Below are 53,842 nucleotides of genomic sequence, written 5' to 3' on the forward strand. Positions count from 1 at the left end.
ACCCCGGCAAGGGTTCCATCAAGACCAAGATCAAGCGCGCCGGCTGGGATGAAACCTTCCTGCTCTCACTCCTGGGTCATATGCGATAGCCCTGCCCTCTGGGGGAGGTGGCCCGGAGGGCCGGAGGGGGCAAGTGGCTGGCGCCGGGGCCGGCACAAAACGCCTCCCCGGACCGGCCGGCCCCCGCTAATCTCCCCGCCGTCCTTCAGCCTCCGGATTCGCCCGTGTCCCAGATCGCCGTCGCCGACCTCACCAAGGACCAAGCCGATGCCGAGCTGGCGTGGCTGGCCGACGAGCTGGCGGCGCACGACCTGCGCTACCACCAGCAGGACGCCCCGACGATCAGCGACGCCGAGTACGACGCCCTCAAGCGCCGCAACCTCGACATCGAGGCCCGGTTTCCCGAGTTGATCCGCGAGAACTCGCCGTCGATGCGGGTGGGGGCGGCGCGGGCCGAGCAGTTCTCGGCCGTTGAGCACGGCGTGCCGATGCTGAGCCTGGACAACGCCTTTTCCAACGACGAGGCGACCGAGTTCGACGCCCGCATCCGCCGGTTCCTGCGGCTGACGACCGAGCCGGTGTTCTACACCGCCGAACCGAAGATCGACGGGCTGTCGGCCTCGCTGCGCTACGAGAAGGGCGTTCTGGTCCAGGGCGCGACCCGGGGCGACGGCAAGGTCGGCGAGGACGTCACCGCCAACCTGCGCACCATCGCCGACATCCCCCACAGGCTGAAAGGAACCGGCTGGCCGGAGGTGATCGAGATCCGCGGCGAGGTCTATGTCGAGCTGGAGGCCTTCGCCGCCTTCAACGCCGCCGCGCTGGAAGCCGGCCAGCGGACCTACGCCAATCCGCGCAACTTCGCCGCCGGCTCGCTGCGCCAGATCGACCCGAAGATCAGCGCCCAGCGGCCGCTGCGGTTCTTCGCCTATGCCTGGGGCCTGGCCAGCGGCCCGTTCGCGGCCGGACAGTGGGAGGCGCTGGAACAGCTGCACGCGTGGGGCTTCGTCACCACCGCCCCGCCGGCCCGGCGGGTGCAGGACGCCCAGGGCCTGCTCGAGGCCTATGCCGAGTTCGAGGTGCTGCGGCCCAAGCTGCCGTTCGACATCGACGGGGTGGTCTACAAGGTCGACGACCTGGAGCAGCAGCGCCGCCTGGGTTTCGTGTCGCGCTCGCCGCGCTGGGCCATCGCCCGCAAGTTCCCGGCCCAGCAGGCCCGCACGATCCTGGAGGCCATCGACCTGCAGGTGGGCCGCACCGGCGCGATCACCCCGGTGGCGCGGCTCAAGCCCGTGACCGTCGGCGGGGTCTCGGTGACCAACGCCACCCTGCACAACGCCGACGAGATCGAGCGCCTGGACGTCCGTGTGGGCGACACCGTGGTGATCCAGCGCGCCGGCGACGTCATCCCGCAGATCGTCCAGGTGGCCCTGGAAGAGCGGCCCAGCCCGCCGCCGGAACCCTATCAGTTTCCGCATGAATGCCCGTGCCCGCTGAAGACGCCGCTGGCCCGCGAGGTCAATGCGTCCGGGACGGAGTCGGTGGTGCGCCGCTGCACGGGCGAGTTCGCCTGTCCGTTCCAGCGCATCGAGCACCTGCGCCACTTCGTCTCCCGTCGCGCCTTCGACATCGAGGGCCTGGGCGAAAAGCAGCTGGCGGCCTTCTTCGAGGCCGGCTGGATCAAGGAACCGGCCGACATCTTCAAGCTGGCCCGCGACGAAGAGAAGCTGGCCGAGCTTCGGGCGCGGGACGGCTATGGCGAGACCTCGGTCGCCAACCTGGTCAAGGGCATCGAAGCGCGGCGCACCATCGGCCTGGACCGGGTGATCTACGGCCTGGGCATGCGCGACATCGGCGAGACGACCTCGACGGTGCTGGCCCGCAACTTCGATCGCTTCGAGGACCTGCAGGCCGCGGCCGAGCGGGCGGCGGCGCAGCTGCCGGGCGCGGTCTATCTGGAGCTGGCGGGCGCGGCCGGGGTTGGTCCCAAGGCCCGCGACGAATTGGTCGAGGCGGGCAAGGGCGGCCTAAAGGCCGATCCTTGGCCGGAGGCCGACAGCCTGGAGGTCAAGATTGGCCACGCGGTCCCCAAGCTGAACAAGCCGGCCCGGGCGGCCCTGGCGCAGCGCTACGCCGACTGGGACGCCTTCGCTCAGGCCCTGGCCGAGGCGGGGCAGGGCGCGCCGGGCGAGGACTATCTGCAGTTGGCGGCGATCGACGGGATCGGCCCGGTGGCCGCCCAGTCGATCGCCCGGTTCTTCGCCGAGGAACACAACCGGGAAAAGGTTCGAAACCTGGTCGCCGAGCTGGACATCCAGCCGGTCGCCAAGCCCAAGACCGACACCGCCGTGGCGGGCAAGACCATCGTCTTCACCGGTTCGCTGGAGAAGATGACCCGCGACGAGGCCAAGGCCCAGGCCGAGGCCCTGGGCGCCAAGGTCGCCTCGTCGGTGTCCAAGAAGACCGACCTGGTGGTGGCCGGCCCGGGCGCCGGCTCGAAGCTGAAGACCGCCACCGAGCTCGGGATCCAGGTCATGACCGAGGATGAATGGCTGGAGATGGTGGGGGGATAGGGCGAGCCTTGTTCGAACTTGGCCAGCAATTCATGGCCGGTTCAGACGAACGCGCGTTAGAAAGGGGACAACAAACCGGGAGAAGACCCCATGAAACTGCCTATCCTCGCCGCCGCGCTCGCCCTTTCCTCGGCGGGTCTCGCCGCCCCCGCCTTCGCCCAGGACGTCACGGGCCTGTGGCAGACCCAGACCAACGGCGGCCAGGTCGAAATCAGCCATTGCGGCAACAGCCTGTGCGGCAAGCTGGTCAGCTCGAACCACATCAAGAGCGACCCGTCGGTCAAGGACGAGAAGAACAAGGACGCGTCCCTGCGCAACCGGTCGCTGAAGAACATGCAGATGCTGTACGACTTCACCGGCGGCCCGACCAAGTGGACCGGCGGCAAGGTCTACAACGCCGCCGACGGCGGCACCTATTCGGGGACGATCACCCTGCTCTCGGCCAACGAGTTGAAGTTGAAGGGCTGCATCGTGGCCCCGCTGTGCAAGACCGAGAAGTGGACGCGGATCAAGTAGCCGTCCAGACGAGGGACAGGCCAAAGGCGCCTGTCCCAGCCGGCGGTCTCAACCGGTCACCGTATAGATCATGATGCCGGTGGCCACCGACAGGTTCAGGCTGTCGGCCCGGCCGCGCATCGGGATCTTGACGTTGACGTCGCAAGCCGCGGCCAGTTCGGGCGGCAGGCCCTGCTGCTCGTTGCCCATCAGGATCAGCGACGGCTTCACATAGTCGGCGCTCCGGTGGTCGACCGTGGCGGTCAGCAGGGTGCCGACCACCGAGCCCGGCCAGGACTCGCGCCAGGCCAGGAACTCGGCCACCGAGGCCTTGGCGATCTTAACCGCGAAGATCGAGCCCATGGTGGCCCGCACGCCCTCGACCGAATAGGGGTCCACGCAGTCGCCGACCAGGATCACCCCGCCGCAGCCGGCCGCGTCGGCGGTGCGGATCACTGTGCCCAGGTTGCCCGGGTCGCGCACGGCCTGCATGGCCACCCAGCACGGGGCGCTCTCGGGCACGATGGCGCTGAGCGACGCATAAACCTGCTTGAAGACCCCGACCACGGCCTGGGGATTGTCGCGCCGCGAGACCTTTTCGAGGATCTCGCGATTGACCTCGATGACCTCGCCGCCGGCCTTCAGGCAGGCCTGGCTGGCCTTCTGCAGCATCGGATGCTCGGCGGCGTCGCGGCCGTACATCAGGATCCTGGGGGCGTGGCCGCAGTCGATCGCCTCGATGACGATCTTCAGGCCCTCGGCCAGGAACAGGCCGCTCTCCTCGCGCTCTTTGCGCATATGCAGGGCGCGGACGGCCTTGACGGTGGCGTTCGACAGCGAGGTGACGGTCTTGGGCGCATGGGGGGCGTTCATCGCGTCACTCCGAGGCCCAGCGGGCGAAGAACGACAGGCCGATCTGGCGGTCGCCCTTCTCCTCGACCAGCGACAGCTCGCCCCAGTCGATCACCCCGCTGCGCCCCTTCAGCTCCTGGGCCAGCAGGCCCGACATCGCCGCGCCCGAGACCCGGGCGGCGTAGGCGTTCATCAGCAGGAACGAGGCGTCGGGCGCCAGGATTTGGGCGCAGTTATGGGTCAGCTCGGCCAGGTCCTCGAACAGGCGCCAGACCTCGCCGTCGGCGCCGCGGCCGAACTTCGGCGGGTCCAGGATGATCCCGTCGTACTGGGAGCCGCGGCGCACCTCGCGGGCCACGAAGCGGCGGGCGTCCTCGACGATCCAGCGGATCGGCCTGTCGGCCAGGCCGGCGAAGGCGGCGTTCTCGCGGGCGAAGCCGACCGACTTCTTGCTGGCGTCCACATGGGTGACCGCTGCGCCGGCGGCGGCGCAGACCAGGCTGGCGACGCCGGTATAGCCGAACAGGTTCAGCACCTTGGGCTGGCGGCCCTTGACGGCGCGGACCCGGGCGTCCTGCCAGGCCCAGTTGGCGGCCTGTTCGGGGAAGAAAGCCAGGTGGCGGAACGGAGTGAACTGGCCGTGGAACCTGGTCTCGCCCCAGGCCAGGTCGAACTTCTCGAGCGGCTTGCCCTTGAAGCGCCAGCGGCCGGCCTCGTCTTCGTCTGACGGATCGAAGACGGCGTCGGCGCTGTCCCAGACCTTTTGGTCCAGGCGCGGGGCCCAGAAGCACTGCGGCTCGGGGCGCACCACGGTGTAGCGGCCGTAACGTTCCAGCTTCCGGCCATGGCCGCTGTCCAGCAGGGCGTAGTCGGCCCAGCCGGTGGTGCGCATGACGAGCGGGGCGGCGGCGATGGTCGGATCCATGACCCGCCAATACGCGCTCAGGGCAAGGCCCGTCCAGTCCGCGCCAGCAGGCGGGGCAGCAAAGGATTGGCGGCGCGGGGCGTGTGCGGGGTCTTGTCCCAATGGAACGGCGCGACGATGAACTGGCCAAGCGCCTTGGCCACGGCCAGGCTCTGCAGCGGCCAGTAGAAGATTGCGCCCAGCAGCGGCAGGGGCCTTTGCCGATGCCCCGCCCGCCGCTGGGCCTCGGCTCCGGCGATCGCGATGCAGGTCCAGCCGAAGAACACCAGCATCCAGTCCATGGCCGGCACGGCGGCCCAAAGATCCAGCCGCGATCCAGCCGACTGCAACAGGAGCCAGATGAACAGCGGACCGTGCAGGTGGGACGAGGCGAGCGGCAGGGCCAGGGTCAGGACCAGGGCGACGGCCCCCCGCGGGGTGCGCACCGCCGGCCCGCGGGCATGGACGGCCAAGGTCTGGAGGTGGCCCTTGATCCAGCGCGCCCGTTGCGGCGTCCAGATCCTCAGCGTGGCTGGCGAAGTTTCGAAAGTGGGGCGGGTGATGACGTCCAGCCGGTAGCCTCGGGCGGCCAGGCGAACGCCGATGTCGGCGTCCTCGGTGACATTGTAGGGATCCCATCCCTCGACGGCGCGCAAGGCGTCGGCTCGGAAGTGATTGCTGGTGCCGCCCAGCGGGAAGGCCAGGCCCCAGCGGGCCAGGGCCGGCAGGAACACCTCGAACAGCACGGCGTATTCGAGAGCGAACTGGTCGGGCAGGAACCGCGGGTCCGGCTCGATCCGCAACGGCGCCTGCAGGCAGGCCAGGCTCGCGTCGTCCTGGGCGAACCGCGCGGCGGCTTCGCGCAACTGGCCGGGATGGGGCGCGTCCTCGGCGTCGTAGATCACCACCAGGTCGCCCCGCGCCCGCTCCAGGGCGACGTTGCAGGCTCGGGGCTTTGTCTGCGGCGAGCCGGGCGGCGCGATCAGCACCTGGAAGCCGGCCGGAAGGTCCAGGGCCGCGAAGGCGGCCTGAGTCTCGTGATCGTTGGCTTCCAAGGCGATCAGCACCTGCAGGCGGTCGCGTGGATAGTCCAGCCGGGTGAGATTGGCGACCAGCTCCGCCGCCACCGCGGCCTCGCGATAGAGGGGAACGATGATGGTGTAGGCGGGCAGGGCCTCTTCCGGCAGCCACGCCTCGGCCCTCGGCGCTCGCGGTGTGAAGGCGGCGACCAGCTTGACCCCCGAATGGCCCATGAAACCGACGAAGAACAGCAGGTGGAGGGCTTCCCACGTGGCGTGGGTTCGCAACGTCGCCAGGAGCAGCAGCAGCACCGACAGGACGATCAGCCCCGCCACCTGGCCCCGCGAAAGGCGCCGATGGGCGCCGTCGGGCAACGGCGCGGCGGCCTGGACGAGGCCGCCCTCCCCGCCGTCGATCCGATGCTTGACGCCCGGCTTCGTGCCGGACGCGCGCCGCTGGTCTCTTTCTTCTCGCGCCATCGCCCCCTGCCGCGCACAATCGGATCCAGCGAGCAGATAGCGAATCTTCAACCTGAAAGTGTCAAACGGAAAAACACGCGTTTCGAGGAAATCCTCGGGAGTTGCGACGTTTGGGTGATTCCCGTTTAGTGTCGGATCCGGGGACGAGGTAGGGGAACGCCATATCGTGACGCTCGCGTTGAAGAAGCCGCACAAGTCGGCCCGCAAGCCGAAAGGCGACGGTCACCTGCGTCGCGGAGAGATCCTGGCCGCGGCCGAACGGATCTTCATCGCCGAAGGCTACGCCGGGGCGACCATCCGCAAGATCGCCGACGCCGTGGGGGTCTCTTCGACCGCCCTCTACATGCACTTCCGCGACAAGGACCAGATCCTGCTGGAGATCGGCGACGACGCGATCGGCCAGCTCCTGGCCGTGAACGTCGACATCGCCCATCGGCCGATCGACGCCGTGGCGCGGGTGCGATTGATGCTCGAGGCCTACATGAAGTTCGCGCTCGACAATCCCAATACCTACCAACTGGTGTTCTGCGGATCGCGCGACGTGATCTCCAAGGAAAAACAGGCCGCCACCGCCGAACTGGGCGACCGCTGCTTCGCCGAGTTCAGCGGCCCCATCCACGAGATCGCCGCCGCCGGGCGACTGCGCACTGGGTCGGGCGAGAGCGCGGCCCAGGTGCTGTGGGCGGCCTGTCACGGGCTGGTGGCCCTGCTGATCACCATGCCCGACCGCAATTGGGCGCCGCGCGAAGAACTGATGAAGGTCACGCTGGACGGGCTGCTGCACGGCCTGGTCACGGACTGACCCCATGCGCGCCGCCTTGCTCGCCGGCCTCGTCGCCGGCCTGGCGGCGGTCGCGGAGCCCGCCGCCGCCCGGATGGCCGCCGAGCGGGTGATGTCGCTGGACTCCTGCGCCGACCAATATGTCCTGGCCCTCGCGGCGCGCGAGACCATCGTCGGCGTGTCACCGCGGGCCAACGCGCCGGACTCCTTCCTTCGCGCCAGGGCCGCGGGCCTGCCGAAACGACGAACAACGCTGGAGGCGGTGCTGGGCGCTCGTCCCGACCTCGTGGTGCGTCAATGGGGCGGCGACGGCCGGCTGACGGCGGCTCTCGCCCGACGCGGCGTACGCACGATCAGCCTGGGCGACGCCACCAACTTCGAAGGCGTGCGGACCAATGTCCGCCGGGTGGCCCGGGCGTTGAACCGTGGGCCGGAGGGCGAGGCCTTGCTCGCGCGGATGGACGCTGACCTGGCGAAGGCGGCTGGCGCCGGCCGGGGACAGGCCGCCTTCTACCTGACGCCGGGCGGCTACACGGCCGGTCCCGACACTATGATCGACGCCATGCTGCGAGCGGCGGGCTTCACCAACGCCGCGACCCAGCCCTATTTCTCCCCCGCGCCCCTGGAGAGCCTGGTGCTGAAGCCGCCGAAGGCGGTGGTGTTGGGCTTCTTCGACCTGACCCGGGCCGGAGCCGACCGTTGGGGGCCGGGGCGTCACGCGGCGCTGCGCAAGGCGACGCGAGGCCGGGTGGTGGCCTCCCTGCCCGGGGCCATGCTGGGGTGCTCGGCCTGGTTCGCCGCCGACGGGGCGCGGGCGCTGGCGGAGGCGGCGCGATGAGTTCGCGTCGCCTGGAGCTTTGCCTGCTGCTGGCGCTGATCGCCACGGCCGCCGTCGCAGTCAGCCTGGGCGAAAGCGCGCTGAGCGCCGTGCAATACCGCCAGGCGCTGACCGATCTGGCCTCGCCGCCCGCCGAGGTGCTGTGGACCATCCGCCTGCCGCGAGTGCTGATGGCCGCCCTGGTCGGGGCGGGCCTGGGCCTGGCGGGGGCGACGATGCAAGGCCTGCTGCGCAATCCCCTGGCCGAGCCTGGGGTGCTGGGCGTCTCGGCCACGGCGGGCCTGGGCGCCGCCCTGGCCATCGCCGGCGGTTTGGCGGCGTTTCCCGGCGCGATCGAGTTGGCCGCCCTGGCCGGGGCTTTGGCGGCCGGCGCGGTGGTGGTCGGCCTGGCGGCGCGGTTCCGCGAGCCCGAGGTGCTGATCCTGTTCGGCGTGGCCCTGTCGGCCTTCGCCGGCGCCCTGACGGCGCTGGTCTTCAATCTCTCCCCGTCACCGGTGGCCATCGCCGAGGTGCTGGCCTGGCTGATGGGTTCGGTCGAGAACCGCGACTTCACCGACATCCTGCGGGCGGCGGGGCCGATGGCGGTCGGGGCGGGGCTCTGCCTCTACGCCGCCCAGGGCCTGCGGATGCTGACCCTGGGCGAGGAGGCGGCCCAGATGTCCGGCCTGCCGATGGCGCGGCTGCGGGTGGCGGCCGTCGCGGGTTCGGCCTTGCTCGCGGGGGCCTCGGTCGCGGCGGCCGGGGTGATCGGCTTCGTCGGCCTGGCCGCGCCGCATCTGGTGCGGGCCGCCGTGCGCGACGATCCAGGCCGGCTGCTGCGGCCCTCGGCCCTGGCGGGCGCGGTGCTGCTGGTCGCCGCCGACCTGGCCGCCCGGCTGATCCCGACCGAGCAGGAGCTGAAGCTGGGCGTCGTGACAGCCCTGTTCGGCGCGCCGGTGTTCGCCTTGCTGGCCTGGCGCGCGGCGCGGAGCTGGCGGTCATGACGGCGGCCTGGACGATCGCGGACGCCAGGGCCCGGCGCGGCAGGGCGCTGGTGCTGGACGGCGCGGCCCTGAGCGTCGCGCCGGGCGAGGTGCTGGGCGTGGTTGGTCCCAATGGTGCGGGCAAGACCAGCCTGCTGCGGGCCGGGCTGGGGCTGATGCCATTGGAAACGGGGCAGGCGCGACTGGCCGGACGTCCAGTCGGCGGCCTGAACCCCGTCGAACGCGCCCGCCTGGTCGGCTATCTGCCGCAGGAACGTCGCCTGGCCTGGAACCTGCCGGCCCTGGAGGTCGTGGCCCTCGGCGCGCCGGACCTGCCCTCGAGCAAAGCCCTGGCCGTCGCCCGTGAGCGCCTGGAGCGGGTGGGCGTCGCCGATCTGGCCCAGCGCGGCGTGCTCGACATGTCGGGCGGCGAGCGCGCTCGTGTGCTGCTGGCCAGATTGCTAGCCACGCGCGCTCCGCTGCTGGTCGCCGACGAGCCGGTGGCGGGACTGGACCCCGACGCCCAGCTTCTGACGCTGGACCTGCTGCGCGCCGAGGCGGCGGCCGGCGCGGCGGTGGTCGTGACGCTGCACGACCTGGGCCTGGCGGCGCGGTCCTGCGACCGGATCCTTGTGCTGGACCACGGCCGGGTGGCGGCCGACGAGGCGCCACGCCAAGCCTTGTCGTCCGAAGTGCTGGCCAAGGTGTTCCGGCTTGACGGGGCGCTGGTCGGGACGCCGGCCGGTCTCATCGTGGCGGCGCGACGTTCAGGGACGCCGCCGCCCTAAACGGCTATCGCGTCCCCGGCACGTAGCCGCCCTGCGGGATCGCCGTGGACGATCCGCCGATCGGCGGCAGACCGCTTGGCGTCGTCCCTGTCGGTCCCGCATAGTTGTAGCCGCCACGCTTCAGGTCGCTCGACAGGGTCAGCGGGGCCACGCCGCCGTTCAGGCGGGCGCGATACACCATGGTCGTCTCGATGGTCCGCATAACGTAATTGCGGGTCTCCGAGAACGGGATGCACTCGATGAAGTCCAGCGGATCGGTAGTGGCGCCGCGCGGATCGCCGCACAGGGTGACCCACTGGGTCGGACGGCCGGGCCCGGCGTTGTAGGCGGCGGCGGCCATGATGTACGAGCCGCTGAAATTGCTGACCATGCTGCCTAGATAGGTCGAGCCCAGGCGCATGTTGTAGAACGGGTCGGACAGGCGATCGACGCTGTGGCTCTCACCCAGCTGCCGCGCGACGATGGCGGCGGTGGCCGGCATCAGTTGCATCATGCCGCGCGCCCCGGGGGCGGAACGGGCGTTGGGGTCGAAATTGCTTTCCTGGCGCGAGATTGAATAGACGAAGGCCGTCTCGGCCGCGCCCGGTCCGGGGGTGAACAGGTGGTCGAGCAGCGGATAGCCGCGCTCGGGCAGGGTGAAGCCGCGCTGAGCGGCGGTGCGGACCGCGCGCATGGCCAGGTCCGGATCGCCATAGCTGCGGGCTAGATCCACCAGCAGGGCCTCTTCCTCGGCGGAGGGAAGTTGGTCGTCGATGAACAGCACGAAGACCCGCACCTGGTCGCGGGCCCCGGCCGCCATCAAGGTGCGCACCGCCCGCACCAGTTCGCGGCCCTCGAAACGAGCGCGGTCGGCCTGGGTGATCGTCGGGTCCTTGTCGAGGCGGATCTCCTTGATCCCCGCCTTTTCGGCGGCCAACTGGCCGTAGAAGGTGGTGATGTAGCGCGCGCCCTCGGCGTAGAAGGCCTGGGCGGCGATGCGGTCGCCCTGGGCCTCGGCGGCGCGGCCCTGCCAGTAGAGGGCGCGGCCGCGGGTGATCGGCGAGGCGCCGATCTCGGCGATGCGGGCGAAGTGGGCGGCGGCGCGGTCGGCGTCCTTCAGGCGGCTCAGGGCGATCCAGCCGGCGTAGAACTCGCTTTCGGCCGCGTCGGCGCCCTCCTTGAGGCGGGCGTTGGCGGCGGCGTAGGCGCTGGTGCTGTCGCCGTTCTTCAAGGCGGACACCACCAACTGCTTGCGCTCGCGCCAGATGGCGGACGCCGCGTCGTTGCTGGGCGGAGGGGCGGGGAACTGGCTGGCCAGCGGCAGGGCCAGGGTGTCCAGGCCCTTGCGGCGCAGATAGGCGGCGCGTTCGAAGACCACGCCGGGCAGGGCCTGCTGGGCAGGCGAAAGCGCCGCGTAGAGGTCGTTGGCGTTGCTGGCGTTCGAGCGGAAGGCGATGCGCGCCTGGGCCGCCGCCTGCTGGTCGTAGGGCAGCAGGGCGACCATGTCGCGGGCCGCGGGACCTTGCGCGCCGTACAGCAGGATGTCGGCGCGGCGGACGTGGTCGTCGGTCGTCAGCAGCGTGCCGAAGCGGGCCAGCATCGCGCGCTGAGCGTCGAGTTCGAACACTTGGTCGCGCCACCAGCGGCGAATCAGGTTGGTCGCGTCGCCGGTGCGGCCGGCGGCCTGGTAGGCGGCGGCGAGCGACATGGCGCCTTCCGCCGTCTGTGGGTCGCGGCCGCCGAACCAGGCGATCATCCGCTGGGCGTCCAGCCCAGAAAGAGCCAGGGCCTTTTCGGCGGCGTTCTCGCGACGCTGGGCGCGGGGCCAGCCCGAGAGGTCGCGGCGCGCCTGGTCAAGCTCGAAGAAGCTCATGCTCTCGGCTCCGGCGTCGACCAGCGCCCAGAGCGCGATCTTGCGCGACAGCGGATCCTGGATGCTCGACATGGCCATGCGGATCGTAGCGGGATCGCGACTGGCGACCGCCGTACGCAGGTTGGCCGCGTCGGCCTCGGCGGGCGTGGCGTAGGTCGCGGTGGGCGGCGTGGTGATCAGGCCCGGGGGCGTGGCGCTTCCCGTATAGGGCTGGGGCGCACGGGGCAGGTCGACGTCATCTTGGGCAAGCGCCACACCGAAGAGCGCCACCACCGCGGATCCGCCCAGCAACACCTTACCCAACAACCCTGACGCCAAAACGTCGTCTCCCTTCGATTCTCTGGCCCTGATGGGCTGCATTCTCGCCGTTTTCCGATAGCGGAGGGGCCGATTTGCGGCGCTTGCGACCCTGATTGGCGCTTATAGACCGCTTCGAGGCGGATTGACCCTTGCAGAAACGTCCCCAAATCGGTGCAGAGCGTCACGGACCGGTTGCGGGACATGGGGGGCGGGACATATTGTCCGCCCCCATCCTCTGGCCGCAACCGTCGCGGCGCGTTTCTCACGGCAAATTGCAAGTCATGGCTCATTCTCCGTTCAAGGGCGTCATTCCGGCGCTGGTCACGCCTTTCCGCGACGGCGCGGTGGACGAGAAAGCCTTCGTGGCCCTGGTCGAGCGCCAGATCGCCGGCGGCGTGCACGGCCTAGTGCCGGTCGGCACCACCGGCGAGACCGCGACCCTGAGCCACGATGAGCACAAGCGCGTCGTCGAGCTGTGCGTGCAGACCGCCCGCGGCCGCGTGCCGGTGATCGCCGGGGCCGGCTCCAACTCGACCGCCGAGGCGATCGAACTGGTCGCCCACGCCAAGGCTGTCGGCGCCGACGCGGCTCTGGTGGTTTCGCCCTACTATGTGCGTCCCAGCCAGGAAGGCGTCTACCAGCACTACAAGGCGATCAACGACGCCGTGCAGTTGCCGGTGCTGGTCTACAACGTGCCGGGCCGCACGGGGTCGGACATCGCCAACGAAACCCTGGAGCGGCTGTCCAAGCTGCCCAACATCGTCGGCATCAAGGACGCCACCGGCGACCTGACTCGCGCCAGTTTCCAGCGGATCATGTGCGGCCCGGACTGGGTGATGCTGTCGGGCGACGACCCGACCGCGCTCGGCTACGTGGCCCACGGCGGCCATGGGGTGATCTCGGTGACCTCGAACGTGGCGCCGGACGCCTGCGCCACCTTCATCAACGCCTGCCTGAACGGCGAGTGGGAGACCGCGCTCTACTGGCAGGATCGCCTGGTGCGGCTGCACAAGGCGCTGTTCCTCGACGCCTCGCCGTCGCCGACCAAGTTCGCCATGGCCCACCTGGGCCTGTGCGAGGCCGACGTGCGCCTGCCGATCGCCCCGTGCAGCGACGCGGTGAAGCCGGCGATCCTGGAGGCCATGCGCGAGGCGGGTCTGGTCTGATGACCAAGCCGATCGCCGAGAACCGCCGCGCGCGGTACGACTACTTCATCGAGGAGACCGTCGAGGCCGGGCTGATGCTGACCGGCACCGAGGTGAAGTCGTTGCGCGTGGGCCGGGCCAACATCGCCGAATCCTACGCTTCGGTCGAAGGGCGCGAGATCAAGCTGATCAACGCCGACATTCCGCCCTATGGCCACGCCAACCGCTTCAACCACGAACCCCGCCGGCACCGGAAGCTGCTGCTGCACCGAAAGCAGATCGACAAGCTGATCGGCGCGGTCCAGCGCGACGGCCGCACCCTGATCCCGCTCAAGCTCTATTGGAATGAGAAGGGTTTGGCCAAGCTGGAGATCGGCTTGGCCAAGGGCAAGAAGAACCACGACAAGCGCGAGACCGAGGCCGCCCGCGACTGGCAGCGCGACAAGGCGCGGCTGATGAAGGGCGACCGGGGCGACTGAAGCGCCGAGTTCCTCGTGAGCGGTAGGACCTCGGATCACGCCTGCGATGGGTCGGGTCGCAGGGTCGCCCGTCGGGTCCGCCTTCGACAAAATGCGACGCCTCAACGGAGCGCGTCATGGACCTGGGTCTCAGCGGAAAGATCGCCATCGTCGCTGGCGGAAGTCGGGGCTGCGGACGAGGCGTGGCCGAGGAGCTGAGCCGGGAGGGTGCGCGCGTCGTGCTGTCGGGCCGGCTGGCCGACAAAGTGCATGAGGCGGTCGAGGCGATCCGCGAGAGCGGAGGCGAGGCGATCGGCGTGGTCGCCGACATGACCACCGAGGCCGGTTGCGCGACGATCGTCGACGCCGCCCAGCGAGCCTACGGCGATTGCCAGATGCTGGTGGTCAATTCGCCGGGGCCGTTTCCCGATCCCGTGACCAACCGGGGACGCGGCTTCGACAATTGCGCCGACGACGTCTTCAGCGAGACCCACCGCAATTTCGTGATGAGCCAGGTCTGGCTCGCCCGAGCGGTGATCCCCGCCATGCGGAGCGACGGCTGGGGCCGCCTGGTCAATATCGGCTCCATCGCCATGAAGACGCCGCACCTTGAGGACCCGATGCCCGCGGTCAACACGCGCGTGGCCGTCGCCGCCCTGATGAAGAGCTTGGCCCAGGAGTTCGGGCCGTACGGGATCACTGCCAACACCATCGCCACGGGCCCGTTCGACAGCGAGCTGTCGCGCGAGTATCGCGCCTCGGGGACCGGGGTGAAGACCGCCGAGTGGTACAGGGCGATGCTGCCGGTCGGCCGCTGGGGACGTCCGGAGGAGATGGGCGCCCTGGTCGCCTTCCTTTGCTCGACCCGGGCGAGCTTCCTGACGGGGGAGACCATCCGCATCGACGGCGGCTACACCAAAAGCCTGTTCTGAGCCTCTGCCCCTCAGGGTCGCGTCGCCATCCAGATCACATGCCGCGCACCGCGTCCCTTGTGGGCGCGGACGCCGATCTCCTCCACCCCGTAGCCGGCGCGTTTCAGGCGCTGGGTGAAGGCGCTGTCGCGGGTCGAGGACCAGACCTCCAGCACCCCGCCAGGGCGCAGGGCGCGCTTGGCGGCGGCCAGGCCCGTCGGGCTGTAGAGGCCGTCATTCTCCTTGCGGCTGAGGCCGCCAGGCCCATTGTCGACGTCCAGCAGTATGGCGTCGAAGGCCGCTTCGCCGGCGCGGATCGGCTCCCCGACGTCACCCTGGTGAATGCTGACCCGGGGATCGTCGAGGCTGGCCCCGTGCAGGTCCGCTAGCGGGCCCCGCGCCCAGGCGACGACAGCCGGCACGAGTTCGGCCACGACAATCTCCGCGTCGGCTCCGAAGGCGGCGAGGGCGGCGCGCAAGGTGAAGCCCATGCCCAGCCCGCCGATCAGCACCCGCGCCCTGGGGCGTTGGCCGACGCGCTCGAAGGCCAGGGCGGCCATCGCCTCTTCCGAGCCGCTGAGCCGGCTGTTCATCAGTTCGATGCCGCCGGTCATGATCGAGAACTCGGTCCCGCGCCGCATCAGCCGCAGGTCTTCGCCGTCGCCGGGCACCTGGGCGGTGTCGAGATGCTGCCAGGGGATCATGGGAACGCGTTCCGAGGAGAGGGGACGAGTGTCCCTCCCTCGAACGGCCGCTTGACGCAAGGACCCAGCGGCGCGACCTTCAAACCTAACAATGATAACCTACGGAGGATCCGCTCATGGCCGACGGTGCATCGCCCATCGCCACGTCGCTCAAGGACAAGGTCAGCGAGGCCGAATGGAAGGCTCGCGTCGATCTGGCCGCGCTCTATCGCCTGGTCGCCGTCCACGGCTGGGACGACATGATCTTCACCCACATCTCGGCCCGCATTCCCGGACCGGAGCACCATTTCCTGATTAATCCCTACGGCATGTTCTTCGGCGAGATGACCGCTTCATGCCTGGTCAAGGTCGACCTGGACGGCAATGTCATCGACAAGACGCCGTACTTCATCAATCCGGCGGGCTTCACGATCCATTCGGCGGTACACGCCGCCCGCGAGGACGCCCATTTCGTCATGCACCTGCACACCGATCAGGGCGTGGCGGTGTCCGCAAACAAGGAAGGTCTGCTGCCGCTGTCGCAGCATTCGCTAATTGTCTTGCCTCAGCTCGCCTTTCACGACTATGAAGGCATTGCGCTCAACCTTGACGAACGGGAACGTCTGGTGGCCGACCTCGGCGAGAAAAAGCTGATGATGCTGCGAAACCACGGCACCCTGTCCGTGGGGACGACGGCGGCCGAGTGCTGGTTGGGCATGTTCTTCCTGGAACGGGCCTGCGCCCAGCAGGTGATGGCGTTGAGCGCGGGTCGCCAGAACGTGCTCGAAGCGCCGGACGCCGCCCAGGCCGAGGTCCGCAGCCAGACCGGCATGGGCATGGGCATGATCGCCGGCCTGGCCTGGCCGGGCTGCTTGCGCAAACTCGACCGGGAGTCCCCCGGTTACGTGGATTGACGCCCAGGCGTCGAAAACGAAACGCCGCCGTGGCTCTCGGGGCCGCGGCGGCTTTCTTTTGCGCGCTGAGCGGGGTGTTCGGGCCGGCCTGGGCTGGCGCCTGGCCCATGAAGGACGGCGAGGGGCTGGCCATCCTCAAGTACGAGGACCAGAAGGCCGACACGGGCTTTGGTCCGGACGGCGTGGAGGTCGCGATCGCGCGCCGTCACGACCAGACCCTGTCGCTGTACGGCGAGTACGGCCTGACCGACCGCCTGACCCTGCAGGCCAAGACGGCCCTGACTCGCGGCCACGACGATTTCGTCGATTATGAAGGGCTGGGATCCGTCGAACTGGGTTTGCGGTACGCCTTGCTGCACACGGATCGATCAGTCGTCAGCCTTTATCTGGGCGCCGCCCGGGACGGCGTGGGGCGCAACGCTGGCTATGCGGCGCCGGGACAGGGCGCCACGGACCTTGAGGCGCGTCTGCTGGCGGGAACCTCTGGCCAGTGGCGAACCATGCAGGCCTTCGCTGAGTTTCAGGTCGCCCGCTTGAAACGAAGCGGCCTTGCCGACGAGACCAGGGTCGATGTCACCGCAGGGCTCAAACCTCGGCCCCGCTGGCTGTTGATGGCCCAGACCTTCGCCGGCCAGGCGGATTCACAGCCTGTCAGGTCGCGCTGGTGCAAGAGCGAGATATCCCTGACGCGCGACTTGGGCGTCTGGAGCCTGCAGGCTGGATGGCGTCAGACGATCCTGGGGCGTGAGACGCCGGCCGACCGCGGCCCGGTTGTGGCGGTGTGGCGGCGGTTCTGATATTTCAGAACTGTAATATTTGGTCATCCGTGTGTCACTGGACGCAGGCTAGGGCTGGCGGCTAATGAGCCGTTTTGTATTAGCTGAGCCGTTCCATTCCGGCGCCCGGAGCTTTTCGTGATCCGCAGACATTTCTTTCTGGTCGGCGCGGTGGTCGCTGTCCTGCTGATGCTGCTGGTCGGCGGGCTGAAACTGGCCTTCGGCGGGAAGGCGACGGGGCAGGGGGGCGCTGCCGGCGGACGCGCGACGCCGGTGTCGCAGGTGGTCGCCCAGCCGCGCGCCTTTACCGACCGGATCGAGGTGCTGGGCGTGGCCAAGGGCCGTCAGTCGGTGACCCTCACCTCGAACACCGCCGAGTTGATCACCGCCGTCCACTTTCGTGATGGGCAAACCGTCACCAAGGGGCAGGTGCTGGTCGAGCTGAAGGCCGACCAGGAGACCGCCGGCATCGCCGAGGCCCAGGCTCAACTGGCCCAGGCCGAGCGCGAATATACGCGGTGGAAGACCCTGGCCGACCGTGGCATCGCCCCGCGCGCCTCGGCCGAACAGTACATGGCCGCGCGCGACACCGCCCGCGCCGCCCTCGCCGCCGCCAGCGCCCAGAAGCTGGACAAGGTGATCCGCGCGCCGTTCTCGGGCCGGGTGGGCATTTCGGACATTGCGCCTGGGACCCTAATCAGCCCGGGAACACCCATCGTCAGCCTGGACGACGTCTCGCTGATCCGCGTCGACTTCTCCGTGCCCGACCGCTACCTGCCGATCCTACGCGAAGGGTTGACGATTACCGCCAAGCCCGACGCCTTGCCGGGCGAGAGCTTCACCGGCCGCATAGCCCAGATCGACACCCGGATCGACCCGACCACCCGCGCCCTGAAGGCCCGGGCCGAATTCCCCAACGCCGATGGTCGCCTCAAGCCCGGCATGCTGATCAAGGTCGGTATCGCTCAGGGACAGCGTCAGGCCGTGGCCGTGCCCGAGGCCGCCGTGCAGTTCGAGGGTTCCCAAGCCTCGGTGTTCCTGATTGCCAGGGGACCCAAGGGTCTGGTCGCTCGCCGCGCTTCGGTTCAGACCGGCATCGCCGCGGACGGCTTCATTGAAATCACCTCCGGCCTGAAAGCTGGCGACAAGCTGGTCGGCGACGGTCTCAATCGCGTGCAGGACGGCGCGCCGGTCAACGCCGGCGGCGGGAAGCCCCAGGCGGGCCCTCAAGCTGGCCAGGGTGATCGCAAGCAGAAGGCCGGCTGATGCTTTCCGACCTTTCCGTTCGTCGGCCAGTCTTCGCCGCAGTCGCGGCGATCATCCTCTGCGTCATCGGCCTGGCCGCCTTCAAGAGCCTCCCGATCCGCGAATTGCCGAGCGTGGATCCGCCGGTGGTGTCGATCTCGACCGCCTATCGCGGCGCCTCGGCCGAGGTGATCGAAGAGCGGATCACCCAGGTCATCGAGCGCCAGGTCGCCGGGATCCAGGGCATCGACCGTGTCAACAGCTCCTCGCGCGACGGTCGCTCGCAGATCACCATCACCTTCACGCTGGATCGCGACCTCGACGCGGCCGCCAACGACGTGCGCGACGCGGTCAGCCGGGTGGCGGCGAACCTACCTGACCAAGCCGACCCGCCGCAGATCGCCAAGGCCAACGCCGACTCCTCGCCGATCATCGTCCTGAACCTAACCTCCAGCACCCTCAGCACCCTGGAGCTGGCCGACTATGCCGACCGTTATCTGGTCGAGCGGATGTCGACGATCCCCGGCGTGGCCCAGGCCAACCTCTACGGCGCGCCGCTCTACGCCATGCGCATCTGGCTGGACGCCGACGCCATGGCCGCGCGCGGCGTGACGGTCGACGATGTCGAGAACGCGCTCAACGCCCAGAACGTGGAACTGCCCGCCGGCGCCCTGGAAGGCGCCACCAAGGACTTCACGATCCGGGTCAGCCGCGCCTATTCCAAGCCCGAGGACTTCCTGAAGCTGCCCCTGCGCGGCGGTGACGCCGAGGGTTTCGTGGTCCGCCTGGGGGACGTGGCGCGGGTCGAGGAGGGGGCGGACGAACGCCGCAAGCTGTTCCGCGGCAATGGCGTTCCGCAGGTCGGCATCGCCCTGACCCGCCAGTCGCAGGCTAACGACGTGGCGATCTCGGACGCCGTCCGCAAGGAAGTCGCGACCATCAACCAGACGCTGCCGGCCGGCACGAAGATGATCGTGGCGATCGACAACTCGGTGTTCACCGCCGAGGCGATCCACGAGGTGTGGATCACGATGGGCATCTCGATCGCCCTGGTCGCTCTGGTCAACCTGCTGTTCCTGGGCAGCTGGCGCTCGGCCCTGATTCCGTCGATCGTCGCGCCGATCTGTATCCTGTCGACCTTCATCGTCCTGGCGCCGCTGGGCTTCTCGCTGAACCTGCTGACCCTTCTGGCCCTGGTGCTGGCGGTCGGCCTGGTGGTCGACGACGCCATCGTCGTGGTCGAGAACATTCAGCGCCGCGTCGACGAGGGCGAGCCGTCGACGGTGGCGGCCCTGCGCGGCACCCGCCAAGTGTTCTTCGCGGTCGTGGCCACCACCGTCGTGCTGATCTCGGTCTTCGCCCCGCTGATGTTCCTGCCCGGCTATATCGGCCGGCTGTTCGTCGAACTGGCTGTGGCCATCGCCGCCGCCGTGGGCTTCTCGGCGCTGCTGGCGCTGAGCCTGTCGCCGATGATGGCGTCCAAGCTGCTCAAGCCAGCCAGCGCCAACTGGCTGTCGCGCCGGGTCGACCGCGCCATGGACGCGCTGAAGGACAGCTACCGCCATTCGCTGGAAGGCCTGCTGGGCAAGGGCTCGGCCACTTTGGTCACCGGTCTTTCGGTGCTGGTCCTGGCGGTGTGCGCCGGCGGGCTGTTCGCCCTGCTGCCGCAGGAACTGGTGCCCGCGGAAGACCGTGGCCGCGTCGACGTGTCGATCAACGGCCCCGAGGGCAGCGGCTTTGACGCGACGGTCAAGGTCGCCGACAGGATCGAGAAGATCCTCGATCAGTATCGCAAGGATGGCGTGGCCGAGCGTACGATCATCACCGTACCGCGCTTCGGCCAGAGCCAGTTCAACACCGGCAACGCAGTCATCGCGCTCAAGCCGTGGGGCGAGCGTGACAAGTCGGCCGACGAGGTCGCCGCCGAACTCAACAAGAGCCTGTCGAGGATCACCAGCGTGCGGGCCGTGGCCTCGGTGCGCGGCGCCTTCCAGCGCGGCGGTGGCGGCGGCGGCGGCGGCGGCACCAATGTCGACCTGATCGCCGTCGGCAACGACTACGTCCAGCTTGCCAACTGGCTCAAGCCCATCCTCAGCGCCTCTCAGGCCAATCCGGGCCTGTCGCGGCCGCGCCTCGACTACGAGCCGACCGCGCCGCGATTGTCGGTGCAGATCGATCGCGACAAGGCCGCGACCCTGGGCGTTTCGGCCCAGTCGGTTGGTCGGGCGCTGGAGACCATGTTCGGCTCACGCCAGGTGACGACCTACATCAAGTCCGGCCAGGAATATGACGTCATCCTGCAGACCGCGCTGGAGCAGCGTCGCGGCATCGAGGATCTCAATCGCCTGCAGGTGCGGACCCTGTCCGGCGCCCTGGTGCCGCTGTCGACGGTGGTCACCACCGAGCTGCGAGGCGACACGCCCGATCGTCCCCGGGTGGATCGTCTCCGGGCCGTGACCCTGACCACCCAGTTGAACCCCGGCTACACGGTCGCCGACGCGGTGAAGTTCTTCCAGGATCAGGCCGCCGCCCATCCCACCCCCGGCGTCAGCGTCAAGTGGGGCGGGCAAGCCAAGGACTATCTGGAAGCTTCCGGCGCTGTGGGCCTGGCCTTCGGCCTGGCGCTGTTGCTGGTGTTCCTGGTGCTGGCCGCGCAGTTCGAAAGCTGGATCCACCCGGCCGTGATCATGCTGACCGTGCCGCTGGCGGCGCTGGGCGGGCTGTTCGGCCTGCTGATCACCGGCTCGACGATCAACACCTACAGCCAGATCGGCCTGATCATCCTGGTCGGCATCGCGGCCAAGAACGGGATCCTGATCGTCGAGTTCGCCAACCAGCTGCGCGACGAGGGCCTGAAGGTCCGCGAGGCCGTGATCGAAGCCGCCGCCCTGCGCCTGCGTCCGATCATCATGACCTCCATCTCGGCGGCGATGGGCGCCCTGCCGCTGATGCTGTGGGCGGGCGCCGGCGCCGGCAGCCGCAAGACGATCGGGGCGGTGATCTTCACCGGCGCGATCTTCGCGACCCTGCTGACGTTGTTCGTGGTGCCGGTGTTTTACAACCTGCTGGCCCGCTTCACGAAGTCTCCGGAGTGGACTTCGCGGCAGATCGAGGACTATGAAGCCCGCGAGAAGAGCGGGGAGGGGCATGCCTCACCCGTCTGAACCGGGTGAGGAAGCATGGCCGAGGCCGTATTGGCGGCGAAGCGGCAGGAGCTTGCGCTTCTGCGACGCATCGAGGAACGCATTCTCTGGCTGGCCTCGTGGACGATCCACAACGCCAACCATCTGCGTGAAAGCCGTGACGGACTGAAGGTCGGCGGTCACCAGGCGTCCTGCGCCTCGATGACCACCCTGATGACGGCGCTGTACATGAAGGCGCTTCGGCCGCAGGACCGGGTGGCGGTCAAGCCGCACGCCAGCCCGGTGTTCCACGCCGTGCAGCACCTATTCGGCCGCCAGAGCCTGGAGAAGCTCAAGGCCTTCCGGGCCCTGGGCGGCGCCCAGTCCTATCCCTCGCGCACCAAGGACACCGACGACGTCGATTTCTCGACCGGCTCCGTGGGTCTGGGCGTGGCTATGACCGCGTTCGCCTCCCTGGCCCAGGACTATCTGGCCGCGCGCGGCGCCGTGAAGCCCGAGAAGATGGGGCGGATGATCTCGCTACTAGGCGACGCCGAACTGGACGAGGGCAACATCTACGAGGCCCTGATCGAGGCCTGCAAGCACGACATCCGCAACACCTGGTGGATCGTCGACTACAACCGCCAGAGCCTGGATGCGACCACCCAGGACCGTATGTTCACCCGCTATGGCGAAATCTTCGAGGCCGCGGGCTGGACCGTCGAGACGCTGAAATGGTCCAGGCGCCAGCGCGAGGCCTTCGCCAGGCCCGGCGGTCCGGCGCTGCAGCAATGGATCGAAACCGCGCCCAACGACCTCTATGCGGCGCTCAGCTATCAGGGCGGCGCGGCCTGGCGCGAACGGCTGAACGCTGACCTGGCCGGGGACGCCGACGCCTTGAAGCTGGTCGCGGCGTACAAGGACATCGACCTGGGCGAACTGATGACCGAGTTGGGCGGTCATTGCATGGAGACCATCCTGGAGGCCTTCGATCGGGCGAGCCAGGACGATGCGCCGCGTTTCTTCATCGCCTACACAGTCAAGGGCCTGCGCCTGCCGTTCCAGGGGCACAAGGACAACCACGCCGGCCTGATGACAGAGACCCAAATCGCCGAACTACGCGCGCGGTTGGGCGTGATCGAGGGCGAGGAATGGGATCCGCTGTCGGGCCTCTCGGCGGCGGAGCACACAGCCCTCAAGGGGCTGGTGGCCAGGGCGCCCTTCGCGGCCAATATCGAGCGCGAGCACCTCGCGCCGGCGATCCCGACACCGTCGTCCGACGCTCTGTTGGCGGCTGTCTCGGGCGGCGGCGAACAGTCCACCCAGGCCGCGTTCGGCAAGGTGATGTTCGAGATCGCCCGCCGGGACGACGAGTTCGCCGGCCGGGTGGTGACCACTTCGCCAGACGTCACGGTCTCGACCAATCTCGGCGGCTTCGTGAACCGCCGGGGCGTGTTCCAGCGGCGGGCGCATGAGGACGTGTTCAAGCGTCGGCGCATTCCGTCGGCTCAGGTGTGGTCCAAGGCCGAGACCGGCCAGCATGTCGAGCTTGGCATCGCCGAGAATAACCTGTTCATCGCCCTGGCGGCCTTGGGCCTGACAGCGCCGCTGTTCGGCGAGCGGCTGTTCCCGGTTGGCACGCTCTACGACCCGTTCATCGCCCGCGGCCTGGATGCCCTCAACTACGCTTGCTATCAGGACGCCCGCTTCCTGCTGGTCGCCACGCCCAGCGGCCTGACCTTGGCGCCCGAAGGCGGCGCGCACCAATCGATCGGCTCGCCGCTGATCGGCATGAGCCAGCCGGGTCTGGACAGCTACGAGCCGGCCTTCGCGGACGAGACGGCGGTGCTGATGGCCCACGCCTTCGACCGAATCCAGGCCAAGGACGGAGCCTCCACCTATCTGCGGCTGTCGACCCGGGTGATCGCCCAACCCGGACGCGCCGACGACGCCTGGCGTCATGGCGTCGTCGATGGAGCATATTGGCTGCGCCCGCCAGCCCCCGGCGCTCGGCTGGCCATCGCCTATGCCGGCGCCCTGGCTCCGGAAGCGCTCGCGGCGTTCGAGGCGGTGCTGGAGGACGAGCCGGGCGCAGGCCTGCTTGCCGTGACTTCCGCGGACGTCCTGCATCGCGACTGGACCGCCGCCGGCCGTTCGCGCTGGACGAACGGCGGCCCGCGCACTTCGAAGATCGAAGCCCTGCTGGCGCCGCTCTCCCGCGACGCGGGCCTGGTGACGGTAATCGACGGCGCCCCCTCGACCCTGTCCTGGCTGGGCTCCGTGCGCGGCATGCGGCTGAGGGCGCTTGGACTGGAGACCTTCGGCCAGTCGGGCGATTTGCCGGACCTCTACGCCCGGTACCGCCTGGACGCCGACGCCATTCTGGACGCCTGCGCGGATCTGCTGGTCTAGGAGGGACGGTCCGGGCCCAACTCCACGCTTTGGATCAGCCCGTCCTGGACCGTGTAAGTCGCCGTCACCCGGCTGTCCGACCAAAGGCGGCCAGAGCGGTCGTGGACCGACACCTGCAGCTCGGCTTGTGCGCGCCCATCGGCCAGGGTTTGGATCGACAGGAGGTCGATGTTCGGGGCCAGGGTCTCAAACAGCCTGAGATAGAAAGCCTGCGCGCCGGCCGGTCCAACCACCTGGCCCTCGTCCAGATAGTTCCGGAACCGGGCGAGGGGATGGAAGAGAGCCGCGGCGGTCTCCGCATCCCGGCGGCTGATCGCCTCATGCAGTCGGAGGACAAGCTCGCGAGCGTCGGCCATCGTCAGGCCTTTCCGTGGAGCGCCAGCCTAACGACGCTCCATCGATCACAGGCCCTGTGGACCTTGGTCAGCGGCGCGCGCGCATCTTCCATGGGTTGCGCCCTATCAGCCTTTGGGAGGCTTGTAACCGGTTTCGACCTTCAGATAGGCGATCAGATCGATGCGGTCCTTGGGATCATGCAGGCCCGCGAAGGTCATCTTGGTGCCCGGCATGAAGCCGCGCGGGTTGTCCAGCCACTTGTCGAGATGTTCGGCGTCCCAATTGAAACCGGCGGCCGCGACGACAGGCGAGTACTTGTAGTCGGGCTTGCTGCCGGCCTTCCGTCCGAACACGCCGTACAGGTTGGGGCCTGTCATGTTCGGACCGCCTTCGGTGATGGTGTGGCACGAACGGCAGAGGGCGAACTTGCTCTGCCCGTTCATCAGGTCGCCGGTGTTGTAGGGAGCGGGAAGGGCGGCCAGCAGCGCCTGCTTCTGGGCGTCCGTCGGCGCCGCCGCAGGCGCTGAACTTGCTGATCCGCCGTCGGAAGTCCCCGGGCTCGGCTTTGAACAACCGGCCAAAATGGCACAGACGACCGCGGCGGCGGCGAGATGAACCTGACGCATTTACTCGTTCCCGACAGACATTATGCCGCAAGCTGTGCGGCGCGGCGCCGCATTCATTTTCTGGCCCATTTGTGGGCTCCGCATCCAATATATAACGTCGTTATCCGGTCAAGGTCTCGCCACGTTTCATCGAACGCCCTGCGACAACGCGCGTTATCTCACAGAATGTAAAAGCAAAATGCCCGATTACAAACCGTGGGTATGCACATAAAAAATTGACCAGAATTAACCATAAACGTACCCAGAGAGCGCCGGAGGGGCTGCTCCGGCGACCGGGTAGGAAAACAAGATCATGGACTGGAACGAAGAGCGGACCGCCACGCTTCGCAAACTGTGGCTTGAGGGTATGAGCGCCAGCCAGGTGGCGCGCCAATTGGGCGGCGTCAGCCGCAGCGCAGTGATTGGCAAGGTGCACCGTCTGGGCATCACCGTTCGTGAGGTCCCCACCCGTCAGCGCAGCGCGGTGCGGACCGCCGTTCGGGCCCAACCCCGGACCCGCACGATCCGCGACACCGCTCCTGTCCAACGCTCGGCGCTTCGCCTGGTCGAGGTCGCCGAGATGGCGCCGACCGCGAACATCCTGGGCCTGGAGATCCATTCCTGCCGTTGGCCGATCGGCAATCCCGACTCCCACGACTTCGGTTTCTGCGGCCGCGAAAAGACCGCCCGCGGTTCGTACTGCGACGAGCACGCCCGCGGCGCCTTCCGCAAGCTGGCCTCGCCGTCCGAGGTGAAGGCCTGGGCTCGCCAGCCGGCCGCGCATATCGAACGCCACACCGCCTGACGCCCAGCGCCGAATCCAAGCACCAGGACATCCCCCATGAACATGGTCTTGATCGAGAACACCGCCGGCAGCAGCCAGGTGATCACCATCATCGAAGAGTTCGCCGGTCACTCGGTGTCGCGCGACCTCAATCCAGGCGAGCACACCCGCATCCCGGTCGGTCAATTCAAATCGATCGTCGTACGCGAGACCTATCCTGACGACTGGTTGGCGCGGGCCCGTGCGCGCAACGCCACGATCCCCGACGCGATCGCCAGCTGCGCCGCCTGATACGGCATCCGGGTCCTTTCTAGGGACATAGACGACCCCCGCGAACCTGTTCGCGGGGGTCGTTTCGTCTGGAACCCTATGGTTAGCGTAGCGTTAGCCACGGTCGAACGATGTTCGCTGTCGTTCGCGCCAGGGGGAACGGCGTCGAGTTCCAAATGCATGCAAATGCCCGCCTCCATTCGCGGGCAAGCGGAGCTGCGATTGTGTGCCGCTTCCGCGTGTGACATGAAGGCGCGCCATTTGGCGTGGGGGGAACCATGTCAGAGCAGAAGCAAGGGGAGGGCCGCGGTTTGCCGTTGCCGACCTATGTCAGCTATCTGATGTACCAGACCGAGCAGCACCGGCGCGCCCTTGCCGCAGACTGCATTGCGCAACACGGCTTGAGCTTCGCCAAGTGGGTGGCGCTGGCGTCGTTGGCGCGGTTTGGCGAGTGCTCGATGACTCGCCTGGCGCGGCTGTCCGCCGCCGATCGCACGACCCTGACCCGCTCGATCGACGGCCTGATCCGCGACGGTCTGGTCGAGCGCGGGACCCAGGCGTCGGATCGCCGCAAGGTCGTGGTCCGCTTGACCGCGGAAGGGCATGCCGTTCTGGGCCGCGTTCGGGAAGACATCCACCCGATCAACCAGGAGGTCTGCGCGGAACTGACTGAAGAGGAACAGGTCAACCTCGCGACCTATCTCCAGAAGATCCTCGGCGGATTGATCACCGAGCCAGAGTGGAAGCACGAAGTGCTGTCGTTCGGGCGCGGCTCGGCGGAGCCGATCTGGACCCGGGGCTAAGAGGCTGCTCCAGGCCTAGTCATCGCCCTTCGGCCGACCACGCAACGCCTTGACGCCCGAGCGCTTGCCCTTTGTCTCCAACCTTTTCAGTTTGCTGCTGTAGGTCGGCTTGGTCGGTCGGCGAGGTTTGGGCTTTTCGGTCGCGCGGCGGATCAGCTCGACGAGCCGGTCGCGAGCTTCCTGCCGGTTCATTTCCTGAGAGCGGCTGCCCTGGGCGAACAGGACGATTACGCCGTCCTGGGTCAGGCGGCTGCCGGCGAGGGCCTCGAGCCGCGTCTTGACGTCGTCGGGCAAGGTGGGGGAGTTGCGCACGTCAAAGCGCAACTCGATCGCCGTACTGGTCTTGTTGACGTGCTGACCTCCGGGGCCTGACGCGCGGGTCGCCTTTTCGACGATCTCGTCATCCTCGATCCTCAGCCAGGAAGTGATCTCGATCATCGGACCACGCGCTTGGCCTTGACCACCGCGGTGTCCAGCGCCTGCAGGAACTTGGAACGATCGGCGGCGCCGAAGGCCTTGGGGCCGCTCGTGATCTCGCCCATCGAGCGCAGATGCTCGCCGATCATCCGCGAGGCCAGGGCCGAGCCGATGGTGTCGACGGAGAACAGGCGCCCTGTCGTGCCCAGGGCCTGACCGCCCGCCTTCAGCACCCGATCGGCCAACGGGATGTCGTTGGTGATCACCACGTCGCCGGGACCGGCCCGCTCGGCGATCCAGTCGTCCGCCACATCGGGGCCGGCGTCGACCACGATTTGCTCGATGGCGAGCGTTTGAGGGACGCGGATCCAGCTGTTGGAGACCACGAAGGTCTTCAGGCCGTAGCGCGCGGCGACCTTGTAGACCTCGTCCTTCACGGGGCAGGCGTCAGCGTCGATGTAAAGAACGGTCATGCGCCGTCTCGTAGCGCCTTCCCCAGGCGTTCGCCAAGCGCTGTGACGGCATCGACCGCCGCGGGCAGCACATGGGTGAAGTTGACGAAGCCGTGGGCTTGTCCCGGATAAACCTTCAGTTCCACCGGTACGCCCGCCGCCTCCAGAGCCTTTGCGTAGCTCACGGCGTCCGGGTGGACGGGATCGAGCAGGGCTCCGCTGACCAGAAACGTCGGCGGAGTCGCTGGACCGACGGCGTCCAGCAGGGAAGGCGCGTGGGCGGTCGCCAATTGGGCGTTGATATAGGCGATGGCCAGTCGTCCGATCAGGCGGGCGTCGCGCAGCAGGGTCTGGGCCCAGATCTCGTCATCCAGGTGGACCAGCGGGTAGAACAGGCCCTGGATCTTTACCGCACCGGGCCGCTGGCTATTGGCTTCGTGAGCCACCGTCGCGGCGAGATAGGCCCCGGCGCTGTCACCGGCCGTCGCCAGGCGATCGACGTCGACGCCAAGTTCGGCGGCTTGGTCCTGCAACCAGGAAAAGGCCGCGCGGGCGTCCTCGATCTGCGAAGGAAAGGGGTGCTCGGGCGCCAGGCCGTAAGCCGCGGACACCACGCGGACGCCGGCTGCATGGGCCAGGCGCTGACAGAGAGCGTCATGGGTCTCGATATCCGAGATCACGAAGCCGCCGCCATGGAAGAACAGGATCGCCGGACCCACGGCCTCGGCATGCAGAGGCACATAGAGCCGCACGGCGCGTTTTCCGCTGGCGGCCGGATAGTCGAGGTTGCGGATCTGGGCCAGGCGCGGAAGCTTGCGGTCGCGGTGGGCGATGGCGAAGCGCACGGCGCGGCGCACGCGATCGAGGCCGAAGCGATGGGCGCCGGCCACCCGCTCGGCGAAGACGCTGGTCAGGGGTGCGTTCATCGATCCTCACCTTGGCCGTCGAGCGGTGGAAGGCTTAGCCGGCCTGGGTCCGGCTGTCCACGCGGCGCTCGGCGGTGTCGAATCGGCCGATGGACCGAACGATCCCGCGCTTGGCGTTCTTGGCTGTCCGGACAGAAGTCTTCGCCCAGGGTTTGGGCGCCAGTCGTGCTGTTGCACGCTTTCCGCACAAACGAAGGTTCTCCACAGCTTCACCATGGCGGGCGACGATCCTGCCCTTGATTGATGGCTCCGGCGCATTAGCTATCAACCCGTGGAGCCGCCCTTGGCGCTCCTGCCCTTCCTGGGCGTTTCCTCCCTAATGACTGCCCGGCCTTTGCGCCGGGCTTTTTTTTTGGCCGTTTCGTGGCCTGGGAAGCCGTGAGGCCAACGGCGTCGAAACAGATCGCAACACCGCGACAACATGGCGATGGGACGGTGCACGTGACCACTTCCGGTCGTCACCTCCAGGAGGACATGACGCACATGACTTTCCCAAAGCTGCTTGGAACCGCCACGCTCGCCTTCGCCGCCTTGAGCCTGGCGGCTGCGGCGCCCGCCTCGGCCGGCGAGCGCGACATGCACCACCGTCATGAGCACAAGGTCTGCAAGTGGGAGCGCCATCACGGCCATAAGCAGAAGGTCTGCCGCTGGGTGCATAACTGAGCCTGGATCCGGGCGGGGCGGGGCGGGGCGGGCGCCCGGATGTTCCTTACGGGTCATAGTTTGATCGACGCGCCCCAGCGCGCGCCGTAAACTCGGACTTCAAGCGACACCGCCGCACTGAACCGGCGGTCGCAGTGGAGACTGGGTATGGACAAGGCCGAAATCAATCGCGTCGTTGAGCGACACAAGGCCGAGCAGGAGGCCCTCGACCAGCGCCTGGAGGCCCTGCGTACCGGCAAGCTGCAAGTGGGTTCGCCGACGGAAGACGGCGGCGTGCGGGACGAGACCCACGTCCACATCAACGAATTGGAGCGTCTGCGTCAGTGGCTGGCCGAGAACGTCGCCCGCTACGAGGCTCTGCTCGGCGCCTAGCCAGGGCCTTGCGATCGCAAGCCATCGGCGCTCATTCCGGCGCGGCACGGACGGCGATCGCCGCCTGATGGAAGGTGGTGCCGGTTGCAGGACTCGAACCCGCGACCTTCGGTTTACAAAACCGCTGCTCTACCAGCTGAGCTAAACCGGCCGACGCCGCTACGCTGAGCGGGGGTTCTCCTTAGCCGCAAGGATGGGGCGCGGGCAAGGGCGGCGACCAACCTGATCCATTGCCGTGTCGTCAAACCGGTCTAAGGTGCCTCAAACAGGTGTTCGTGAGGGGCGCATGCGTTTCTGGAGAGCGATGGCGACGGTGGCGGCGACCGCCGTCGTGGCCTTGGCGGTCGATCCGGCCTGGAGCGCCCCCAGGCCGGCGCCGACCTTGGCGGTGGCCGCCCCCGACGCCGCGGGCTTTTCGCCCGAACGCCTCAAGCGCCTGGACGGCTACATGCAAGGGCTCATCGACCAGGGCCACCTGCCGGGCGCGATCACCCTTGTCGCTCGTCATGGCAAGATCGTCAGCTACCAGACCTTCGGCAAGACGGCGATCGGCGGGGCGCCGATGACCAAGGACACCATCTTCCGGATCTATTCCCAGACCAAGCCGGTGACCGGTGTGGCCATGATGATCCTGTTCGAAGAGGGCCGGTGGCGCCTCGACGATCCGGTGACCAAGTTCGTGCCCGAGCTGGCCAATCTGCGGGTCTACAAGGGGCAGAACCCGGACGGGACCTTCATTACCGAGCCAGCGGCGCGGCCGCCGACCATGCGTGAGATCATGAGCCACACCGGCGGCTTCGCCTACGGCCTGCGCACGGATCAGCCGGTCGAGAAAGCCTATCGCGACAGCGGGCTGCTGGGGTCCAAGACCCAGGCCGAATTCCTGACGGCCCTGGCCAAGCTGCCCCTGGCCAGCCAGCCGGGGACCGAATGGCGCTACAGCGTCTCGGTCGACATCCAGGGACTGATCGTCGAGCGGCTGTCGGGCATGAGCCTGGCCGACTTCATGAAGAGCCGCATTTTCGATCCGCTGAAGATGACCGACACCGGCTTCTGGGTTCCAGCCGCCAAGAGCGATCGTCTGGCGGCGCTCTACATGATCGACCCCAAGGCGCGGAAGCTGGTTCCAGCCGACAGCTTCATGGTGCTGGACATCAGCAAGCCGCCGGCGATCGCCTCGGGCGGCGGCGGGCTGGTCTCGACCACGGCGGATTACGCCCGCTTCGTCCAGATGCTGCTGAACGGCGGCGAGCTGGATGGCGCCCGCATCCTCGCGCCTGGCACGATCGAGCTGATGGCGTCCAACCACCTGACCGACATCGTGATGGCCGCCCCGGACGCGGCGTTCTCGCCGGCCAAGGGCATGGGCTTCGGGCTCGACTTTGCAGTGGTCACTGATCCCGCCCGGGCGGGCACGCTGCGCGGCAAGGGGACCTACAGCTGGGGTGGGGCGGCCGGCACCTGGTTCTGGATCGACCCCAAGAACGACCTCTTCATGCTGGGCATGATCCACATCCTGGGCAAGGACGCCGATCCGGCCCTGGCCCATATCGACGATAACGCCGCGACGCTGGTCTATCAGGCCCTGGTCGATCCGGCGAAGTGACGACGGGAACGAGCTCGGTCCCCGGACACGTTGGGGAGCCGGAGTCATCGACCCGTTCTTCGACATCATCCAACGGCCGGGCGCGCTCGGCGCCGGCCCCATTCCGAAAGATCCCAGCCATGATGCAGAACCTGTTTTCCCTGAAGGGCCGCGTCGCCCTGGTCACCGGCGGTTCGCGCGGGATCGGCAAGATGATCGCCGAGGGGTTCCTGACCTATGGCGCGCGCCGGGTCTATGTCTCGGCCCGCAAGGCGGCCGCCTGCGACGCGACCGCCGAAGAGCTGTCGGCGATCGGCGAGTGCGTCTCGCTGCCGGCCGACGTCTCGACCCTGGAGGGCATCAACGGCCTGGTGGCGCGGATCGCCGAGCGCGAGGACAAGCTGGACATCCTGGTCAACAACGCCGGCGCGGCCTGGGGGGCGGCGTTCGACGAGTTCCCCGAGAGCGGCTGGGACAAGGTCGTGGACCTGAACATGAAGACGCCGTTCTTCCTGACCCAGGCGCTGATCGGCCACCTGCGGGCGGCGGGCAAGGAGCACGTGGCCAAGGTGATCAACATCGCCTCGATCGACGGCCAGTCGGTGACCACCGACGAGACCTATCCCTATGGCGCGTCCAAGGCCGGCCTGCTGCACATGACCAAGCGCATGGCGCTGCGCCTGGCGGCCGACAACATCGCCGTCAGTTGCATCGCGCCGGGCGCCTTCGCCTCGGACATGAACAAGGTGGCCCGCGACCATGCCGACACGGTATCCAAGGCCATTCCGGCCGGGCGGATCGGCACGACCGAGGACATGGCCGGGGCGGCGATCTACCTCGCCTCGCGGGCTGGGGACTATGTGACGGGGTCGGCCGTCACCGTGGACGGCGGGGTCAGCTTCGCGCGGTGAGGTCGCGGCGGGGGACGGGCGCATGCGCCTGTCCCCAAGCGTAGCTAGGGCTTACCTGGCGACGGGAAGCCGCCCAGTTCGGCCGGCTCGGCGTCGCTGAGCTCGACGCCGGCGTCGGCGCCGCAGCCCACGGGCTTGGGCGGGCGGGCGCCGCGCTCGCGGGCCGACATCAGCGCCCAGCCGCCGGGCTTGAGGATCTCCAGCGGCGAGAAACGGGCCTTGTAGGCCATCTTCTCGCTGCCGGGCACCCAGTAGCCCAGATAGACATAGGGCAGGCCGTTCAACTGGGCCTGCAGGATGTGGTCCAGGATGATGAACGAGCCCAGGCTGCGCTTGATCAGGCTGGGGTCGTAGAAGCTGTAGACCAGCGACAGGCCGTCGGCGAGCACGTCGACCAGCACGCAGGCGATCAGGTCGCCCGGACCGCGGTCCTGCGAGCGCAGGCGGTATTCGATCAGGTGGGTGCGGACCGCCGTGTCCTCGACCATGGCCACGTAGTCGGGCCAGGTCATCTCGGCCATGCCGCCGTCGGCGTGGCGGGTCAGCAGGTAGCGGCGCAGCAGCTCGAACTGCTCCAGCGTGGCCTCGGCCTCGACCAGGTGGCGTTCCAGGTCGGTGTTGCGGGTCAGGACCTTGCGTTCCGAGCGCGAGAAGGCGTAGTCGGCGGCCGAGGCGCGGGCCGACTGGCAGGCGCGGCAGGTCTCGCAGGCGGGACGATAGGCGATGTTCTGCGAGCGGCGGAAGCCGACCTGGGTCAGGCTGTCATTGACGGTGGGGCCGTCGGACAGCGGCAGGTGGGCGAAGACCTTGCGCTCCTCGCGGCCGGGCAGGTAGGGGCAAGGCGTGGGCGCCGTGAGGAAAAAGCGCAGCTGTCGCGTCGGAAAATGCTGCGTCACGGAAAGCGTCCGATCCTCTAGTCGCCTGGCCCTCGAAGTCGGGCCGATAAGGGATTAGGCGGCATCCGCGGCGGTTGCGCAAGCGTCGCGACGCGGCTGAGCGTCATCACGCCGCAGGCCGCCTCAGAGACCATCGGGAAGCACCGGCTTTTCGCGCAGGAGCACGATCGAGATGCGGCGGTTGCCAGGCAGGGTGGGGTCGTCCGCGTACAGCGGCTCGGAATTGGCCTTGCCCGAGACCTGGTAGATGCGGTCCTCGTCCACCCCGGCGCCGCGCAGCACCTGGCGCGAGGCGTCGGCGCGCTCGGCCGACAGCGACCAGTCGCTGTCCGAACGCTTGCCGGCCGCGCTGGCGCTGGTGTGGCCCGAAATAGTGATGCGGTTGGGCAGCTGGTTGATCACCTTGGCCACGGCGCGCAGCAGGATGCGGGCGCGGTCGTTGGGCTCGCGCGAGTTCTCCTTGAACATCGAGCGACCGTCCTGGTCGATCAGCTGGATGCGCAGACCCTCGGGGGTCTGGTCGATCATGATCTGCTTGGACAGCTCGGCCAGTTCAGGCATGTCCTGCAGCGACTGGCGTAGCGACTGGGCGGCCGAGGCGAAGCTGTCCTGCTCCTTCTTGGCCAGGGCGTCGCGCAGGGCCTGCTCGCTGGCGGAGTCCAGGCTGGCCGAGGTCGAACTCTGGCCGTCCTTGTCGGTCTCGGTGGGGGCCTCGGGGGCCATCTGCTGGATGACCGACATCTTGCCGTCGGCCTTGGCGCCGTCGTCGCCCAGCGAGGTGCCGCCCAGGATGCCGCCCGAGCCGCTGGTGCTGGACGAGATCGAGGCCGGGGCGAAATAGTCGGCGATGCCCTGCTTCTGCTCGGGGCTGGTGGTGTTCAGCAGCCACATCAGCAGGAAGAAGGCCATCATCGCGGTCACGAAGTCGGCATAGGCGACCTTCCAGGCACCGCCGTGGTGCCCACCGCCGACGACCTTCTTGACCTTCTTGATGACGATCGGCTGTTCGCCGCTGACGGCCATTGCGCTTAAGCCTGCTTAACCCTGTTCGGTTGAACCTGACGGCTGGACGTTAAAATGCCGTTGCGATCGGGGCCGCGAAGGGCGATGGACGGCCGTTGCCATGAGGAGTTTCGCGGATGAAGACGGCGTTTATCGGCCTGGGCGTGATGGGCTTTCCGATGGCCGGCCACCTGCAGGCCGCCGGCAACGCAGTGACCGTGTTCAACCGCAGTCCCGACAAGGCCGCGCGCTGGGTCGAGCGGCATGGCGGCGCCAGCCGCCCGACCATCGCCGAGGCGGTGGCGGGCGCGCAGCTGGTGTGCCTGTGCGTCGGCAATGACGACGACGTGCGCGACGTCGTGGCGCAGGCGCTGCCGGCCATGGAGGAGGGCGGGGTGATCGTCGACCACACCACGACCTCGGCGACCGTGGCCCGCGAGATGGACGCCGCGGCCCGCGCCGTCGGCCGCTGGTTCGTCGACGCCCCGGTGTCGGGCGGCCAGGCCGGGGCCGAGAGCGGCCAGCTGACGATCATGGCCGGCGGCGACGCGGCGGCCTACGCCCGGGTCGAGCCGGTGCTGGCGGCCTACGCCAAGGCCATCCGCCTGATGGGGCCGTCGGGCGCGGGCCAGCTGACCAAGATGTGCAACCAGATCGCCATCGCCGGCGTCGTCCAGGGCGTGGCCGAGGCGCTGCACTTCGCCAAGCGGGCCGGCCTGCCGACTGACGACGTGCTGGCGGCGATCTCCAAGGGCGCGGCCCAGTCGTGGCAGATGGAGAACCGCTGGAAGACCATGTCGGAGGGCAGGTTCGACTTCGGCTTCGCGGTGGACTGGATGCGCAAGGACCTGGGCATCGCCCTGGCCGAGGCCGCCGTCAACGGCGCCACCCTGCAGGCCACGGCGATGATCGACGGCTTCTACGGCGAGGTTCAGGCGATGGGCGGTCATCGGTGGGACACCTCGAGCCTGGTGGCGCGGTTGGAGACGCCGAAATCCTGACGCCGCGCCTCCGCTGGGGCTACGGTCTGGCGGCGCTGGCCGTATTCGCCATCGAGGTGTTGATCGCGCTGTTCGTGCGCGACGCGGTGGTGCGCCCCTATGTCGGCGACGTGCTGGCGGTGGTCCTGGTCTATCTGGGCCTGCGCGCCGTGGCGCCGCTGAAGGTCATGCCAGCCGTGATGCTGGCCCTGGCGATCGCGGTGATGGTGGAGTTGGGGCAGCTGTTCCATCTTCTGGACGCGCTGGGCCTGGCTCATGACCGGCTGGCGCGCGTCGTGCTGGGCGGGGTCTTCGACATCAAGGACCTGGCTTGCTACGGGGCGGGAGCGGCCTGCGTGCTGGTGGGGGAGCGGCGACGGACATGATCTCTCGCTCTCACGCGGCTGGCCGCTGAGCTGATGGAAAGGGACGCGGAGCGCCGGACACCGTCCGGAGTTTGAAAATGTATACCGTTTCGACGAAGCCCGATCGCTCCGCGCGGTCGTTATCCGGAAGCCCGCGGCGCTGAGCCCTGTTGGGGCCTCGCCGCCTTGAAGCCTCCGACGGGCGGGCCAGGTCAACGAACCCCGGTCCCGGACCGCGAGCGCGTCACCGCCCGCCTGTTGCTCCGCCGGCCCTCGCGCCACGTCGTTTTTGTGTTCCAGGCCCGACCGGCTCCAGAGACGCGAGGTTTGGTCCAAAAGGACCGCCGACAGAGCTTCCCGCTCGATCGCCCCCCGCCGCCGCATCGGTCGCTGGCCATGCGCCCTTTCCCNCTCCAGAGACGCGAGGTTTGGTCCAAAAGGACCGCCGACAGAGCTTCCCGCTCGATCGCCCCCCGCCGCCGCATCGGTCGCTGGCCATGCGCCCTTTCCCTGCGACGAGGTGGGTACAGGATACGGGCGATCTGGAAGGGGGGGATAAGTTAGGTCGAGAAAGCTCAGAGTATTGAAATCCCGAAGTTTTGTTGCCTGAACGCCGAGCGTAAGTCGGGGACGTGCACTCATGGCGGGGCGTCGCGGATCAATCTACGGCCTCAGGGTGAGTGCATGTCCCCAACGCCATCCACGCCGCCATGGGACTTCAGCCCCGGACTCAGCGGATCCGTTGGGGACACGCACTCACAGCCAGCGCCCGCGAACCGGCCCACGCACCGCCGTGAGTGCGCGTCCCCGGCTGTCGCCGACGATCAGGCCAGGACCGGGGCCGTCAGGTCGGGGCCCTAGCGCCCCTCGACCCACAGGCTCAGCGGCTGCTTTTCCTCGTGGCGCACCAGGATCATGTAGCCGACCGCGAACACCACGATCCCGGCGATCAGGCCGCCCCAGAAGCCGGCCGAGGTCGCGAACCACAGGGTCAGGGTCGGGATGACGGTGGCCAGGCCCAGCATGCACCATCGCAGCAGGACGCTGAAGCCATGATAGGTCTGCTCATGGGCCAGCAGTTCGGGTTTTCCGGTGTCGTTGAAATCGGCGTCCATGCGTCACCTCCGCTTGTCGTTGAGGTTCAGACCGGGCCGTTTGTACGCGGCCTTCGGCCGAACACTAGAAACACCCTAAGCCCATTCCCGGTTTCGCGCGAGGCCTCGACCTTGACGGGCGCAGCGGGACCTAAGCCTATGTCGGCGCGAGGGGCGGGGCGGATCATCATCATGGCGGCGAGCGGCAATCTGACGGGCATCTGGCAGGGGCTCTATCACTATCCCAGGGCCCGGGCGCCGGTCGGCTTCACGGCCACCCTGATCGAGAGCGGCGCCTGGCTCAGCGGCTCGATCCACGAAACCGTCCAGGACGAATGGGGCGACTGGTGCGAGGCTTTCTCCACCCTGCTGGGCAAGCGCGCCGGCCAGGCTGTGACCTTCGCCAAAACCTATGACGGGGGCAATGGCTGGACCCACTCGGTCCGCTATGAGGGCGCGCTGAGCGACGACGCCACCGAGGTCGAGGGCCGATGGTCGCTTCCCGGAAACGGGTCGGGCAAGTTCCTGATGATCCGGCCGGAAGGGCGGCGGGCGACGATCCTGCGCGAGGCGTTCGAGCGGATCTAGGCGGCCAGCGCCGCCAGCACCGTCCGCATCAGTGGGGCCAGCACGATGTCGCCCGGCGCGGCGGGGTCGATCCAGGCCAGTTCCTCGATCTCGGCCTGGGCCGCGATCCGCCCCTCGACGGTCGCCAGATAGGTCGCCGCCCGCACGGTGAAGCCGGGTTCGTTGGCCGCCGGGGCCTCGAAGGCGCCCAGCAGGGTCGCGCTGATCAGCCGGCAGCCGATCTCCTCGTCCAGTTCGCGCGCCAAGGCGGTCAGGTCGTCCTCGCCGGGTTCACGCTTGCCGCCCGGCTTCATGAAGATCGCCGTGCCACGCTTGCGGACCACCAGCATGCGGCCGGTCGCGTCGCGGATCACGGCGGTGACGATGTCGATGCTGGGCCCGGTCATGCGTCCAGCTTAGCGGCGTGCGAGATTCGCGTCGCCAGGCGCCGTGGACGGCTAGGCATTTAACGTTGAGGCGGCGCCCTCGTCCTTCGACAGGCTCAGGATGAGGGCTACTTGTGGGGGCGGTTCAGTAGAGTTCCTCATCCTGAGCCTGTCGAAGGACGAGGAATTCGGCCCAAGACCGTCAACTGTCCGCAGCCGCTAACGCTCGACCGCCGCCAGGATGTGCTCGGTGAGCAGCTTTTCCGAGATCGCGTGCGGCTGGCGGACGCCGAAATTGGTGGTGGTGATCACCGCCACCAGGGCCAGGTCGGGCACGATCACGACCTTGTTGCCGCCCGTGCCGCTCATCACCCAGGCCTTGTGGCCGCCGAAGGTCTGCAGCCAGATCAGATAGCCGTAGTCGGCGTCAGACCGGGCCTGGGCGTGCGGCGCCGTGGCGGCGGTGACATAGGCCGCGGAGAGCACCTGCCGGCCGTTCCAGCGACCCTGGTCCAGGTAGAGCTGACCCAGTTTCAGCAGGTCGCGGCTGCGCAGGCCCAGCCCGCCGCCGCCTTGGGCCAAGCCCAGGGGCGAGACCTGCCATTCGGGCTTGTCGATCCCCAAGGGGCCGAACAGGACCTCGTCGGCGAAGGCGGGCAGGGGCTTGCCGACCGCGCCCTGGATCACCGCCCCCAGGGTGGTGACGCCGGCGGTGCAGTAGCTGAAGGCCCGGCCATAGGGCGACGCCTCCGGCCTGGGCGACCAGGCCGGGAAGCCGCGCACCGGCAGGTCGAGATAGAAGCCCACCCAGTCCTCGATCAGGTACATCCGCTCCTCGTTGCCGCGCGAATATTGGTTGTCGTCGTCGCATTCGGCGATCGAGCTCATGGTCAGCAGGTCTTCCACCGTGACCTTGTCCTTGCGCGGATCGGGATTGGCGGCCGGCGGGTGGTCCTTGAGATAGGCCTTGATCGGGGCCGAGACGCCGGGCAGGGCGTGGCGGTCGAGGGCGGCGCCGGCCAGCATGGCCGTCACGGTCTTGGTCACCGAGCGGGTGTTGCGCCGCGCCTCGGCCCCGCCGTCGGGCTTGCCGTCGTCGTAATAGGCCTCGAAGGCCAGCTTGCCGTGGCGGGCGATCAGCACGCTGGTGATCTGCTGGAACTGGCCGGCCTTGATGGCGGTCGACATGGCGTCGAGCCGAGCGGTCGACAAGCCTTCGGCGGCCGGCGCGGCCGTGAGCCAATCCGACGGCGCGGCTTGAACGGCCAGCGGGGCGGCCAGAAGCAGGGCGGCGGCGAGCAGCAGGGATTTCACGGGACTCTCCGGACGGACGTGACCCTCTTCGTCTAGCCGGCGGCCCGGACCGCGTCTTGGACGGGTGAAACATCCAGCGGCCGTCCGCACAGCCGTGCGAACTCGCCCGGCGTGACGCCATAGGCCTGGCGGAACTGGCGGTTCAGATGGCTCTGGTCGCAGAAGCCCGACGCCAGGGCGATCTGGCCGATCGAGGCGCGGCCGCGCATCAGCAGGTCGGCGGCGCGCTCCAGTCGGCGAGTGCGCAGGCGCTCGCCCGGCGCCGCGCCCAGCCATCGGCGATAGCCGCGGGCCAAGTGGACCGGGTGGACGCCAGCCGCGCGGGCCACGTCGGCGATCGCGATGGGCTGGTCGAAGCTGTCGGCCAGGAAGGTCTCGGCCGTGGCCAGCCACGGCGGCGGACGGTCGCCATCGCTGACCGACGTCATTGCCTGGCCGGCCAGTTCCAGGCCCAGGCTCTCCAGGGTCACTGGGTCGGCGTCGCGGCTGAGCAGGGTCCGGGTCAGGCGCAGGGCGGCGCGGCGGGCGGCCGGACCCGTCAGACGCAGGGCGTCGGCGGCCACGCGCCTGGAGACCTCCGAAAGCTCGCGCCAGACGGCGGGCTCGAAGCTGACCGCCAGGAAGTAGCCGCCGGCGGCGACGAAGCGGTCGCGATGGATCACGCCGGGTGGGTTGTAGACCAGGACCGGCCCCTCGGTCTCCGGCCCCCAGGCGGTGGTCAGGTAGCGGCCGTGGGTGGCCAGGACGAAATGGGCGTCGTCGTGGCTGTGCTCGTGGACGTCCTCGGCGCTGGTGGTGGCCGACAGGTGGGCCAGGCGGACCTGAGGCAGGCGGCGCTCGACCGTTGGCGCGCCGTAGAACCGTCCCTGGCTGAAGGCGGTCCTCGGCGCGGCCATGTCAGCCCAGCTTTTCCGCCGCCCAGGGCGCGAAATAGCTGATGATCCCGGCCGCGCCGGCCCGCTTGAAGGCGGTCAGGCTTTCGAGGATGGCGCGCTCCTCGTCGATCCAGCCGTTCATGCCGGCGGCCTTGATCATCGCGTACTCGCCCGACACCTGGAAGGCGTAGGTGGGCATGCGGAACTCGTCGACCAGGCGGCGCAGGATGTCCAGATACGGCAGGCCCGGCTTGACCATGACCATGTCGGCGCCCTCGGCGATGTCGAGGGCGACCTCGCGGATGGCTTCCTCGCTGTTGGCCGGGTCCATCTGGTAGGTCTTCTTGTCGCCCTGGCCCGCCGACAGTTTCGCCGAGCCGATGGCGTCGCGATAGGGGCCGTAGAACGCCGAGGCGTACTTGGCGGCGTAGGACATGATCATGGTGTCCTGGAAGTTGGCGCCTTCCAGGGCCGCGCGCAGCTTGCCGATCCGGCCGTCCATCATGTCGGATGGGGCCAGGATGTCGGCGCCGGCCTGCGCCTGCATCAGCCCCTGTTCGATCAGCCGCTCGATGGTCGGGTCGTTGAGGATCTTGCCGCCCTCGACCACGCCGTCGTGGCCGTGGTCGGTGAAGGGGTCGAGCGCCACGTCGCACATGATGCCGACCTCGGGGGCGGCGTCCTTCATGGCCTTGACGGCGCGGGGGATCACCCCGTCCGGATCGGCGGCGATCGAGCCGGCGGCGTCCTTCCGGGCCCCGTCGATATGCGGGAAGACGGCGATGGCCGGGATGCCCAGGTCGCGGGCCCGCACGGCGGCCTTGGCGGCGTCCTTGACGCTGAGGCGCTCGACGCCGGGCATCGAGGCCACCGGGATCGTCCCTTCGCCCTCGTGCACCACCATCGACCAGATCAGGTCGGACGGCTCCAGCGTGGTCTCGCGGACCAGGCGGCGGGTCCAGTCGGCCTGGCGCAGGCGGCGCAGGCGGGTGGCGGGGTAGGGGGCGAGGGGCGGCGTGGTCATGGCCTAGGGTTTCGCGCGGCGGGCGGCGCGAGGCAAGGCGGTTGGTTGCTTAAGGGCGCTCGAACTAGGGGGCGTAGTTGACGTTTTCGGCCCGCGCCTGCTGCACGCCGTCGATGCGGCGCCAGACCTGGGACTTGCAGATCAGCCCGCCCAGGACGCAACCTTTGGCCTTCATGGTGCGGCCGTCGATGAACTCGGCGGTGCCGACCAGGGTGACCTTCAGGGTCGGCACGAAGACCTTGCCGCGCATGTTGCCGTTGCGGGTGGGCTCGAAGTCGCGCAGCAACTGCTGGCCGACCAGGGTGGTCAGGCCGCTCTTGCGCGCGTCGGCCTCGGCCTTGGGGCTGGCATAGACCACGGTGCCGCAGGTGCTGGTCCCGCAGCTCTTGATCGCGACCCGGACATTGTCCTTGGGGCCGGTCCACACGCCGAGATCGGCGGCCTGGGCCGGTGCGGACACGAGGGTGACCAACGCCGCGAGGGCGGCGAAAACGGCAGTGAACTTACGCATGACAGAAAGACTACGCCTCCGATGGCCGCGATTTGATACTGGAGGACGGGCGGATCAAGGGCGGTGCGACACTTCGTTCCGGCTTTTTGCGCACTGCGGCATTCAAAGTCAGCAAGTGAGATATGATTGACACAGTCGCGGCGGCGCGGCACGTCAGCGACCAAGAAGGATAGGGGTTCAGTCTGCCCCGCTTGGGAGGATATCGCGCATGGATTTCGCGCTCAACGACGATCAACGCGCGATCCAGGACATGGCCTCGGGCTTCGCGGCGGAACGCCTTGCCCCGCATTCCGCCGAATGGGACGAGAAGAAGCACTTTCCGGTCGACGTGCTGCGCGAGGCGGCGGGCCTGGGTTTCGCCGGGATCTATGTCCAGGACGATGTCGGCGGCAGCGGCCTGTCGCGCCTCGACGCCTCGATCATCTTCGAGGCCCTGAGCTACGGCGACGTGCCGACGGCGGCCTATCTGACGATCCACAACATGGCCTCGTGGATGATCGACCGGTTCGGCTCCGACGACCTGCGCCGGCGCTACCTGCCGCGCCTGACGACCATGGAACTGATCGCCAGCTACTGCCTGACCGAGCCGGGCTCCGGCTCGGACGCCGCCAACATGCGCACCACCGCCCGGCTGGACGGCGACCACTATGTGCTGAACGGCGGCAAGGCCTTCATCTCGGGCGGCGGGGTGTCGGACGTCTATGTGGTCATGGCCCGGACGGGCGGCGACGGGGCCAAGGGCGTCTCGGCCTTCGTGGTCGAGAAGGGGACGCCGGGCCTCAGCTTCGGCGCCAACGAGCGCAAGATGGGCTGGAACGCCCAGCCGACAGCCGCCGTGAACTTCGATGACTGCCGGGTGCCGGTCGCCAACCGCATCGGCCAGGAAGGCGAGGGCTTCCGCTTCGCCATGATGGGGCTGGACGGCGGGCGGCTGAACATCGCCTCGTGCTCGCTGGGCGGCGCCCAGTTCGCGCTCGACACCGCCAAGGCCTATCTCGAGACCCGCAACCAGTTCGGCAAGGCCCTGAAGGACTTCCAGGCCCTGCAGTTCAAGCTGGCCGACATGGCCACCGAGCTGGAGGCCGCCCGTCTGATGGTGCGCCGCGCCGCCCACGCCCTGGACAACCGCGACCCGCAGGCCACCAAGCTGTGCGCCATGGCCAAGCGCTTCGCCACCGACGCCGGCTTCCAGGTGGCCAACGACGCCCTGCAGCTGCACGGCGGCTACGGCTACCTGCAGGACTATCCGCTGGAACGCATCGTCCGCGACCTGCGGGTCCACCAGATCCTGGAAGGCACCAACGAGATCATGCGGGTGATCATCGCCCGCGAGATGTTCCGGCAGTGATGATGCGGTAAGGTCTAGCGATCAGAGACGGATGGGGAGGCAGGCCGTGCGTGAAATCGATGTCGCCAAAGCCAAGACCCACCTCTCGGCATTGCTAAAGGCCATCGAACAGGACGGCGAGACGGTCGTGATCACCCGGAATGGGCATGCCGTGGCGCGGTTGGGGCCGGCGGACGCCGCTGAAGGCTCGCCACGGCCGCGCAAACTTTCCGGCATGGATTTGGTGCAGCATTTACAAGCCCTGCGCGAGCCAGTGGCGCAAGCCAATTCGAGCACCGACGAACCGCCTGGGAAGACCTGAAACGCCATGCAAGACGATGAGATGCCGGTCGAGTTCCCGGACTTCAACGACGAGGACGGTCCGCCACTGAAGGCGGGCGTGGCCTGCGAGCGGACCTACCAGGTCGTCATCGGCGGCGCGCCGCAGCCGTTGTACTGTCAATGGTTGGTGCCGGAGCCGTGGGGCTCCAGTTGGCTTTGCCGCGCGACGATCACCATGGCGAACGGGCAGATCAGAAATCTGAAGACCGGCGGCGTCGACTCCGCCCAAGCTTTGATCTTGGCCTTGCAACGGGTCGCCGCTGACCTTTTGGATGGGGACATTCCCGCCTACTGGTTCGACGAGGACGACGATCTCGGTTTGCCCTACATGGACTTGGTCGCCGAAGATGTCGCCGCGCGCAAAGCCAGGTTCGAAGCCAAGTGATCTACCTCTGCCGCCACGGCGAAACCGAGTGGAACCGCGCGCATCGCCTGCAGGGCCAGTGCGAGTCCGACCTGACGCCGCTGGGCCGCGCCCAGGCCGGGGCGATGGCCGACCTGCTGCACGACCTGGTCAGGCGCGACCCCGCGCATCCCTGGCGGATCGTCGCCAGCCCGCTGCGGCGGGCGCGGGACACGGCCGGGACAATCGGCGCCCGGCTGGGCCTGACGGTCGAATTCGACGACCGGCTGATGGAGTTGACGGTCGGCGCGTGGGAAGGGCGCCTGCGAACTGACCTGGCGCGCGAGCACCCGGCGCTGTTCACCGACCGGACCTGGTTCTTCGCCGCGCCCGGCGGCGAGACCTACGACCAGGTGACAGCGCGGGTCGGCGGCTGGCTGGCCGAGCAGGCCGCCGAGCCGGAGCGGCGGCTGATCGTGGTCAGCCACGGCATCGCCGGCCGCCTGCTGCGCGGCGCCTATGCGGGCCTGTCGCCAGCCGAGACCCTGGAGCAGGACGTGCCGCAGGACGCGATCTATCGGCTGAGCGGCGGCCAGATCGACCGCCTCGACTGCGAACCGGTGGAAGAGCCCGAACGCGCCAAGCCAGCCGGCAGGGAAGTCGCCAAGGAAACCCTATGACCGACCAACCCGAAGTCCTTGTCCGCGTCCAGAAGAACGTCGGCCGGCTGACCCTGAACCGGCCGCAGGCGCTGCACGCCCTGACCCAGACCATGTGCGAGACGATGATCGGCGCGCTGCTGGACTGGCGGGACGATCCGGAGATCTACATGGTCGTCATCGACCATGCGGGCGAACGCGGCTTCTGCGCCGGCGGCGACATCCGCATGCTGGCCCGTAGCGGGGCGGGCGACGCGGTCGAGGCCCGGGCCTTCTTCCACACCGAGTACCAGCTGAACCACCTGCTGTTCACCTACGACACGCCCGTCGTGGCGATCCTGGACGGGGTGGTGATGGGCGGCGGCGTCGGGATCTCGATGCCGGCCCATTACCGGATCGCCACCGAGCGCACGACCTTCGCCATGCCCGAGACCGGCATCGGCCTGTTCCCCGACGTCGGCGGCGGCTGGTACCTGCCGCGCCTACCGGGCAAGGCGGGGCTGTGGCTGGCCCTGACCGGAGCGCGGATCAAGGGCGCGGACTGCCTGCGCCTGGGGATCGCCACCCACTTCGTCGAGTTCGGCGCCGTCGAGGGCCTGAAGAAGGCGATCATCGCCGACCCGCGTCGCATCGAGGAGACGCTGAGGAAATACCGCGCCGACGCCGGCAAGGCGCCGCTGGTCAGCTTCGAGCAGGACCTGAACCGCCTGTTCGTCGGCGTCGGCGTCGAACAGATCTTCGAATTCCTGGAGGCCGACAGCAGCGACTGGGGCAAGGCCCAGCTGGCGACGATGAAGACCAAGTCGCCCCAGACCCTGAAGGTCGCCTTCCGCCAGCTGGAGGCGGGGGCCGCGATGACCGACTTCGCCGACAACATGGCCATGGAATACCGCATTGGTTCGCGGGTGGTGCGACGGCACGATTTCATCGAGGGCGTTCGCGCCGTGATCATCGACAAGGACAACGCGCCGAAATGGGATCCAGCCAAGCTTGAAGATGTCTCCGACGCCATGTTGGATGAGATTTTCGCGCCGCTCCCGCTCGATCAGGAGTGGTCGCCGCTGACGTAGCGCGATTGCTGCGTTAGCTTGCCCGCAACGAGAAGACGCCGTCGGAAGGAATATCCATGCGTAAGCCGCTACTCAGCCTCGTCGCCGTGCTCGCCCTGGCGGGCTGCGCCACGACTCCGATGGGGCCCGCGGCGCCGCCGCCGCCGCCGCCCGCCGACGCCCCCGTGGCGGTTCCCGCCAACATCGCCGCGGCCCTGTCCGATTCGAATCGTCCCGCCGCCGACATCGTCCGCGACGAGAACCGCCTTCCGGGGCAGACCCTGGCGTTCGCCGGCGTCAAGCCGGGGGCCAAGGTCGCCGACCTGATTCCCGGCGGCGGCTATTTCACCCGCATCCTGTCCAAGGCCGTCGGGCCGCGCGGCCATGTCTACGCCTATGTGCCGGACGAGCTGACCAAGCTGGCCAAGCGCGAGCCGGCGGTGACGGCCATCGCCCGCGATCCGGCCTACAAGAACGTGTCGGTAATCCTCAACACCCTGCCCAACTTCGCCACGCCGGAGAAGCTGGACCTGGTGTTCACCGCCCAGAACTACCACGACATGCACGACAAGTTCATGGGCCCGGCCGACCTGTCGGTGGTCAACCGTCAGGTCTTCAAAGCCCTGAAGCCGGGCGGGGTCTATCTGGTCATCGACCATTCGGCCGAGGCCGGCTCGGGCCTGCGCGACACCGAAACCCTGCACCGTATCGACGCCGAGGCGGTCAAGCGCGAGGTGACCGCCGCCGGCTTCATCTTCGAGGGTGAAAGCCGGGTGCTGCGCGACCGGTCCGACACTCGCAAGGTCAGCGTCTTCGATCCGTCCATCCGCGGCAAGACCGACCAGTTCATCTACAAGTTCCGCAAGCCGGCCGGAGCGCGGTAGGGCGCGACCTAGCCCGGCGTCGTCTAGGAGGCGCATGCGCTTTTCGGGACGACGCCGGGCGGCGACATCGCCGATCGGGCCTGAACCGTTTGGCGGATTCTTCGCGAGGGTGTTCACTCAAGGTGTTCACTGACGCGATCGGTGCGTCCAATCGCGTAATTCAACACGATAGGTAAACGCACCTATGTGGACAGCGTGCGTCGCCGGTGCGAAAAGCCGAGCCTTGAGAAGGGACCGGTCGGACTCGTCGAAGTCCGTCGGATGAAGTGACCATGGACTACAAAGCCGCGTTCCGCAGCGTCGTCGACCAGATCCGCGACGAAGGCCGCTACCGGGTGTTCGCCGACGTGAAGCGCCATCGCGGCGCCTTCCCGCGCGCCACCTGGACGCGTCCGGACGGCGGCGAGAGCGAGATCGTGGTCTGGTGCTCGAACGACTATCTGGGCCAGGGCCAGAACCCCGTGGTGCTGGACGCCATGCACGCGGCGATCGACCAGCACGGCTCCGGCTCGGGCGGCACGCGCAACATCTCGGGCACCAACCACCACCATGTCGAGCTGGAGGCCGAGCTGGCCGACCTGCACGGCAAGGAGGCGGCCCTGCTGTTCACCTCGGGCTACGTCTCCAACGAGGCCAGCCTGTCGGCGCTGCAGAAGATCCTGCCGGGCCTGATCATCTTCTCCGACGCCCAGAACCACGCCTCGATGATCGCCGGCATCCGCAACGGCGGCTGCGAGCGTCACATCTTCCGCCACAACGACCTGGCGCATCTGGAGCAGCTGCTGGCCGCCGCGCCGGCCGACGCGCCCAAGCTGGTGGCGTTCGAGAGCGTCTATTCGATGGACGGCGACATCGCCGACATGGCCGGCACGGTGGCCTTGGCCAAGCGCTACGGCGCCATGACCTATCTCGACGAGGTCCATGCCGTGGGCATGTACGGCTCGCGCGGGGGCGGCGTCGCCGAGCGCGACGGCCTGATGGACCAGATCGACATCATCGAGGGCACCCTGGGCAAGGCGTTCGGCGTGATGGGCGGCTACATCACCGGTGATGCGGTGGTGGTCGACGCCATCCGCCTGGTCGCCTCGGGCTTCATCTTCACCACCTCGCTGCCGCCGGCCCTGACCGCCGGGGCCCTGGCCAGCGTGAAGTACCTCAAGCAGCATCCGGAGGTCCGCGAGGCCCACCAGGAGCGCGCCCGGACGCTGAAGGCGATGTTCAAGGCCGCCGGCCTGCCGGTGATGGACAACGACAGCCACATCGTCCCGGTGCTGGTCGGCGATCCCGTGCACTGCAAGATGATCAGCGATATGCTGCTGGCCGACCACGGCGTCTATGTGCAGCCGATCAACTACCCGACCGTGCCGCGCGGCACCGAGCGCCTGCGCTTCACCCCCACGCCCTTCCATACCGACGAGATGATGCGCAAGCTGGTCGGGGCGATGGAGAAGCTCTGGGCTCACTGCAACGTGGCCCGCATGGGCGGCCACGCGGCTTAGGTTTGCTCACCTAATAGTTGCCCTCCACCTGACCGCTTCGCGATCTGTCCGCCCCCATAGGGGGCGGAGCGCTCTTCCCCCTGTGGGGGAAGACGATCGCGAAGCGATCTGTAGGGGGCAAGTGGCAGGGCCTTACCGCCCCCGCATCTTCCCCTTGCCCAGACCGATCGACTTAGCGAAGTCGGAGCGGCGCTCGGCATAGGCGGGGGCCACCATCGGGTAGTCGCCGGGCAGGGACCATTTGCGCCGGTATTCCTCGGGGCTCATGTCGTAGTGGGTGCGCAGGTAGCGCTTGAGCATCTTCAGCTTCTTGCCGTCTTCCAGGCAGACGATGTAGTCGCGCTGCACCGACCGCGAGACCGGCACGGCGGGCTTGTTGCGCTCGGCGGGCTGCTGGTCGGTTTGCGCGCCGTTCAGGGCCGACAGGGCGCCATGGACCGAGCGGATCAGGTCGGGGATGGCCGTGCGCGCCACGGTGTTCTGGGCCACGTAGGCGGCGACGATGCTCGCGCTCAAGCCCAGAATGTCGACGTCGTCTTCATGGGGCCCCGCCTCGCCGTACGCCGTCGCCATACTCTTTCCGCCTGTCTTCGATCTGGTTGGAAGTCGCCAAAACGCCTGCGCCGCCAGCCCGACTGGCGCCGCTTCCTTCGCAACGTCCCGTCTTGGGATGAGGTTCCCGGATTGATCGCGGCGCGAAGGGGGTTAAAGAGAGCGCGACCGAACTCCGCCCGAGTCCGACACCTCGGCGTCCTTCCAGTCTCCCAGCCCCAGGAGAGCGTCCATGACCGCACCGGCCAGCAACATCACCGCCGACAAGAGCGCCTTCTTCGGGGCCGACCTGGCCGCGGCCGACCGCGACATCTTCGACCGCATCGGTTTGGAGCTGAACCGCCAGCAGAACCAGATCGAGCTGATTGCGTCGGAGAACATCGTCTCGCGCGCCGTGCTCGAGGCCCAGGGCTCGATCCTGACCAACAAGTACGCCGAGGGCTATCCGGGCAAGCGCTATTACGGCGGCTGCGAATATGTCGACGAGATCGAGACCATCGCCATCGAACGGGCCAAGGCGCTGTTCGGCGCCGGCTTCGCCAACGTCCAGCCGCACTCGGGCTCGCAGGCTAACCAGTCGGTGTTCATGTCGCTGCTGCAGCCGGGCGACACCTTCCTGGGCATGGATCTGGCCGCCGGCGGCCACCTGACTCACGGCAGCCCCGCCAATCAGTCGGGCAAGTGGTTCAAGCCGGTGTCCTACACCGTGCGCCAGCAGGACCAGCTGATCGACTACGACGCCGTCGAAGAGGTGGCCAAGGCCCACAAGCCCAAGCTGATCATCGCCGGGGGCAGCGCCTACAGCCGCCAGATCGACTTCGCCCGCTTCCGGCAGATCGCCGACGCGGTCGGCGCCTATCTGATGGTCGACATGGCCCACTTCGCGGGCCTGGTGGCCGGCGGCGTGTTCCCCAGCCCGATCCCCCACGCTCACGTGGTCACCACCACCACCCACAAGACCCTGCGCGGCCCGCGCGGCGGCATGGTGCTGACCAATGACGAGGCGATCATCAAGAAGGTCAATTCGGCGGTGTTCCCCGGCCTGCAGGGCGGTCCGCTGGAGCATGTGATCGCCGCCAAGGCGGTGGCGTTCGGCGAGGCGCTGCAGCCGTCGTTCAAGGCCTATGCGCAACAGGTGATCGACAACGCCAAAGCCCTGGCCGAGGCGCTGCAGACCCAAGGCGTCAACATCGTCTCGGGCGGCACCGACAGCCACCTGATGCTGGTCGACCTGCGTCCCAAGGGCGTGACCGGCCGCGACGCCGAGCACAGCCTCGAGCGCGCTCACATGACCTGCAACAAGAACGGCGTGCCCTTCGACACCGCGCCGTTCACCGTGACCTCGGGCATCCGCCTGGGCACTCCGGCGGGCACCACCCGCGGCTTCGGCACGGCCGAGTTCACCCGCGTGGGCCAACTGATCGGCGAGGTCGTCAACGGCCTGGCCGCCAATGGCCCGGACGGCAACGCCGAGGTCGAGGCCAGGGTGCGCGAGGAAGTCCTGGCCTTGACGGCAAGGTTCCCGATCTACAACTAATAGGCCTGCATCGGGCGGGAGGGCCTAGATCATGCGCTGCCCGTTCTGCGGCCATATGGAAAGCCAGGTGAAGGACAGCCGCCCGTCGGAAGACGGGGCGGCAATCCGCCGTCGTCGGCTCTGCCCGGAGTGCGGTGGCCGCTTCACCACCTTCGAGCGGGTGCAGCTGCGCGAACTGACCATCGTCAAGCGGTCGGGGCGGCGCTCGCCCTTCGACCGCGAGAAGCTGGTGCGCTCGATCTCGATCGCCACGCGCAAGCGGCCGGTCGATCCCGAGCGGGTCGAGCGGATGGTCAACGGCATCGTCCGGCAGCTGGAAAGCCAGGGCGAGACCGAGCTGCCGTCGTCGGCGGTGGGCGAAATGGTCATGAAGGCGTTGAAGTCGCTCGATGACGTCGCCTATGTCCGCTACGCCTCGGTGTATCGCGATTTCCGGGAAACCAGCGATTTCGCGAAGTTTCTGGGCCAGGAAGGCCTGAGCGACGTCGCCGAGGACGAACTATAGGCGCATCCTGTGATTCGGTTTCGGCGGCCCCGGACCGCCGGGGCGCTACAATTCGGTTTGGCGACGGCGCCGTTTGGTGCGAAGTGACCTGCCCTGCAGCAGACGCGCCCCGTCGAGGAGAAGTCAAAGGACTATGGTGGAAGACAAGATTCGCCTGCTGATCGTGGAGGCCCGGCGCTATTCGGGGCTTTCCGACGCGTTGCTGCAAGGTGCGGCGCAGGCGATCGACGCCCAGGGCGCCGAGTACGACGTGATCACCGTGTCCGAGGCGATGCAGATCCCCACCGCCATCGCCCTGGCCGAGGAGGCCGGCCATCGCCCCGTCGGCGTGCGCTATGACGGGTTCGTGGCGCTGGGCGTGATCATCCGCGGAGAGACCTATCATTCCGAGGTCATGGCCAACGAGACCGCGCGCGGCCTGAACGACCTGTCGTTCGGCAAGCGCCTGGCCATCGGCTACGGCGTCGTCAATGTCGACGAGGAAGATCAAGCCTGGACCCGGGCCCGCGCCTCGGAAGGCGATCGCGGCGGCAAGGCCGCCCAGCAGTGCCTGGAGATCGTGGGCTTGAAGCGTCAACTGGCGGGACAATCGCGATGAGCCGCGGCGATCGCATCCAGCCCCGCTCGGTGGCCCGCCTGGCCGCCGTCCAGGCCCTGTACCAGATGGAAGTCTCCGGCGTCGGCGTCGACGCGGTGGTCCGTGAATTCTCCGAGCACCGGTTCGACCGCGACGTCGACGGACCGGACGGCGATCGCCTGGCCCAGGCCGACGAGGCCTTCTTCGCCGAACTGGCCAAGGGCGTCGTCGCCCACCAGGCCGCCGTCGACCAGGCCATCGTCAAGCGCCTGGCCTCGGGCTGGAAGCTGGAGCGCCTGGACGCCACGGCCCGCGCGGTCCTTCGTTCCGGGGCCTATGAGCTGATGCACCGGCCCGACGTGCCGAAGGAGGTCGTGATCGACGAATATGTCGAGATCGCCAAATCGTTCTTCGAGGGACCGGAATCCGGTTTCATCAACGGCGCCCTGGACGCCATCGCGCGTGACGCCAGAAGCTGACGACGACTGGTTCGACGAGCCGACGGCGCAAGCGCCGGCGGTCGATGACGCGTGGTTCGATGAGGCCGCGACGCCGGCCGCCGCGCCGCCTGTCGACGAGTTCGGCCTGATCGAGCGGCTGCTGCGGCCGCTGACTCGCGGCGACCCGGCGGCGCTCAGCCTGCTGGACGACGCGGCCGTGCTGCCCTCGCGGCCGGGGTACGACCTGGTGATCACCAAGGACGCGATGGTGGCCGGCGTGCACTTCCTGGCCGGCGAGGACCTGGACGTGGTGGCCAAGCGCCTGCTGCGCACCAACCTGTCGGACCTGGCCGCCAAGGGCGCGGTTCCCTACGGCTATTTCCTGGCGGTGGGCTGGCCCTCGGGCACCACCCTGACCGACCGCGAGACCTTCGCCCGCGGCCTGGCCGAGGACGGCGAGTTGTACGACGTCAGCCTGCTGGGCGGCGACACCGTCACCACCTCGGGTCCGATGGTGGTCTCGGCCACCTTCCTGGGCTGGGTGCCCAGCGGCGACGCGGTGCTGCGCAAGGGCGCGCGGGTCGGCGACCGCCTGATGGTCAGCGGCACGATCGGCGACGGCTGGCTGGGCCTGCTGGCCCACTGGGGCGAGGTCGAAGACCCCGACGGCGGCCTGGTGCGCCGCTATCGCCTGCCGCCGCCGCGCCTGGCCATCCGCGACGCCCTGCGCGCCTATGCCCGCGCCGCGTCCGATGTCTCCGACGGCCTGCTGGCCGACGCCGCCCACGTGGCCAAGGCCAGCGGCCTGCGGGTCAAGGTCGACCTGGACCGCCTGCCGCTGTCGCCCGGCGCCCGCCACTGGCTGGGCGCCCAGCCGGAAGCCGGCGAGGCCCGGATGTCGCTGGCGTCGGGCGGCGACGACTACGAGATCGTCTGCGCCGTCGACCCCACCGACGTGGCCGCCTTCCAGGCCGCCGCCATGGCCGCCGGCGTCCCCGTGCGCGACATCGGCGAGTTCGTGGAAGGCGAGGGGATCTGCGCCCTGTTCAAGGGCAAGGACATCACCCCTGAGCGGCTGGGCTGGCTGCACGGCTGAGGCCTTGCGTCCTTCGAGGCTCGCCTGCGGCTCGCACCTCAGGATGAGGACGTCCTTGCACTGAATTCCTCATCCTGAGGCGCCCGCGCAGCGGGCCTCGAAGGACGTACCGCGTCGCCGGTAGCAAAGCCTCAAGCCTTCTCGGCTAAAGGGACGGAGATGATCCGTCCTTCGCCCGTCGCCCGCCGCGCCTTCCTGACCGCCTCGCTGGCCCTGCTGGCGACGCCGGCCCTGGCGCGTTCGGCCAAGAAGGAGAAGAAGGGCGGCAAGGAAGCCGAGGGCGAGGAAGCGCCCGATCCGGTGATCAAGCTGCAGTCGATGGCCCTGCCGGTCATCGCCGGCGGCAAGCTGGTGAACTACGTCTTCGTGCAGATGACCGTCACTCTGAAGCCCGGCGTGCTGGTCACGATTTTCGAGGGCAAGGAGCCGCTGCTGCGCGACGCCATCGTCCGCGAGGCCCACAACAGGCCGTTCGTGCGCCCCGACAGCTATGTCGCTCTCGACGAGGCCCGGCTGAAGGCCTCGGTGCAGCGCGAAGTCAACGGCCTGATCGGGCCGGGCAAGGTGGCGCTGGTGACCGTGGTCAAGCAGACGCCACGCAACTTCGTCGCGCCGCCGGCCAAGCCCGGGACAACGGCCAAGCCGGCGCCCCGGCCCACGTCGGCCGGCGACTCCGATCTCGTCCCCTAGCGTTCGCGCAAGCGCTCGAAGCCGCAGGCGCGGCCGAAAGCATGGCTGAACGCTGTTCCCGCAAGCGGTTGACACCCTGCGTCCATTTGGCACTGTCCATCCCTTGGCGCCGACCCGGCGTCATCAGGGAGCATCGAGGGGCATGAGGCCATAGGCCCGCCCGTCGCGTGCGGCCGGGGGCGGTCTTTCCGATCGTGATCCTGTCGAGGCGGCGACCCCTCGTGATTGAAACGCGAAGAGGGCGACTGACCGATGAGTTCTTGGCTTTATGTGGCCATAGGGGCCGGGCTGCTGGCGGTGCTTTACGGCGCCGTGCAGACGGCGTCTCTGATGCGGGCTTCGCCCGGCAATGCGAAGATGCAGGAGATCGCCGCGGCGATCCAGGAAGGGGCCCAGGCCTATCTGAACCGCCAGTATACGACGATCGCCATCGTCGGCGTGGTGGTCATCGCCCTGCTGGGCTTCTTCTTCAAGTCGTGGGAACAGCCGGTGGGCTTCGCCCTGGGCGCGATCCTGTCGGGCGCGGCCGGCTTCGCGGGCATGCTGATCTCGGTCCGGGCCAATGTCCGCACCGCCCAGGCCTCGTCCGAGAGCCTGTCCAAGGGCCTGTCGATGGCCTTCACCTCCGGCGCCGTGACCGGCATGCTGGTGGCGGGCTTCGCCCTGATCGGGGTGGCCGGCTATTTCGCCCTGCTGCTGTCCATGGGCCATGAGGGCACCGACCGGGTGGTCGTCGACTCGCTGGTCTCCCTGGGCTTCGGCGCCTCGCTGATCTCGATCTTCGCCCGCCTTGGCGGCGGCATCTTCACCAAGGGCGCCGACGTCGGCGGCGACCTGGTCGGCAAGGTCGAGGCCGGCATTCCGGAAGACGACCCCCGCAACGCCGCGACCATCGCCGACAATGTGGGCGACAATGTCGGCGACTGCGCCGGCATGGCCGCCGACCTGTTCGAGACCTATGCGGTGACCACGGTCGCGACCATGGTGCTGGCCGCGATCTTCTTCGGCGGGACCGAGGTGGTGTCGTCGATGATGCTGCTGCCGCTGGCCATCTGCGCGGTCTGCATCGTCACCTCGATCATCGGCTCGTTCGCCGTGCGCCTGGGCAAGAAGCAGAACATCATGGGCGCCCTCTACCAGGGCCTGATCGTCACCGGCGTGCTGTCGATCCCGGCGGTCTGGTACGTGATCCACCAGCTGGTCCCGATCTCGATCGAGTTGGACGGCCGGATGTTCACCGCCGACAACCTGTTCTACTGCGGTCTGGTCGGTCTGGCCGTCACCGCCGCCATCGTGGTGATCACCGAATACTACACCGGCACCAACTTCCGCCCGGTCAAGTCGGTGGCCCAGGCCAGCGTCTCCGGCCACGGCACCAACGTGATCCAGGGCCTGGCCATGTCGCTGGAGTCCACGGCCCTGCCGGCTTTGACGATCATCGTCGGCATCCTGGTGACCTACAACCTGGCGGGCCTGTTCGGCATCGCCATCGCCACCACCACCATGCTGTCCCTGGCCGGCTTCATCGTCGCCCTGGACGCTTTCGGCCCGGTCACCGACAACGCCGGCGGCATCGCGGAAATGGCCGGTCTGCCGCCCGAAGTCCGCGTCACCACCGACGCCCTGGACGCGGTGGGCAACACCACCAAGGCCGTCACCAAGGGCTACGCCATCGGTTCGGCCGGCCTGGGCGC

At 68.5% G+C, this 53,842-nt stretch carries 57 protein-coding genes, 1 tRNA gene and 2 pseudogenes (1 of these 60 cut by a window edge); 40 read left to right on the plus strand and 20 right to left on the minus strand.

Features of this window, described 5'->3' with window-relative positions; all coding sequences use genetic code 11:
- Positions 1–224: 224 nt before the first annotated feature.
- Both ligA and ASD47_RS18990 read left to right on the plus strand, forming a co-directional pair.
- A complete protein-coding gene (gene ligA / locus ASD47_RS18985; RefSeq protein ID WP_056759893.1) occupies positions 225–2,573 on the plus strand; it encodes an NAD-dependent DNA ligase LigA in 2,349 nt (782 codons plus the stop codon).
- 90 nt (positions 2,574–2,663) lie between these two features.
- The gene (locus tag ASD47_RS18990) at positions 2,664–3,089 is read left to right on the plus strand and encodes a DUF2147 domain-containing protein (RefSeq protein ID WP_056759895.1); all 426 of its coding nucleotides are present in this window, start codon (positions 2,664–2,666) and stop codon (positions 3,087–3,089) included.
- A 48-nt stretch (positions 3,090–3,137) separates the two neighbouring features.
- Here ASD47_RS18990 and ASD47_RS18995 read toward each other — a convergent pair whose 3' ends face one another.
- The 3 genes from ASD47_RS18995 to ASD47_RS19005 are packed head-to-tail and all read right to left on the minus strand — an operon-like array spanning position 3,138 to position 6,323.
- Positions 3,138–3,941: an RNA methyltransferase gene (locus ASD47_RS18995; RefSeq protein ID WP_056759897.1), complete on the minus strand. Its 804-nt coding sequence runs from the start codon at positions 3,939–3,941 to the stop codon at positions 3,138–3,140.
- Between the two features lie 4 nt (positions 3,942–3,945).
- A complete protein-coding gene (locus ASD47_RS19000; RefSeq protein WP_056759899.1) occupies positions 3,946–4,845 on the minus strand; it encodes a class I SAM-dependent methyltransferase in 900 nt (299 codons plus the stop codon).
- A 17-nt stretch (positions 4,846–4,862) separates the two neighbouring features.
- A complete protein-coding gene (locus ASD47_RS19005; RefSeq protein ID WP_056759901.1) occupies positions 4,863–6,323 on the minus strand; it encodes a glycosyltransferase in 1,461 nt (486 codons plus the stop codon).
- A 166-nt stretch (positions 6,324–6,489) separates the two neighbouring features.
- Here ASD47_RS19005 and ASD47_RS19010 point away from each other — a divergent pair, with 166 nt between their 5' ends.
- Genes ASD47_RS19010 through ASD47_RS19025 form a run of 4 tightly spaced genes read left to right on the plus strand, consistent with a single transcriptional unit; the run spans position 6,490 to position 9,692 of the window.
- Positions 6,490–7,125 carry a TetR/AcrR family transcriptional regulator gene (locus ASD47_RS19010; protein WP_056759903.1) on the plus strand — a complete coding sequence of 212 codons (636 nt, stop codon included), beginning with the start codon at positions 6,490–6,492 and terminating at the stop codon, positions 7,123–7,125.
- Positions 7,126–7,129: 4 nt separating this feature from the next.
- On the plus strand, positions 7,130–7,942 hold the full coding sequence (locus ASD47_RS19015; RefSeq protein WP_056759905.1) for an ABC transporter substrate-binding protein: 813 nt from the start codon (positions 7,130–7,132) through the stop codon (positions 7,940–7,942).
- Positions 7,885–8,925: an iron ABC transporter permease gene (locus ASD47_RS19020; protein WP_056759907.1), complete on the plus strand. Its 1,041-nt coding sequence runs from the start codon at positions 7,885–7,887 to the stop codon at positions 8,923–8,925. The genes ASD47_RS19015 and ASD47_RS19020 overlap by 58 nt, the downstream gene beginning before the upstream one ends.
- On the plus strand, positions 8,922–9,692 hold the full coding sequence (locus tag ASD47_RS19025) for an ABC transporter ATP-binding protein (protein WP_056759909.1): 771 nt from the start codon (positions 8,922–8,924) through the stop codon (positions 9,690–9,692). The genes ASD47_RS19020 and ASD47_RS19025 overlap by 4 nt, the downstream gene beginning before the upstream one ends.
- A 4-nt stretch (positions 9,693–9,696) precedes the next feature.
- Here the strand turns inward: ASD47_RS19025 and ASD47_RS19030 are convergent, their stop codons facing one another.
- Entirely contained in the window at positions 9,697–11,862 is a 2,166-nt protein-coding gene (locus ASD47_RS19030; protein ID WP_056759911.1) for a lytic transglycosylase domain-containing protein, read from the minus strand.
- A gap of 263 nt (positions 11,863–12,125) precedes the next feature.
- Between ASD47_RS19030 and dapA the strand changes: the two genes are divergently transcribed.
- The 3 genes from dapA (at position 12,126) to ASD47_RS19045 (ending at position 14,379) form a co-directional block, all read left to right on the plus strand.
- The gene (dapA, locus tag ASD47_RS19035) at positions 12,126–13,010 is read left to right on the plus strand and encodes a 4-hydroxy-tetrahydrodipicolinate synthase (RefSeq protein WP_056759913.1); all 885 of its coding nucleotides are present in this window, start codon (positions 12,126–12,128) and stop codon (positions 13,008–13,010) included.
- The gene (smpB, locus tag ASD47_RS19040) at positions 13,010–13,468 is read left to right on the plus strand and encodes an SsrA-binding protein SmpB (protein ID WP_056759915.1); all 459 of its coding nucleotides are present in this window, start codon (positions 13,010–13,012) and stop codon (positions 13,466–13,468) included. Before dapA ends, smpB begins: the two co-directional genes overlap by 1 nt.
- A gap of 116 nt (positions 13,469–13,584) precedes the next feature.
- Positions 13,585–14,379 carry an SDR family oxidoreductase gene (locus ASD47_RS19045; protein WP_056759917.1) on the plus strand — a complete coding sequence of 265 codons (795 nt, stop codon included), beginning with the start codon at positions 13,585–13,587 and terminating at the stop codon, positions 14,377–14,379.
- An 11-nt stretch (positions 14,380–14,390) separates the two neighbouring features.
- Here the strand turns inward: ASD47_RS19045 and ASD47_RS19050 are convergent, their stop codons facing one another.
- Complete coding sequence (locus ASD47_RS19050; protein WP_056759919.1) at positions 14,391–15,062, minus strand: spermidine synthase; 672 nt, start codon at positions 15,060–15,062, stop codon at positions 14,391–14,393.
- 116 nt (positions 15,063–15,178) lie between these two features.
- Here ASD47_RS19050 and ASD47_RS19055 point away from each other — a divergent pair, with 116 nt between their 5' ends.
- The 5 genes from ASD47_RS19055 to ASD47_RS19075 all read left to right on the plus strand — a co-directional run bounded on the left by ASD47_RS19055 (position 15,179) and on the right by ASD47_RS19075 (position 23,510).
- The gene (locus ASD47_RS19055; protein WP_056759921.1) at positions 15,179–15,955 is read left to right on the plus strand and encodes a class II aldolase/adducin family protein; all 777 of its coding nucleotides are present in this window, start codon (positions 15,179–15,181) and stop codon (positions 15,953–15,955) included.
- Positions 15,956–15,984: 29 nt separating this feature from the next.
- The gene (locus tag ASD47_RS19060; protein WP_056759923.1) at positions 15,985–16,752 is read left to right on the plus strand and encodes a hypothetical protein; all 768 of its coding nucleotides are present in this window, start codon (positions 15,985–15,987) and stop codon (positions 16,750–16,752) included.
- Positions 16,753–16,869: 117 nt separating this feature from the next.
- Entirely contained in the window at positions 16,870–17,997 is a 1,128-nt protein-coding gene (locus ASD47_RS19065) for an efflux RND transporter periplasmic adaptor subunit (protein WP_056759925.1), read from the plus strand.
- Positions 17,997–21,140, plus strand: a complete 3,144-nt coding sequence (locus ASD47_RS19070; protein WP_056759927.1) for an efflux RND transporter permease subunit — start codon at positions 17,997–17,999, stop codon at positions 21,138–21,140. The genes ASD47_RS19065 and ASD47_RS19070 overlap by 1 nt, the downstream gene beginning before the upstream one ends.
- 15 nt (positions 21,141–21,155) lie before the next feature.
- Positions 21,156–23,510, plus strand: coding sequence for a transketolase (locus tag ASD47_RS19075; RefSeq protein ID WP_056759929.1), 2,355 nt, complete (start codon positions 21,156–21,158; stop codon positions 23,508–23,510).
- Here the strand turns inward: ASD47_RS19075 and ASD47_RS19080 are convergent.
- Together ASD47_RS19080 and ASD47_RS19085 are read right to left on the minus strand one after the other, a co-directional pair.
- The gene (locus tag ASD47_RS19080; protein WP_056759931.1) at positions 23,507–23,866 is read right to left on the minus strand and encodes a nuclear transport factor 2 family protein; all 360 of its coding nucleotides are present in this window, start codon (positions 23,864–23,866) and stop codon (positions 23,507–23,509) included. The two genes, ASD47_RS19075 and ASD47_RS19080, sit on opposite strands and share 4 nt — an antisense overlap.
- Positions 23,867–23,971: 105 nt before the next feature.
- The gene (locus tag ASD47_RS19085) at positions 23,972–24,472 is read right to left on the minus strand and encodes a cytochrome c family protein (RefSeq protein ID WP_056759933.1); all 501 of its coding nucleotides are present in this window, start codon (positions 24,470–24,472) and stop codon (positions 23,972–23,974) included.
- 292 nt (positions 24,473–24,764) lie between these two features.
- Between ASD47_RS19085 and ASD47_RS19090 the strand changes: the two genes are divergently transcribed.
- The 3 genes from ASD47_RS19090 to ASD47_RS19100 all read left to right on the plus strand — a co-directional run bounded on the left by ASD47_RS19090 (position 24,765) and on the right by ASD47_RS19100 (position 26,308).
- On the plus strand, positions 24,765–25,256 hold the full coding sequence (locus tag ASD47_RS19090; RefSeq protein WP_056759935.1) for a GcrA family cell cycle regulator: 492 nt from the start codon (positions 24,765–24,767) through the stop codon (positions 25,254–25,256).
- 36 nt (positions 25,257–25,292) lie between these two features.
- A complete protein-coding gene (locus tag ASD47_RS19095) occupies positions 25,293–25,526 on the plus strand; it encodes a hypothetical protein (RefSeq protein WP_056759937.1) in 234 nt (77 codons plus the stop codon).
- A 257-nt stretch (positions 25,527–25,783) separates the two neighbouring features.
- Entirely contained in the window at positions 25,784–26,308 is a 525-nt protein-coding gene (locus ASD47_RS19100) for a MarR family winged helix-turn-helix transcriptional regulator (RefSeq protein ID WP_056759938.1), read from the plus strand.
- Between the two features lie 15 nt (positions 26,309–26,323).
- Here the strand turns inward: ASD47_RS19100 and arfB are convergent, their stop codons facing one another.
- The 3 genes from arfB to ASD47_RS19115 are packed head-to-tail and all read right to left on the minus strand — an operon-like array spanning position 26,324 to position 28,103.
- Complete coding sequence (gene arfB / locus ASD47_RS19105) at positions 26,324–26,746, minus strand: alternative ribosome rescue aminoacyl-tRNA hydrolase ArfB (protein WP_056759940.1); 423 nt, start codon at positions 26,744–26,746, stop codon at positions 26,324–26,326.
- A complete protein-coding gene (locus ASD47_RS19110) occupies positions 26,743–27,198 on the minus strand; it encodes a YaiI/YqxD family protein (RefSeq protein WP_056759942.1) in 456 nt (151 codons plus the stop codon). Before ASD47_RS19110 ends, arfB begins: the two co-directional genes overlap by 4 nt.
- Entirely contained in the window at positions 27,195–28,103 is a 909-nt protein-coding gene (locus ASD47_RS19115) for an alpha/beta hydrolase (protein ID WP_056759945.1), read from the minus strand. Before ASD47_RS19115 ends, ASD47_RS19110 begins: the two co-directional genes overlap by 4 nt.
- A gap of 483 nt (positions 28,104–28,586) precedes the next feature.
- Between ASD47_RS19115 and ASD47_RS19120 the strand changes: the two genes are divergently transcribed.
- Together ASD47_RS19120 and ASD47_RS19125 are read left to right on the plus strand one after the other, a co-directional pair.
- On the plus strand, positions 28,587–28,766 hold the full coding sequence (locus tag ASD47_RS19120) for a hypothetical protein (protein ID WP_156402324.1): 180 nt from the start codon (positions 28,587–28,589) through the stop codon (positions 28,764–28,766).
- Positions 28,767–28,913: 147 nt separating this feature from the next.
- Entirely contained in the window at positions 28,914–29,138 is a 225-nt protein-coding gene (locus ASD47_RS19125; RefSeq protein ID WP_056759949.1) for a hypothetical protein, read from the plus strand.
- 75 nt (positions 29,139–29,213) lie between these two features.
- Here ASD47_RS19125 and ASD47_RS19130 read toward each other — a convergent pair.
- Positions 29,214–29,289 (minus strand) — tRNA-Thr (locus tag ASD47_RS19130).
- 135 nt (positions 29,290–29,424) lie between these two features.
- Here ASD47_RS19130 and ASD47_RS19135 point away from each other — a divergent pair.
- Both ASD47_RS19135 and ASD47_RS19140 read left to right on the plus strand, forming a co-directional pair.
- The gene (locus tag ASD47_RS19135; RefSeq protein WP_056759950.1) at positions 29,425–30,744 is read left to right on the plus strand and encodes a serine hydrolase; all 1,320 of its coding nucleotides are present in this window, start codon (positions 29,425–29,427) and stop codon (positions 30,742–30,744) included.
- Positions 30,745–30,866: 122 nt separating this feature from the next.
- The gene (locus ASD47_RS19140; protein ID WP_056760467.1) at positions 30,867–31,634 is read left to right on the plus strand and encodes an SDR family oxidoreductase; all 768 of its coding nucleotides are present in this window, start codon (positions 30,867–30,869) and stop codon (positions 31,632–31,634) included.
- 44 nt (positions 31,635–31,678) lie between these two features.
- On the opposite strand, the gene ASD47_RS19145 is transcribed toward ASD47_RS19140, so the two are convergent.
- Entirely contained in the window at positions 31,679–32,530 is an 852-nt protein-coding gene (locus ASD47_RS19145) for an arginyltransferase (RefSeq protein WP_056759954.1), read from the minus strand.
- A gap of 123 nt (positions 32,531–32,653) precedes the next feature.
- Positions 32,654–33,553: a flagellar motor protein MotB gene (locus ASD47_RS19150; RefSeq protein ID WP_035078292.1), complete on the minus strand. Its 900-nt coding sequence runs from the start codon at positions 33,551–33,553 to the stop codon at positions 32,654–32,656.
- A 116-nt stretch (positions 33,554–33,669) separates the two neighbouring features.
- On the opposite strand from ASD47_RS19150, the gene ASD47_RS19155 reads away from it, so the two are divergent.
- The 3 genes and pseudogenes from ASD47_RS19155 to ASD47_RS28305 all read left to right on the plus strand — a co-directional run.
- Positions 33,670–34,533 (plus strand): NAD(P)-dependent oxidoreductase, encoded by an 864-nt coding sequence (locus ASD47_RS19155; protein ID WP_056759956.1) that lies wholly within the window; start codon positions 33,670–33,672, stop codon positions 34,531–34,533.
- Entirely contained in the window at positions 34,485–34,898 is a 414-nt protein-coding gene (locus tag ASD47_RS19160) for a DUF2809 domain-containing protein (protein WP_235525955.1), read from the plus strand. The genes ASD47_RS19155 and ASD47_RS19160 overlap by 49 nt, the downstream gene beginning before the upstream one ends.
- 390 nt (positions 34,899–35,288) lie before the next feature.
- Positions 35,289–35,441, plus strand: a pseudogene (locus tag ASD47_RS28305) (hypothetical protein); the annotation flags it as partial.
- A 293-nt stretch (positions 35,442–35,734) separates the two neighbouring features.
- Here the strand turns inward: ASD47_RS28305 and ASD47_RS19165 are convergent.
- A complete protein-coding gene (locus ASD47_RS19165) occupies positions 35,735–35,992 on the minus strand; it encodes an aa3-type cytochrome c oxidase subunit IV (protein WP_056759958.1) in 258 nt (85 codons plus the stop codon).
- Between the two features lie 138 nt (positions 35,993–36,130).
- On the opposite strand from ASD47_RS19165, the gene ASD47_RS19170 reads away from it, so the two are divergent.
- Positions 36,131–36,559 carry a hypothetical protein gene (locus tag ASD47_RS19170; RefSeq protein WP_056759961.1) on the plus strand — a complete coding sequence of 143 codons (429 nt, stop codon included), beginning with the start codon at positions 36,131–36,133 and terminating at the stop codon, positions 36,557–36,559.
- On the opposite strand, the gene ASD47_RS19175 is transcribed toward ASD47_RS19170, so the two are convergent.
- The 5 genes from ASD47_RS19175 to ASD47_RS19195 all read right to left on the minus strand — a co-directional run bounded on the left by ASD47_RS19175 (position 36,556) and on the right by ASD47_RS19195 (position 40,648).
- Positions 36,556–36,945 carry an NUDIX domain-containing protein gene (locus ASD47_RS19175; RefSeq protein ID WP_082564697.1) on the minus strand — a complete coding sequence of 130 codons (390 nt, stop codon included), beginning with the start codon at positions 36,943–36,945 and terminating at the stop codon, positions 36,556–36,558. The genes ASD47_RS19170 and ASD47_RS19175 overlap by 4 nt on opposite strands.
- A 198-nt stretch (positions 36,946–37,143) precedes the next feature.
- Complete coding sequence (locus ASD47_RS19180; protein WP_056759963.1) at positions 37,144–38,238, minus strand: serine hydrolase; 1,095 nt, start codon at positions 38,236–38,238, stop codon at positions 37,144–37,146.
- A 32-nt stretch (positions 38,239–38,270) separates the two neighbouring features.
- The gene (locus ASD47_RS19185) at positions 38,271–39,134 is read right to left on the minus strand and encodes an AraC family transcriptional regulator (RefSeq protein WP_056759965.1); all 864 of its coding nucleotides are present in this window, start codon (positions 39,132–39,134) and stop codon (positions 38,271–38,273) included.
- Position 39,135: 1 nt separating this feature from the next.
- The gene (hemB, locus tag ASD47_RS19190) at positions 39,136–40,137 is read right to left on the minus strand and encodes a porphobilinogen synthase (protein ID WP_056759967.1); all 1,002 of its coding nucleotides are present in this window, start codon (positions 40,135–40,137) and stop codon (positions 39,136–39,138) included.
- 64 nt (positions 40,138–40,201) lie between these two features.
- A complete protein-coding gene (locus ASD47_RS19195; RefSeq protein WP_056759969.1) occupies positions 40,202–40,648 on the minus strand; it encodes a DUF2147 domain-containing protein in 447 nt (148 codons plus the stop codon).
- A gap of 208 nt (positions 40,649–40,856) precedes the next feature.
- Between ASD47_RS19195 and ASD47_RS19200 the strand changes: the two genes are divergently transcribed.
- The 7 genes from ASD47_RS19200 (at position 40,857) to hemA (ending at position 46,751) form a co-directional block, all read left to right on the plus strand.
- Positions 40,857–41,996, plus strand: coding sequence for an isobutyryl-CoA dehydrogenase (locus ASD47_RS19200; protein WP_056759971.1), 1,140 nt, complete (start codon positions 40,857–40,859; stop codon positions 41,994–41,996).
- A 46-nt stretch (positions 41,997–42,042) separates the two neighbouring features.
- Positions 42,043–42,297 (plus strand): type II toxin-antitoxin system Phd/YefM family antitoxin, encoded by a 255-nt coding sequence (locus ASD47_RS19205; RefSeq protein WP_200945277.1) that lies wholly within the window; start codon positions 42,043–42,045, stop codon positions 42,295–42,297.
- A 6-nt stretch (positions 42,298–42,303) separates the two neighbouring features.
- Positions 42,304–42,702 carry a hypothetical protein gene (locus ASD47_RS19210; RefSeq protein WP_056759975.1) on the plus strand — a complete coding sequence of 133 codons (399 nt, stop codon included), beginning with the start codon at positions 42,304–42,306 and terminating at the stop codon, positions 42,700–42,702.
- Entirely contained in the window at positions 42,699–43,340 is a 642-nt protein-coding gene (locus ASD47_RS19215; protein ID WP_056759977.1) for a histidine phosphatase family protein, read from the plus strand. Before ASD47_RS19210 ends, ASD47_RS19215 begins: the two co-directional genes overlap by 4 nt.
- Entirely contained in the window at positions 43,337–44,389 is a 1,053-nt protein-coding gene (locus tag ASD47_RS19220; RefSeq protein ID WP_056759979.1) for an enoyl-CoA hydratase/isomerase family protein, read from the plus strand. Before ASD47_RS19215 ends, ASD47_RS19220 begins: the two co-directional genes overlap by 4 nt.
- 56 nt (positions 44,390–44,445) lie before the next feature.
- On the plus strand, positions 44,446–45,252 hold the full coding sequence (locus tag ASD47_RS19225; protein WP_056759981.1) for a class I SAM-dependent methyltransferase: 807 nt from the start codon (positions 44,446–44,448) through the stop codon (positions 45,250–45,252).
- A gap of 272 nt (positions 45,253–45,524) precedes the next feature.
- The gene (hemA, locus tag ASD47_RS19230; protein ID WP_056759983.1) at positions 45,525–46,751 is read left to right on the plus strand and encodes a 5-aminolevulinate synthase; all 1,227 of its coding nucleotides are present in this window, start codon (positions 45,525–45,527) and stop codon (positions 46,749–46,751) included.
- Positions 46,752–46,883: 132 nt separating this feature from the next.
- On the opposite strand, the gene ASD47_RS19235 is transcribed toward hemA, so the two are convergent.
- Positions 46,884–47,324 carry a MucR family transcriptional regulator gene (locus tag ASD47_RS19235; RefSeq protein ID WP_056759985.1) on the minus strand — a complete coding sequence of 147 codons (441 nt, stop codon included), beginning with the start codon at positions 47,322–47,324 and terminating at the stop codon, positions 46,884–46,886.
- 211 nt (positions 47,325–47,535) lie between these two features.
- On the opposite strand from ASD47_RS19235, the gene glyA reads away from it, so the two are divergent.
- The 8 genes and pseudogenes from glyA to ASD47_RS19270 form a co-directional block, all read left to right on the plus strand.
- Positions 47,536–48,840, plus strand: a complete 1,305-nt coding sequence (gene glyA / locus ASD47_RS19240; RefSeq protein WP_056759987.1) for a serine hydroxymethyltransferase — start codon at positions 47,536–47,538, stop codon at positions 48,838–48,840.
- A gap of 31 nt (positions 48,841–48,871) precedes the next feature.
- Complete coding sequence (gene nrdR / locus ASD47_RS19245; protein ID WP_028040434.1) at positions 48,872–49,345, plus strand: transcriptional regulator NrdR; 474 nt, start codon at positions 48,872–48,874, stop codon at positions 49,343–49,345.
- Between the two features lie 133 nt (positions 49,346–49,478).
- Positions 49,479–49,943, plus strand: coding sequence for a 6,7-dimethyl-8-ribityllumazine synthase (locus tag ASD47_RS19250; RefSeq protein WP_056759989.1), 465 nt, complete (start codon positions 49,479–49,481; stop codon positions 49,941–49,943).
- Entirely contained in the window at positions 49,940–50,401 is a 462-nt protein-coding gene (gene nusB / locus ASD47_RS19255) for a transcription antitermination factor NusB (protein WP_056759991.1), read from the plus strand. Before ASD47_RS19250 ends, nusB begins: the two co-directional genes overlap by 4 nt.
- The gene (gene thiL / locus ASD47_RS19260; RefSeq protein WP_056759993.1) at positions 50,310–51,458 is read left to right on the plus strand and encodes a thiamine-phosphate kinase; all 1,149 of its coding nucleotides are present in this window, start codon (positions 50,310–50,312) and stop codon (positions 51,456–51,458) included. The genes nusB and thiL overlap by 92 nt, the downstream gene beginning before the upstream one ends.
- A 24-nt stretch (positions 51,459–51,482) precedes the next feature.
- A pseudogene (locus tag ASD47_RS27725) lies at positions 51,483–51,582 on the plus strand (hypothetical protein).
- Positions 51,583–51,617: 35 nt separating this feature from the next.
- On the plus strand, positions 51,618–52,148 hold the full coding sequence (locus ASD47_RS19265) for a hypothetical protein (RefSeq protein WP_056759996.1): 531 nt from the start codon (positions 51,618–51,620) through the stop codon (positions 52,146–52,148).
- A gap of 252 nt (positions 52,149–52,400) precedes the next feature.
- Positions 52,401–53,842, plus strand: the 5' portion of a protein-coding gene (locus ASD47_RS19270; RefSeq protein WP_056759997.1) for a sodium-translocating pyrophosphatase. It continues 697 nt past the right edge of the window; only the first 1,442 of its 2,139 coding nucleotides appear in the window; its start codon is at positions 52,401–52,403; the stop codon falls past the right edge of the window.

The sequence above is a fragment of the Caulobacter sp. Root1472 genome (assembly GCF_001426985.1).
GTDB lineage: Bacteria > Pseudomonadota > Alphaproteobacteria > Caulobacterales > Caulobacteraceae > Caulobacter > Caulobacter rhizosphaerae.

Bases quoted from the DNA above. Each gene is read 5' to 3' on its own strand.
- ASD47_RS19045 (WP_056759917.1), top strand. From the start codon at position 13,585: ATGGACCTGGGTCTCAGCGGAAAGATCGCCATCGTCGCTGGCGGAAGT.
- ASD47_RS19220 (WP_056759979.1), top strand. From the start codon at position 43,337: ATGACCGACCAACCCGAAGTCCTTGTCCGCGTCCAGAAGAACGTCGGC.
- ASD47_RS19050 (WP_056759919.1), bottom strand. From the start codon at position 15,062: ATGATCCCCTGGCAGCATCTCGACACCGCCCAGGTGCCCGGCGACGGC.
- ASD47_RS19085 (WP_056759933.1), bottom strand. From the start codon at position 24,472: ATGCGTCAGGTTCATCTCGCCGCCGCCGCGGTCGTCTGTGCCATTTTG.
- ASD47_RS19135 (WP_056759950.1), top strand. From the start codon at position 29,425: ATGCGTTTCTGGAGAGCGATGGCGACGGTGGCGGCGACCGCCGTCGTG.
- ASD47_RS19235 (WP_056759985.1), bottom strand. From the start codon at position 47,324: ATGGCGACGGCGTACGGCGAGGCGGGGCCCCATGAAGACGACGTCGAC.
- ASD47_RS18995 (WP_056759897.1), bottom strand. From the start codon at position 3,941: ATGAACGCCCCCCATGCGCCCAAGACCGTCACCTCGCTGTCGAACGCC.
- ASD47_RS18990 (WP_056759895.1), top strand. From the start codon at position 2,664: ATGAAACTGCCTATCCTCGCCGCCGCGCTCGCCCTTTCCTCGGCGGGT.
- ASD47_RS19175 (WP_082564697.1), bottom strand. From the start codon at position 36,945: ATGACCGGGCCCAGCATCGACATCGTCACCGCCGTGATCCGCGACGCG.
- ASD47_RS19125 (WP_056759949.1), top strand. From the start codon at position 28,914: ATGGACAAGGCCGAAATCAATCGCGTCGTTGAGCGACACAAGGCCGAG.
- ASD47_RS19120 (WP_156402324.1), top strand. From the start codon at position 28,587: ATGACTTTCCCAAAGCTGCTTGGAACCGCCACGCTCGCCTTCGCCGCC.
- ASD47_RS19195 (WP_056759969.1), bottom strand. From the start codon at position 40,648: ATGCGTAAGTTCACTGCCGTTTTCGCCGCCCTCGCGGCGTTGGTCACC.
- hemA (WP_056759983.1), top strand. From the start codon at position 45,525: ATGGACTACAAAGCCGCGTTCCGCAGCGTCGTCGACCAGATCCGCGAC.
- ASD47_RS19210 (WP_056759975.1), top strand. From the start codon at position 42,304: ATGCAAGACGATGAGATGCCGGTCGAGTTCCCGGACTTCAACGACGAG.
- ASD47_RS19110 (WP_056759942.1), bottom strand. From the start codon at position 27,198: ATGACCGTTCTTTACATCGACGCTGACGCCTGCCCCGTGAAGGACGAG.
- nusB (WP_056759991.1), top strand. From the start codon at position 49,940: ATGAGCCGCGGCGATCGCATCCAGCCCCGCTCGGTGGCCCGCCTGGCC.
- smpB (WP_056759915.1), top strand. From the start codon at position 13,010: ATGACCAAGCCGATCGCCGAGAACCGCCGCGCGCGGTACGACTACTTC.
- ASD47_RS19080 (WP_056759931.1), bottom strand. From the start codon at position 23,866: ATGGCCGACGCTCGCGAGCTTGTCCTCCGACTGCATGAGGCGATCAGC.
- ASD47_RS19155 (WP_056759956.1), top strand. From the start codon at position 33,670: ATGAAGACGGCGTTTATCGGCCTGGGCGTGATGGGCTTTCCGATGGCC.
- ASD47_RS19100 (WP_056759938.1), top strand. From the start codon at position 25,784: ATGTCAGAGCAGAAGCAAGGGGAGGGCCGCGGTTTGCCGTTGCCGACC.
- ASD47_RS19200 (WP_056759971.1), top strand. From the start codon at position 40,857: ATGGATTTCGCGCTCAACGACGATCAACGCGCGATCCAGGACATGGCC.
- ASD47_RS19090 (WP_056759935.1), top strand. From the start codon at position 24,765: ATGGACTGGAACGAAGAGCGGACCGCCACGCTTCGCAAACTGTGGCTT.
- ASD47_RS19115 (WP_056759945.1), bottom strand. From the start codon at position 28,103: ATGAACGCACCCCTGACCAGCGTCTTCGCCGAGCGGGTGGCCGGCGCC.
- hemB (WP_056759967.1), bottom strand. From the start codon at position 40,137: ATGACCACGCCGCCCCTCGCCCCCTACCCCGCCACCCGCCTGCGCCGC.
- ASD47_RS19070 (WP_056759927.1), top strand. From the start codon at position 17,997: ATGCTTTCCGACCTTTCCGTTCGTCGGCCAGTCTTCGCCGCAGTCGCG.
- nrdR (WP_028040434.1), top strand. From the start codon at position 48,872: ATGCGCTGCCCGTTCTGCGGCCATATGGAAAGCCAGGTGAAGGACAGC.
- ASD47_RS19165 (WP_056759958.1), bottom strand. From the start codon at position 35,992: ATGGACGCCGATTTCAACGACACCGGAAAACCCGAACTGCTGGCCCAT.
- ASD47_RS19015 (WP_056759905.1), top strand. From the start codon at position 7,130: ATGCGCGCCGCCTTGCTCGCCGGCCTCGTCGCCGGCCTGGCGGCGGTC.
- ASD47_RS19170 (WP_056759961.1), top strand. From the start codon at position 36,131: ATGTCGGCGCGAGGGGCGGGGCGGATCATCATCATGGCGGCGAGCGGC.
- ASD47_RS19185 (WP_056759965.1), bottom strand. From the start codon at position 39,134: ATGGCCGCGCCGAGGACCGCCTTCAGCCAGGGACGGTTCTACGGCGCG.
- ASD47_RS19250 (WP_056759989.1), top strand. From the start codon at position 49,479: ATGGTGGAAGACAAGATTCGCCTGCTGATCGTGGAGGCCCGGCGCTAT.
- ASD47_RS19025 (WP_056759909.1), top strand. From the start codon at position 8,922: ATGACGGCGGCCTGGACGATCGCGGACGCCAGGGCCCGGCGCGGCAGG.
- ASD47_RS19150 (WP_035078292.1), bottom strand. From the start codon at position 33,553: ATGGCCGTCAGCGGCGAACAGCCGATCGTCATCAAGAAGGTCAAGAAG.
- ASD47_RS19265 (WP_056759996.1), top strand. From the start codon at position 51,618: ATGATCCGTCCTTCGCCCGTCGCCCGCCGCGCCTTCCTGACCGCCTCG.
- arfB (WP_056759940.1), bottom strand. From the start codon at position 26,746: ATGATCGAGATCACTTCCTGGCTGAGGATCGAGGATGACGAGATCGTC.
- ASD47_RS19225 (WP_056759981.1), top strand. From the start codon at position 44,446: ATGCGTAAGCCGCTACTCAGCCTCGTCGCCGTGCTCGCCCTGGCGGGC.
- ASD47_RS19055 (WP_056759921.1), top strand. From the start codon at position 15,179: ATGGCCGACGGTGCATCGCCCATCGCCACGTCGCTCAAGGACAAGGTC.
- ASD47_RS19005 (WP_056759901.1), bottom strand. From the start codon at position 6,323: ATGGCGCGAGAAGAAAGAGACCAGCGGCGCGCGTCCGGCACGAAGCCG.
- ASD47_RS19000 (WP_056759899.1), bottom strand. From the start codon at position 4,845: ATGGATCCGACCATCGCCGCCGCCCCGCTCGTCATGCGCACCACCGGC.
- thiL (WP_056759993.1), top strand. From the start codon at position 50,310: ATGTCGAGATCGCCAAATCGTTCTTCGAGGGACCGGAATCCGGTTTCA.
- ASD47_RS19140 (WP_056760467.1), top strand. From the start codon at position 30,867: ATGCAGAACCTGTTTTCCCTGAAGGGCCGCGTCGCCCTGGTCACCGGC.
- glyA (WP_056759987.1), top strand. From the start codon at position 47,536: ATGACCGCACCGGCCAGCAACATCACCGCCGACAAGAGCGCCTTCTTC.
- ASD47_RS19095 (WP_056759937.1), top strand. From the start codon at position 25,293: ATGAACATGGTCTTGATCGAGAACACCGCCGGCAGCAGCCAGGTGATC.
- ASD47_RS19075 (WP_056759929.1), top strand. From the start codon at position 21,156: ATGGCCGAGGCCGTATTGGCGGCGAAGCGGCAGGAGCTTGCGCTTCTG.
- dapA (WP_056759913.1), top strand. From the start codon at position 12,126: ATGGCTCATTCTCCGTTCAAGGGCGTCATTCCGGCGCTGGTCACGCCT.